Genomic DNA, 57,671 nt, shown 5'->3' on the forward strand with positions numbered 1-57,671 from the left:
AGGGCTATGAAGCTTATACAGCAAGCACTTTAGGTTGCTTGTCGCCCCTTGAAGAAATGCTCACAACTTCCCGCTAGATTTAGCGTCTGGTGAAGTTCAACCAATTGCTTTGGCTGCTCCAGCGATCGCTAGTTAGTTTCTCCTGTGTATACTGCTTAGTAGATAGCACCCTAATTTTAGGGTGCTTTATTTATTAGATGACTATGTGATTTTTAAAAAATCGGTGTTTTCTCCTGGAGGGCTTTCAGACTCTTAGCTTGCTGTAGTAAACGTTGACTAATGCGATCGCATACTAACTCACAAAGTTCAAATATCATTGGATCAGTAATCTCGTAATAAGCGCTAGTACCCTTAGGCTGACGAGATACCAGACCTGCTTGAGTTAACACTTTCAAATGCTTAGACAAATTTGCCTGTCCTAAGCCAGTCGCCTCCGCAATTTCCATGACATTCATCGGCCCTGACTTGAGACAAGACAAAATCTGTAATCGACTGGACTCCGATAGTACCTTAAAATAGTCAGCAACCGCCACAAGAACAGACGGATCAGCCTGGGATGGCTTTGTTTTTGGCATAGTGAGATTTAATTGCCGACACAAAAAGCGTTTAATAACTAGTTGGTATTATAGCTAAATACGATTAAAGTTTGTCATCAGTAGTCAACCGTCAACCGTCAACCGTCAACTGTTGACCACGGACTATTGATTAATGCCAAACACTGACTCAACCGTTGACTTAATCGAATCCCTCGCATCTTTGAGAGTCTGAGTAATGGGGTGCTTAGTCTGCAAAAATACCCGCGCACAGTTGCGTCCAGGCATTCCCGAAATTGAACCGCCGGGATGAGTACCTGCACCAGTGAGAAATAGATTATCGATGGGGGTTTTGTAGTTGGCTATTTCTGGCAAGGGACGGAAAAAGACCATTTGATCCAAGGTCATATCAATGTGGTAATAATTACCTTTATATGCACCTAGTCTTTCTCCCAATTCCGCCGGGCTTTCTACACGACGGGCAATAGTTGATGTTTTGACATTTGGCGCATAAGTTGCCAATTTATCAACAACCTTGTCTGCAACTTGGTTTTTCAATTCGTCCGTCCAACCAGTACCTTTGAAACCAGTACCTTCTGCACCAGCGATTTGATAAGGGGCGAAAAATTCAATCCACACAGTATGTTTGCCAGAAGGTGCTAGTGTGGGGTCGAGATAGCTAGGCATAACTACATACATCGATGGGTCAGAATCCGGAATTTCTCCCAAGGTACATTTACTATGTGCTTGTTCCACATGAGCTACAGAATCGGCAATTAAGATAGACCCAACCAAGTATTCATCTTTATGGGCGTGGAAAGGAAAGCGCAAAGGTTCATCTAATGCCAAATCTATCTTCAGAATGGTTTCATTATTGTTGACAACGCGCCGTTCCAATCTTTCCCATAAATCCGGGTCGGCTGCATCTACATCACTTTTATCGGTCATTTGCAAAAATAACCGTTTTGCGTCGATGTTAGAAATCACACCATATTTAGCACGATATTCTGTACCACCGCCCACTCGCACACCAACGGCTTTACCGTCATCAATCAAGACTTTTTCAACGTGTTGGTCTGTGAGAATCACACCACCTTTACTTGTGACCAAATTTACCAAAGCTTTGATTAATGCACCAGTACCGCCGCGAGGTCTAGCCATTCCAGGATTGTGACGCATTGCCATCATGATTGCACCGATGGCAATGGTTTTCTGAGACGGAGGCGCGCCGAGTTCTGATGCTAATCTTGCTAAGGGTGCTTTGAGAAATTCCGAATCAAACCACTCATTGAGAATATCTTCTGCGCTGGTCAACATATTGCGAATGAAGTCCAGCGTTTTGTTAGGAGAACCGATGACTGAAAATAAGTCCTTGAATTTCGTGATATCGTAATTACCAACAATATCAATAATTGATTTTGGTGGCGCGTTAAACATAGGAATCATTGCGCCTATTGCCCGTTGCCAATATTCGGTAAACTCGGCGTATTTTTTAGCATCGCGTTCGCTATACCGAGCGATTTCTGCACAAGTTTTTTCTAAAGATTTATGAGCTAAAAAATACTTGCCATCAGGATGAGGACAGAAAACAACTGGATCACACTCTAAATATTCCAGTCCATATTTCCCCAGTTCTAATTCCTCAACAACTGGCCCCAGGTGAATAAATTCGTGATCAATCGCACACAAATTAAATTTAAATCCTGGTGCTTCTTTTGGCAGACACTCCTCTGTTGTAGCTGCGCCACCCGGAACAGAACGCTTTTCGAGCAGCAGAACACTATAGCCAGCTTTCAGCAAATAAGCGGCGCAAACTAGCCCGTTATGTCCTGCACCAATCATTACAACATCATACTCTTGCATATTTGTTATTTTGAAGTAGAGTGGCTTGATAATATTACAAAGGGTAAAACTAAATTACAACCTTGATAGTTATTAGTAAATAAACTACAGGTAATTTTACTGGTATTTTTAATCGGAATTTTCCATAATTGCTTCGGGTAATTGAGCGAGATTTACTTCTAATAAAAGTATCAATATACTTTGGCGAATTTCCATATTTTTAATACGAATCTTCATGCCTTCCCAAACAAGATAAGGGAGATTTACTAGTTCTTGAGCTTTCTGCACCAATGCTGTAATTAATTCTAAAGAAACCCCTTCTCCTTGAGTACAATGAAAACTTTCTAATATTATAGGTTGGGAATGAGTTCGGGGACGAAGCATAGCAGTAAAACCAAGCGATCGCCTATGATTCTTCTCTTTTAATAGAAAATTACCGCGAAAGCCCATCTGTCCATCACTAGGCAGAAATATTTGCATATCTTGCATTTCAAAACTAATAATTTCTCTATCCACATTTAACTCGAAATCTTGCATAAAATTACGAGTTAAATCAGATGTAAGTGCAGAATTAATATCGGCTTCTGTGAGAATGACACGAGCAGTTAAATTTACAGGCTTATCTAGTTGAACTTCCCCAAAAATGGCACTTAGTGGATTGATAGCAATACTATCTGTTTTTACTTGGATTTCTTGAACACGGATATTTTGTTTAGTTACTAAGCCTTGACCACTAACTGTCACGCCATCAGCTTGTCCTTGAACTACTTTTAAAATATCAGTTTGGACATAAATGTCAATTTGCTCGGCTGTATCTAGCTGATTTGATATGCTTCTTTCAGCTACCTGAGATATTAACCTTTCTTCTAAATTCTGCTTATCTGGCATGAACTCATATTTTCCTAGTTTCCTCTCACTAATAACTTTAAACTCTAAATGTTCAATATCGGATCTGCAATATGGTATATACAAAAAAACAAATAGTTCCTGTTAAAACATTTTTCAGGCAAATCATTAATATTCAATAAGCCCTAAGAATGATTTATTAAGGTTTAACCATCCTTGAGAAATAATTCTTCTTGGAGTTTTTTCTGACAAGGTTGCACTCACAAACTATAAATCCCCGACTTCTTAGAGAAGCCAGGGATAATACCAATTCAAAAATGCGGGATGAATTGGGACTTTTGTACAAAGCAGAATATTGATTCTACCCTTCGGGTTCCGCGTTAGCGGTATGCGCCTTTGCGCCTACCCTTCGGGTTGCACTTGCGGTATGCGTGAGACAAAAAATCATCCCACTAATCAGCAACGCCCTAATTATTAGTAATCATGGTTTTGGTGAGCAATGCTTGGGGATTGGGGACTGGGGACTGGGAAGTAAAAATACTAACTTCTAGTCTCTAACCTTTAACAAGGCATCAAAGCATCTAATCTGCCGAGTACTGCCATATCTTCTGCATCTAACTCTAAGGGTGTACCACTACGAATTAGTTCGGCGAAGTCTTCGTTAGGAACCATAATTGTTAATGTGTACAGGCGACTAGAGCCTGTATTTTTAATGAGATGGGTGCCGGTGGGAGGTACTAGTAAACTATCTCCGGCTTTAATGGGAACTTTTTTGCCGTCACACATGGCTATACCTTCCCCTTTGATGACAAAAAACATTTCTACTGCCCATTGATGTCGATTAGGGGGTGTTTGTCCACCGACTTCAAAAATTTCTACGCAGCAGGTTAGGGAAGTGTTGGCGTTGGTGGAATCAAAAATAATTGCTAACCGATTTGTATCGTGAGGGCTAATACGATATACTTGGTAATCTTTGGGAGATTTAATAACAGGAATTACGCAACGAGTAGCTTGCATTTATTTATCCCTTCCTGTGGCTTCAGGGTGATTTAGGGCTGTGAAAATTGCTTGTGAATCACTAACAAAACCAAAGCATTGTTTAACGTTATATAAGGTCGCTAACCAACAATAATCGGGAGAAGTTGTAGCAGTACAATCTTTGACTAAAATACAGTCGTATCCTAAGAAGTTAGCATCACATAAGGTAGTCAGTACGCATTGATCAGCGTTAACGCCAGCAAACAATATTGTTGTAATTCCCTGGTTTTTTAAAATACTATCTAAAGGTGTGTCCCAAAAGCCACTCATGCGGTACTTATCCACACAAATGTCTTGTGGTAATTGCTGGAGTTCGTCTACGACTGCTGCCGCCCAACTACCTGCCATCAGTACTCTAGCATCGTTTTTGGGTAAGCGATCGCCTAATCCCACTCCCTCCCCTGTAGGATTGTAAACATGAAGTAAATTGGCGCTAATATTCAGTAAGTCGGGACGATTGCCCCAATTTAACCAAATTACAGGCACACCAACTGCACGCAATTCTGGCAGTAAATTATTTAAAGGTACGATGGGTTTAGTCGCTGGTGTCACATCTACGCCGATATGAGCTAACCAACCATCTGGGTGACAGAAGTCGTTTTGCATATCTATGACAATAATGGCTGTTTTTGCCAAGTCTAGGCGCAGAGTTTTGGTTTCTGTTGATAAGATAACGGGTTGTGGGGTCTTTTGCGGACGAGTGATATCTGCGATCGCTTGATTCACCATCCAAGCATTTGGCGCTACTCCCAATGTGCGTAAAGACTGATCCATAAAATTGCATCACCCAACATAATTACTATTTTGTACCTTGAAATCATATTGAGCGTTTAATTACTTAATTAAGGTTAAAATCTGTGAGTTTTACTATCCAAAATGTGCTACTGGCTACTGATGACGGTTACATCACTACTGATGTTCAGATTGTAGGGGATAAAATTACCGCTATTGCCCCCAATTTAGAGGTTGTGGGTACTGCCATTGATGGTATACATAAGCTGTTACTACCTGGTTTTGTCAATGCTCACACCCACTCATCGGAAATGTGGCAAAGAGGCTTAATCTCTATTTTTCCTTTAGAGTTATGGCTGGCGGAATTGTATGATTTTGCACCTTTGGATACGGAAAAGGTTTATCTCAGCGCCTTGGGTACGGCGGTAGAAACTTTACTTTCTGGGGGAACCAGTGTAGTAGATCATCTAGTACTCATTCCTGGGCAAGAGTTAGAAACTATCGCCAGTGCAGCCCGCGCTTATCAAGAAGTGGGGATTCGGGCTTTTATCGCCCCCCTGATTCAAGACCAATCCCTCTCTACTGGGCTACCTGCTGGGGAATCGACCCAAACCCATGAGCCTTTTTTCCGTTCCACTGCTGCCACATTAGAAATAGTAGAAGAAGCTGTGAGACAGTTTCATCGTCCAGATGTAGGTGTGAGTGTTTTAGTTGCCCCTACGGGGATACAGTTGTGTACTGATGATTTATTCACAGGTTGTATTGAATTAAGCGATCGCTATAATCTCTGTCGTCACTCTCACTTATTAGAAACCAAAGCCCAAGAAAAACTCGCCCAAGAGAAATATGGTTGTAGTGCTGTTACCCATTTGCAACGCATTGGTTATTTAGGCGATCGCACTTCCCTAGCTCATTGTGTCTGGTTAAATGATGCTGATATCGATATCCTCGCACAAACCCAATCGACAGTCGTTCACAATCCCTTAAGTAATTTACGTTTAGGGAGTGGAATTGCCCCCATTTTAAAATATCGCCAAGCTGGGGTGAATGTTACTTTTGGCTGTGATGGTGCTTCTAGTAATGATTCACAGGACTTATTAGAAGCTATTAAAATCGGGTCTATTTTACATAACGTCACCGACTTTGATTATCGCTCTTGGATTTCTCCCAGACAAGCAGTAGAAATGGCATCTTTAGGCGCGGCCAAGGGACTAAATCTGGCGGATCAACTCGGTTCAATTACCGTTGGTAAAAAAGCCGATTTAATACTTTATGATCTGACTAATTTATCATTGGTTCCGCGTACAGATCCTATTGGTTTATTAGTTTTAGGTCGTCCTACAGATGTTGTCGATAGTGCTTGGGTAAATGGACGACAAATTATCGCTAATCGTCAAGTAACGACAATTGACGTTGAAAAATTACGAACAGAATTATTCCACCTCAGTGAATGGGCTACTAATCGCCAATCTCAAACAGTGGCACAATTCGAGCTTCATTACCGCACAGTCATGGGTTTAATTTAATCTCGTCCAGAGAGCTACAGTGTACACACAAATTTAGTAGTACTGTTACTGTCAACAGTTATCAGCTTTATCAACTTGATAATTTCCACTTCTTTACAGTAAAAATGACGAAAACTTGTAAACGCCAATCTCCCGTGCGCTTATTTGTCCGTGTTCTGCTGTGCAGCAAGTTGGATGGCTTCTACGTCAACCTTGAGTTGTTGAGCAATCTGTTCTATACTCATCCCTGTTTTTAGTAACAAAGGTACAGTTATTCTCAACAATTCAGCTTCCCGTTCCTCTCGCCCTTCTTCTCGACCCTCTTCTCGACCCTCAGCTTTTGCCTCTTGGTAGACCCTTGTTTCCTCTAAAGTCAGTCCTAGCATGGCTTCTACTTCTTCTCTACTTAATGAAGAAAACTTGTAAACAGCAATTGTGGTGATAATGTCTATTATCTCGTTTTTCGGCAGTGTGCCTGTTGAATCTAATTGTACCTGCTCAATCAAAAGACGCGCTTGCTGTGCGATCGTTTCAGAGGATGCGATCGTCAACTGCATTAAATTGATGCCTATGGGACTCTGTGGCAAAAATCATCCACCACAGAGGCAAAACTTTATTTTTTAGCTTGAATTACCTGTAAACTGCCACCAGCATATAAAGTTGATTTACTTACTTCAAAACCAATTTCAGTGAGTAAACCAGCTAAATCTGTTTTTAATAACTGCCAAGCTGTTTCTGTCTCAAATAACAGTAAAAATACTGTTAAACCAGGCCAGAAGATAGGATTAGTAGGAGTGTGAAAATCTACTAATGTAAATATTCCTCCTGGTTTCAGAACTCGATACACTTCTTGAATAATTTCTCGCAATTGTTGCGGTTCCATTTCATGTAAAGCCGCACTAGTATGCACTACATCAAACTGTTTATCTGGAAATGGCATTTTCTCCGCAAAAGCTTCTACATAATTAGCCTCTGGCACATTTTGTCTAGCCCGTCGCAAAGATAAGGGAGAAGCATCTAATCCTGTTACGTTTTGTGAATATTTCACTAATAATTGCGTTGCTTGACCACTACCACAACAAACATCAAGGACAGAAGTATTTTCCTCAATGGTTAATCCTTGCAAAGCTAATTGCCGAAATCTGGCTTCTCCACCCACAGTCAGCGCAGCTACACGAGATATGGAATCGTACAGCCATTGATAGCGATAACTTAAATCCCTGAAAATTGTTGCCATTGTACTATTCCTAACTGTTAAGCTTTATATTTAATAAAGATATATTGTTAACATTAGTAAAAAATCTGAAAAGGTTGGGGGAAAATAACTGCTATGGGTCGTGTAGGCGTATTATTACTCAATCTCGGTGGTCCCGATAAGCTGGAGGATGTAGGGCCTTTTTTGTTTAACCTATTCTCCGATCCGGAAATTATACGCTTACCATTCCGGTGGTTGCAGAAGCCCTTGGCTTGGTTTATTGCTTCTCGACGCACCAAAACCTCCCAAGAGAACTATAAGCAAATTGGTGGTGGCTCCCCACTACGGCGGATTACGGAAGCCCAAGGAGAAGCCTTAAAGGAACAGTTGCATGATTTGGGTCAAGAAGCGAATATATATGTGGGAATGCGTTATTGGCATCCATATACGGAAGAAGCGATCGCTCTTTTGACCCAAGATAACCTGGATAACTTGGTGATTTTGCCACTATACCCCCAATTCTCCATCAGCACTAGTGGCTCTAGCTTCCGTCTACTAGAAAGACTTTGGCAAGAAGACCCCAAACTACAACGTCTGGACTACACCGTCATCCCCTCTTGGTATAAAGAACCATGTTATTTACAGGCGATGGCGGAACTCATTAGCCAAGAAGTAGACCAATTTCCTCATCCTGATCAAGTTCATGTGTTCTTCAGCGCTCATGGTGTACCCAAAAGCTATGTTGAAGAAGCAGGCGACCCCTATCAGCAGGAGATTGAGGAATGTACTGCATTAATTATGCAAACCCTCAATCGACCAAATCCTCACACTTTAGCCTATCAAAGTCGCGTCGGCCCAGTTGAATGGCTGCAACCCTATACCGAAGATGCGCTCAAAGAACTAGGCGCGCAAGGTGTCAAAGATTTAGTTGTCGTACCTATCAGTTTCGTCTCCGAACACATCGAGACACTACAAGAAATTGATATCGAGTATCGGGAAATAGCAGAAGAAGCCGGAATCCACAATTTCCGTCGTGTCGCTGCACCTAATACCCATCCGGTATTTATTAGAGCTTTGGCGAATTTAGTAATTGACGCGCTCAACAAACCCAGCTTCAAGCTGTCGCAAGCAGCCCAAATCAAGAAAATGGTGAAAATGTATCCTCCTGAGAGTTGGGAATGGGGTATGACTTCTAGTGCGGAAGTTTGGAATGGACGGATTGCGATGTTAGGTTTTATTGCTCTAATCATCGAGTTAGTGACAGGTCAAGGCCTACTGCATATGATTGGGCTTTTGCAGTAGTGAGAGAAAAGCGATGACATTCCCTCTGAGACCGTCGCTGTAACATTTCTATCACAAAAAAATATTAATTGAAGTGATAAATCGGGCATTAAATTTTTGTTAATGTCCGATTTTTTATAACTAATGAATAGTAGCAATTCCTTCAAAAGATAGGAATAAAAATTGGAGAAAAATCGACTAAATATCCCATTAGTGGGACGCATTGGCTACTGAATTTTTTTTAAAGTGAGTTTGATTTGATTGATAAATTACGTTGATTACAGGAAACTCACCATGAAAAAATTATTTTGGTTATCCACATTAGGCTTGGCGATCGCTGCAACTAGTCTACCCGTTGTAGCCCAAACACCAGAAACCCAAACCCCCGAAACTCAAACCCCAGTAACTCCAATACCCGAAACCCAAACCCCAGGAACTCAAATTCCACCAACAACACCAATAACTCAAGATAGTTTTGGCGCACCTCGAATTAAACATACAAGTACATCTCGTACTACCAATTACATCAGTCTCTATACAGGTAGTCAGCCTTTAGCCTACGTCACGATTTTACCCCCAGAAAACATTGGTATTGGCAATAATATTACAGTCACAGATCAATCTGGTCAAAGCATCAATGCCAACGTTACCAGAGAAGGAGAGAAAGTGAGAATTAGCTTTGCTCAACCAGTAGCCCCAGGAAGTACTCTAGAAATTGCCCTCACAGATTTGGCATTTGGTTATCCCTATCCCTCCAAGAGTACTTTTAATTATGAATTAGCTGGTGGACATATTGGCTTTAACCGAGAGATTCCTTATGGTTTAGCTCAGTTTCAAATATACTAACTCCATTTGCTAATTGAAGTCTCAAGAAAATTAGGAAGTGTTGGGTTGGAAGTAATAATTTTCAACTCAACACTTAACTATTAATGACTATTGACTAAATAGATCATTATTTATTTTCCTGCATATTCCTGACAATTTTAGTTACTAGTTTCCTGGGGATAAATCTGATGCTTTTCGCCATTATTTTATTGATCAAACCAGGAATAACAATTGTTTTGCCCTGCATTAAACCACGATAACCAATATCGGCAACAGTAGCTGCATCCATCATCCTTTTACCTTTGACTAGTTTAGAATCTGCCATCCCCGTTCTTTGATGGAAAGCAGACTGTGTTGTTCCTGGGCAAAGAACTGTCACAGTAACACCTGTACCGTCTAATTCGTTGGCGAGTGCTTCAGAAAAAGATAATACGTAGGCTTTAGTAGCAAAATAAACGGCCATTAAAGGCCCTGGTTGAAAAGCCGCAGCAGAAGAGACATTTAAGATTTTGCCCTCACCTTGCTGAACCATATTTTTGAGAAATAACTTAGTTAAATGGGTAGTACATACCAAATTTACCTGTAGCATTTCTAGTTCATCAGCAAGATTAGTGTCATTAAATAATCCATAAGTACCAAACCCAGCATTATTAACTAGCACATCAACTTTAATATTTGCCTGTTCTACCTCTTGGAAAATTTCTTCAGGAGATGTTGTTTTAGATAAATCTTTGACGATAGGCTTAACAGAAATTCCAAATTTATCTTGAAATTTAGTCGCTATTTCTTCTAGTTTTTCCTTTGTTCTATCTACTAATACAAGATTGTAACCATTTTCAGCAAAAATGCACACTAATTCATAACCAATACCACTAGCTGCACCAGTAATTAGAGCAGTCTGCTTATGTGTTTTGTTCATGTTTGATGTTGGGTGATTTCAATAGATTAACTAGGTCTGTATTTATCAAAAGGGAATTGATAACTAAGGAATTGACCTATTTTAAAAACCAAAATGATAACGCTTTAAATATGATTCAGGAGCCTGCGGCAACTATCAGGGTAAATAAATTTCAGCAATCGGAATTAGTTAGTGGGTGCTTAAATCCTCTTGTTTTGATTCAAGATAAGCAAGCTGTATCGGTAATCCGCACATAATTTCTGCTGATTTCAGGCTCCTGAATTCTAATTTTTATTTGATAAATATTAACAAGCCGTCCAAAATTATATTCAACTTATTGGATCATTTTTGTATATATATATTCTATCTAGAAAATAATTTTTGTTTGTAATTGCAACTAAAATATTTAGAATAATGCTGGCAAAAATTTAAATATGTATATCCGACTGGATTAATTTTTATGTAGTACGTGCTAAAAAAGCATTATACTTAAGCTTTGATTTTACGGTGGTTATTAAACGAGAAATCCTTGTAAAATATGGATTTTTGAGTTTTACAGTGGTATTACACTTAAGGTTAAAGTTTATTTAATTTTTCCAAATATTAAAAGAAATTCCTATAGTGTCGAGTAAGTTAAAGTGGGCAACAGCAGAAAAATAATTCTGACATTGTTGCCAATACTACAAAGTATGATATTTCATTATGAAAATTAGCGTCTATTATAACTTTGTATATCGATATAAGTATGCTAAACACTGTTTACATGGATTCAGAATTCAGCTTATTTTATTTTGGAGTTTGGGTATTTGGGTGTTATTAACAGCGAATTCACAAGCTGCCCCCATACACAGCAATTGGGATACGCTCTCAAAATCTTTAGGAAAGATCACTTCTAATAATTCTGGGGATAATGTTGATTTACTCTCTATCCAGAATCATCAACGCCACCCCAATATACTTTTAAATCAATTAGATAAAAAACATATCTTAATTGCTGCCCCGGAAAACTTCAATCCAGGATTGCGATTACCTCCAGCTATACCAATACCACCTACAATACAGCCTAACCCGATTCCACCTTCAAATCCCACCGAATCGGTTAAGCCAGTGACAGTATTAGAAAGTATTCAAACAGACTTTCGTAATGATACTAATAACTTTGGTCAAAGTAACTTACTCGTTGAACCAACAATTCAGTTTAAATTGCCTAATGGCAATAAAATATTTATCAAAACAGGTTTAGAATTGTTTGAACAACGGGATGTGGAATCGGTTACTAACATTCCCCTGGAAATTGGTTGGCAAGGAAAAGTAGATGAAATAACTCTACATACAACAGTAGGAGTTGATGTCTTTAATCGATTACCGACAGCTATCAATTTCAATGCTCAGATGGAAGCTCCTATTATACCACCACAAATTTCCTCTTCAGGTCAATTAGTATCGGGTTTAATCATATCGGCTAACTTAGAACAAGGCCCTTATAAATCTAATATTCAAACCTTAGAAAATCAAATTACAGCTTGGCGATTTGGGCCTAATTTATATTGGCAAATTGATCGTGACACTAGTTTATTCTCATCGCTGCGTTTGGGTAATTACAGCGATCGCAATTTTGAAATTCAGTCTTTCAGCAGGCTAGAACGCAAGTTTGGACAGTTTTCTGTGGCGGCCAACTTATTCAGTTGGAGTTACGGTCGCAATCTGGAAAGCACTAGCGGCTATTTTTCTCCTCCAGATTTCCTCGCATACAACGCTGAAGTTGCTTGGCAAGGGGATATTGCTAATTTCTTGCTGTGTCGGCTGTCAGCTAACTTAGGACAACAGCGAATTAATGGAGAAACTGATAACGCCAACACTTATCAAAGTCGTTGTACAGTCAAGGTATCGCCAAAAATAGAGGCTGATATCGGCTATGGCTTTAGTAATGTGCGAAATCAAGATACAGGCGGAAGTGATTACCGTGGAGGTTCTTTGACGGGACAGTTAAGGATGAGATTTTAAATGTTAGTTAAATTTGCGAATTGGGAAAGATAACGTTGTTAAAGCTTTGAGTAAATTACACAATAAGGCTTGATACAGCATGAGTTCCGACTTTCAACCCCCACCTCCAGGCTTATCTATGCTAGTTGCTGTTGGAGGGGTGGTTACCGCAGTGATAGCGATCGCTGGGTTAAATTCTTTGTCTAGTCGTCTGGCTCAAAATACCTCAATATCTGCAATATCAACACCTCAAACTTCTCCTACCGCTAATGTGGAAACACAAGCACAAAAAGTAGCGAAACTTGATGCTAAATCTGTAGTTTTACCAGGGACAGAGGTTCCCATGAGTGAATTAACGAAAACTAAAACACCTGACATCAGGGTGAAAGTTGGCAAACTGGATGCAGCAGATATGGCTAACGCTCGCATAGCTTGGTCATATTTTCAACACAACTGGAATGATGAAACTGGACTGGTTAATTCCGCCGATGGCTTTAGTTCTGTAACTATGTGGGATCAGGCGGCGGCGATCGCTGCTTTGGTAAGCGCGAGAGAACTGAATCTCATTCCAGTGGCAGAATTTGAGGCGAAGATGAGTCAAACATTGCAGACTCTAGCAACCCTACCTTTATATAAAGGTGAACTGCCCAACAAAGTCTACAACGCCAAAACTCTTATCCCTGTTAATTATGGAAAATTAGATCAACGAGAAGAAATTGGCTGGTCAGCAATTGATTTAGGACGAATGGCAATTTGGCTGAAGATTGTCGAAGCCAAGTATCCCCAAATGCGATCGCCTGTGCAAGCTGTCTGGAAGTATTGGCAAGTCAAGCGCCTCACCAAAAATGGGCAAATGTACGGCACTAGCGTTGTTCAAGGTCAAGAACAATATCACCAAGAAGGGCGTTTGGGCTATGAAAATTACGCCGCCTACGGTTTGCAACTATGGGGGTTAGATGTCAAGCAAGCCTTAGATTATCGTTCGCAAACCGCCTTTGTCAACCTCTACGGACAAGGTGTTCCTTACGATCGCCGCGACGCTACCAACTCAGGCGCAAATAACTACGTCCTCAGCGAACCTTATATTCTGGATGGTATAGAAACTGGGTTTCAGGCTTTGCCTAAAGTTTATGCTGATAGAGTTTTAGCCGCTCAAGCCGCTCGTTATCAAGCAACACAAGAGTTAACCGCTTTGACAGAAGACAATGTAGACCGTCTGCCTTACTTTGTTTACAACAGCTTGTTTGTGAACGGTAAAGCTTGGGCAACGATTACAGACACCGGACAACAGTACAATAATTTGCGTTTTCTCAGTGCCAAAGCGGCGATCGGTTGGCATATGCTTTACAACACTGATTACACAAGTTTTTTATCTCACACTGTCTTCCAGCAACTGAAATCTGAGAAAGGCTGGTACAACGGATTGTATGAATCCTTACGTCAGCCAAATAAAGCACTTACAGCTAATAATAATGGCGTAATTTTAGAAAGTTTTCTCTATAAGCAAGTTGGTCAACCCCTCACTGTTTGGGCAGGAGTGAAGGTTCAAATCAGAGGTGTTGGAGCGATCGCACCTGAGCAATAGTTTCAAAGTCACGATCACTGTGAACTAAAAGTAAATAAAGCATTCTACCCAGAATATATCAGTATATTAACTTGTATTTTGTACCTAAGTACAGGATTTTCAGTGTATTCCTCGCTGATATAGCAAAGATTTCCGCCTAACATCTAAATTCATGAGTCCCCGACTTCATGTTATTCGCTAAGGCGATTCAATTCATTTCTACCGCAGTGCTATCAAGGTACTGATTCTTAACTGTCTGTCTATGCTATACAAGCAACGCCAACAAAAGCTGTGGAGATGGATGGCATTGTTCTTAATTGGGACATTGTTGCAGTTTTTGTTTTATGCTCCAGTACGCACCTTAGCACAGAGTTCTCATGTTGCTGCTAATTCCGCAAGTTGTAGCAGTATTACAGCGCCTCTCACCCCTGAGGAACAAACTTATGCTCGTGCGGCTTGGCAATATTTTGTGAAAAACTATCAGCCAGCAACAGGATTTACCAATTCCACCGGGGGTTATCCTTCTGGTACGCTGTGGGATATGGGGAACTACTTGATGGCGTTGAATGCGGCACGGTGGTTGAATCTCACTGATCAAGCAGACTTTGACGCTCGCCTGAATAAGTTTTTGACTGGTCTGGGAAATCTGAAGTTATTTGAGGATGCTTTACCTAATAAAGTCTACAACGCAGCCACCGGACAGATGGTAGATTACACTAATAATCCCATTGAACGGGGTATTGGCTGGTCTGCTTTAGATGTCGGTCGGATATTGGCCGCCTTTGATGTGATTCGCACTTGTCACCCTCAATATAATGATTGGCTCAAAGGGATTATAGCTAAGTGGCAAGTAGGGCGATCGCTCAAAGATGAACAACTGTTTGGCGCAACAGTCCTCCCAGATAACACCACATTACTGGTACAAGAAGGACGACTCGGCTATGAAGAATACGCTGTTAGGGGTTATCAACTTTGGGGTTTTGCCGCGCCCAAGGCTCTGGCGTTAGAACCATATAAGATGGTGGAAATTAATGGTGTACAGATCCCTGTTGATACCCGCGATTTCCAAAGCACCAATGCCAATAATTATGTTGTGAGCGAGTCTTATATTCTTGAGGGCATCGAATTTGGTTTTCAGAGAGAGTTAGGCGATTTTGCTGCTAGGGTTTTGGAGGCGCAGAAGCGGCGCTACGATGCGACAGGTCAGTTAACTGCGGTGACGGAAGACAACATCGACCAAGAACCTTATTTTCTCTACAACACCGTTTACGCCAACGGTAAAAACTGGGCAACCATCACCGATACTAACCAACCTTACCCCCAGTTTCGTAGCATTAGTACCAAAGCAGCTTTTGGTTGGCGCTATCTTTTTCCAGATAATGCTTACGCACAAAAGATTTTCGATGCGGTCAAGGATCTCCGCAGTCCCGATGGCGGTGGTTTTTACGCTGGCATTTATGAGGAATCAAAGCAGCCGAATAAAGCTTTAACTGGCAACACCAATGGGCTAATTTTGGAGATTTTATACTACAAAGCCAGAGGAAATCGTCCTTTAATTGGTTCGAGTGCTGTTAGTCAACCAAGCAAACCAGCAAACAACAATACTTCCTCTGCTGCGACTCCCCCACCTGGAGAAACTCCCAAGGTGGCGCAAACATCTACAACCCCAACAAATTCTAGCCCTCCAATATCAGGAAATACTCCTCAGGTTGGGGAAATGACGATCGCCCCCATTCCCCCAGTGGGTAATCCAGACCCATCCTCTACCTTGAAACTGGCTCGACCCCTAACGGTAGTGGAACGACGCTACGCAGAAGCCGCATGGAGGTACTTTCAAGCCAATTATCATGTTCGTAGTGGGTTAATCGACGATCGCAGTGATTTTCAGGGTGCTACTCTTTGGGGATTGGGAGATTATTTAGCGGCGCTTCATGCAGTGCGATCGCTGGAGATTATTACCCCGAAGGAATTTGACCAGCGTACCCGGCATTTATTAGCAGCCTTAACCCAGCTACCCTTATTTGCCGGAGAATTACCGCATCGAGGTTATGATACGCGAGTTCTCCAACCGATTGATTATGGTGGGAATCCGGTTCCTCAGGGTAACGGTTGGTCAGCTTTAGATATAGGTAGGCTACTAGCAGCCCTGTATAACTTAAAAAGCTGTCACCCAGAATATACCCAAGCCGTTGATCAAATTGTCTTGGATTGGTCATACCTGCGGGTGGTGCGGGATGGAGTTCTTTCCAGCGCCACAGTTACCCCAGGGAAGGAAGGACGATATCTTACCCGCGTCAATTTAGAAACCCGTTTGGGTTATGAAGAATACGCTGCTCGTGGTTTTCAACTATGGGGATTTGAGGTAGAGGGTTCGGCTGTTGGTGGTGAATATCAAACTACCTTGGTGGAAGGTGTGGAGGTTCCTACCCAACGCCGTCGCACAGATACCAACTCCAAAGTTAACCAATATACAGTTAGTAATCCTTTCTTACTTTACGCCCTGGAATTTGGCTTAGATCCACAAATGCGATCGCTCTTCGAGCCTATTTTCCAAGCACAAGCAGCGCGTTACCGCCGCACCGACACTCTCACAGCCTCAGCTACCACTCTCATAGACCGCAAGCCTTACACTGTCCACAGCACAATTACTGGCAAGGGTGAACCTTGGCAAACCTTAGGAGATGACGGACAAACGGTACCCCAAGGGCGAATGGTAAGTACAGCCGTGGGTTTTGCTTATCATGCACTCCTGCCAGAAACTCAATATAGTCAAAAGTTATTTGCAGGAACCACAGACTTATATAACCCACTAGCAGGGTTTTATGAGGGCTTTTATGAAACCACAGGTAAAACAGCCGTTGGTTTCACCAGCAGCACCAACAGCATGATTTTGCAATCCTTACTGTATACGGTCACGAATCGCCAACCCTTAATTCGTCCATCAAGTGCTATGCAGTCGCCTTGGTGGCAAGCTGTGGCTCAAGGGGACTCCGGCCGAGGCTTACCGAGAATTGCTAAATCAAGGGTCAGATTAATTTCTGATAGTTATGGCAGTTATTGGATGTCCGATTCTTCCCGGTGATGTAGCAGGAATTGGGAGTTTTGTCTCAGACCATAATTTTATTACCAGTGTCAAAATGACTTCTCTATTTATTAATAACGCTCCAACATTTTCTGGCAACAGTCGTTCCACCCTCAAAAAAAGAACACTGCTATTTCGCTACCTCGCAGAAATCAATTTAATTTTTGGTCTGTGGTATTTACAATGGCGCATTACCAACTCCATTAATTTTGATGCGTTATGGCTCTCGATTCCGTTGTTGCTGGCGGAAATTTATAGCTACATTGGCGGAGTGATGTTTGTCATTGGCTTGTGGCGACCTTTAGTCCGACAGATTAAGTCACTTGACCAGTTGACTCCACCGCTACCGCCAACGGATTGGCCGATTGTAGATGTTTTTATCACTTGTTATAATGAACCGCCGGAGATGGTCGAACAGACGGCCCAAGCCGCTTTAGCTATAGATTATCCACCAACTAAGTTGTATGTTTACGTTTTGGATGATGGTAATTCCCCCGCTATGCGAGCCATGACGGAAAGGTTATGTATTGCAGATTTACAGTCACCACTACTACAGCAAGAAGCCAACCGCATTGATGCAGAACGCTCGCACTTGGTAGAACGTCTGCAAAATCTAGAAAGTTTCACCCCTAATATTCAAGTGGCTGAAGAATGGTTGTCAAAATCGTCATCAGTTCCTAGCCAGGACACAACCAAAACTGAAGTTTTAGCCCAGAGTTTGCAACAGTTTATTCGTTGGTTATCTCCCAAGCATCATAGTGTTACTGAACGACTCAAAACTGAACGCCAAGCTTTAGCAGCCGCTATTCGCCAAAAAGAACTAGAATTGGTCGAACTTGCTAGATTCCGTTATATTGCTCGTCCTAAACCTGTGGGTGTACCCCACCATGCGAAAGCGGGAAACCTAAATTACGCAATTTTTTCTGGCGAAACTTCGGGAGAATTTATTCTTACTTTAGACGCTGATCATATTCCCAAACCCCAATTTCTCAAACGGGTTTTGCCATACTTCTACACATACAATCTGTTCAATGGCAAATATGAACAGAACCGCATTGCTTTTGTACAGACACCCCAGGACTTTTATAATATTCCCCCAAGCGATCCCTTTGGGCATCGAGCCAGTTTATTTTATGGACCGCTACAACAGGGTAAAGATGGGATGAATGCGGCATTTTATACAGGCACTAACGCCATTTTGCGACGTGAGGCCTTAATTAATGTGGGACTGCAATATTTTGCTGATGATTTTACCAAAGATGAAAAACGATTAGATGAATTTCAATTAGTCGGTGGTTTATCTAGCAACAGTATTACAGAAGATATGAATACCGCCATGCGTCTACATGGTGCTGGTTGGAAATCGGTTTATCATCATGAACTTTTGGCAGAAGGTTTAGCACCTGATGACCTCAGTTCTACTTTGAAACAAAGACTACGTTGGGCGCAGGGAACAATCCAAGTACTAGTGAGAGAAAACCCACTGAGCAAACCGGGACTCACGTTTTGGCAACGTCTGCAATATTTTAAGACGATGTATAGTTATTTTTCTGGTTTTGCTACGCTTATTTTTATTTCTTGCCCAATTATCTATTTTTTTACAGAAATTGCTCCTGTAAAAACATACGGTATTGATTTTATTGTACACTTTTTACCTACCTTTATCATCAATCGTCTAACCTTTATTGTGGCAATCTGGGGCATTCCAGCTAGTGAAATTTGGCGTTCTGAACAATATGCGATCGCCTTATTTCCCATATTCATTCAAGCTGTTTGGAGTGTATTCACTGGACAGAAGATTAACTTTCAAGTTACACCCAAACAACGACAGTCAGGGATTTATCTACAAATGATTTGGCCACAATTACTGTTTTTATTGCTAACTATTATAGGCATAGTTTGGAGTGTTTACAACTTTGTAATTGGTCGTCTCAATCATCCCTGGGTTAACCTACTCAATAGCTCCTGGGCTATCTATAACTTGCTCCTTTTATCAGGTATCATTCGCGCATCTGTTTGGCAAATACCAAAATATCACTCAAATAAAATATGAATATTATTCATTGAGTGAGCTGATCTAATTTTAAGTTACACAATCCATCGTGATGGCTGTTGATAGTTGACAGACTGGAAAAATTTTTATTATCAGGATTTTATCTTATACCCAATTAATATGAAGCTGCATAGAATAATTGAACGCAGATGCGCGCAGCGAAAAGTTCTGTAGGAGGGTTAGCCCGACCTAGGAAACTTTTCAAGACAGAGAAACGCGGATAAATCAACGGATTTCATATTACTTACAACCTCATGTAAAATTGATATTAGCTTGATATCCTAATATATCTGGCTACAGCTATAGGAATCATATATCGTCCATAAAAATACTGAATTTTGTTCTATAATTAAACCTTATTTATATGAATAAATACTGATTCAAAACATTCTACGGTCAAGACGATCTTTATAAGAGTCTATAGGAATCAGATTTGATTATTAAAAATGTCTAAGTATCTATGTGGTGGGTATTGCCAACCCTAGATTTGAGAAATTAAATACTAGTTCTATATATGGTTAAAGTTAAATTTGTTCAATAATTATGATTTTAATATTTTTGTTAAAATTTACTTTTGTACAGTTAACTACCTTGCCGTTTCCATCTAATAATGCCAGAATGTATAAATCAATTCAATTATTGTTATACCGTAAAATTGCCTATATTTAACTCAAGAATTAAATAGTACAGCAATGGTAATTTAACGATTTATTTACAGAAAAAACTGGCTTATGAATACAAACTTTCAGGTCATTGAATTGTCGGGGATTTTAGATGGAATCAGGGGTAATCAATTACGTCGTGAAATTAGCGAATTGATTGCTGATGGTAACAATATTTTTCTGCTGGATATGAATGCAGTAACTTTTATGGATAGTTCTGGCTTAGGTTCTTTAGTATCGGCAATGCAAATGTTACGCTCTGTTAATTCCCAACTTTTTATCTGTTCTATGAATGACCAAGTTAAGATGTTGTTTGAATTAACTAAAATGAATAGGATTTTTCAAACCTTTATCGATCAAGATGACTTCAAACGGCAAATACTGACAGCTACAAGAGCTATTTCTTAATTCAAACAATTCAATATAATGCTATCAACCCAAAGTAATTTTTAATAATGATAAATCATCTTCAAGTATTTGTTGAATATTTAAGGTCATTATCTGCATTAATATATAATGAATATTACAGGGTTCTTTCTGGCTAGAGTTAGTTAGTATTTCAATAAAGGCATCGAGTCCTAAAATCTTGCCATCTGGCTCTCTAATTTCATAAATGCCATCACTAAATATGTAAAGAGTGCTGTCTTTCTTCACGTCCCAGATAGCATCCTCAAATTCCACATCAGGTAAAAATCCTATGGGTAAATCTAAAGAATTGAGTCGTTTAACTTGAAAACCAGTTTCAGGTTTACCAGATAGGATTACGGCCGGGGGATGTCCGGCGCTAGCATAGACAAGTTGATGTTGAATACAGTGATAAACTCCATACCAAATCGTGAAGTATTTATCGCCGTGATTTGCCATCTGGAAAGCATGATTGAGCGCCTTTAAAACCTCTCTAGGCTTGTAGAAATTAGTATTAGGTAAAGATTGCGATCGCAGAATATTCAAGATAGAGACAGATAATAAAGCAGAACCTATTCCATGTCCTGATACATCCAATAGATAAATTGCCAAATGCTCGTCATCCAGCCAGTAATAATCGAAGCAATCACCCCCCAACTGGGTTGAAGGAATAAATAAGGTTTCTGTATTTACTTTTCCTTCCAGGGGTTTGGGTAGAAGCGATCGCACATAATCAGCAGCTTCGGCTAAGTCTGCTTCTAAGGTTTGCTTTTGGGTTTGTAAATCATGGTTGAGCATTTCTAAAGTTTGCTTTTGGATTTGTAAATCCTGGTTGAGTTGATGTAACCTGAGTCCGGCTCTTACCCGCGCTTTTAATTCAATCATTTCGATTGGTTTAGAGATAAACTCATCAGCTCCAGCATCCAGTCCTTTAACTCTGTCTTTCTCTTCTCCTGGTGCTGCTCCCTTAGCAGTTAACAAAATAAAAAAACTAGTTGCTAACTCTGGATTTGCTTTAACTTGACGACATACTTCCAATCCATCTAACCCAGACATCACCCAATCACAAATAATCAATGCGGGACGGAGGAGCTTTGCTTGAATAATTCCTTCCTCTCCATTGTTGACAACAGTAGTTTCGTAACCCTGATTCTCAAGCGTTCTTTTTAGCACCGTCCGCACAACCGGATCATCGTCAATGACTAAAATTTTTACCATAAGTGATGAGCTAATAAATATAATTTCAATTAAGTAATATATTTATTTCAACTTAACTATAATCGAGTTGATAATGTACAGTGAAAATACTCAAATTAAATAAAATGATTATTGTGTATGCTTAATTCAAGTCTAGTTTTATCTAAGAAGTGAATCATAAAATCTATTTAAAATTAAATACGGACTTGTCAGCCTCGGCTAAGGTGTTGTCGTGGTTCGAGCAGATAAATCAACCAGTTATTTCTCATAAGCAAATCTGGTGGCAATGTCAAACATTACTAATGGAGGGATTTGTTAATATTGTTGAACATTCACACAAACATTTACCAATAGAAACACCTATTGAGATAGAAGTTTCACGAACACAGGATTATATAGAAATACGTATATGGTCTCAAGGTGAACCCTTTGACTTAGAACAGCGATTAAAAAAAACAACTGAACTGGAAAAAAATATTCAAGAGCGCGGTCGCGGTTTAAAAATTATGGAAGCGATCGCCGATGATTTAAGTTATGAAAAACTAGCAGATAATCGTTACTGTTTATTGATTCGTAAGCATTATTAAATCTATTTATTATCATATCCTCATCTGTAATTAAAGATGAAAGCACAATTACCTGATAACGAAGTGCAGAGAATTGCAGCACTTTTAGAGTATAAAATTCTTGATACTCAATCCGAAGCAGCATTTGATGATATCACACGTTTAGCATCATATATTTGTGGAACGCCGATTGCTTTAATCAGCTTAATTGACCAAAACCGTCAATGGTTTAAATCAAAAGTTGGGCTGGAGAGGCGAGAAACACCGCGAGATGAGGCATTTTGCACTTATACTATTTTAGAATCTGATGTCTTTATCGTGCCTGATGCTACGACCGACGAACGCTTTGCGACAAATCCATTAGTAATATCTGATCCCAAAATTCGATTTTATGCTGGTGTGCCTTTAACTAACCCTGAAGGCTATTCCTTGGGAACACTTTGCGTTATTGATTACATACCCAGGAACTTGAGTCCTGAACAGATTGAGGCACTACAAATTCTAGGTCGCCAAGTCATCAAGCAACTGGAAATGCGTCGTAACTTAGCAAATCTAGTACTTGTAAATAATAAACACAAACAAGCACAAAAAATCCGCCATCCATTTTTTAAAAAGATTGCTGGTGGCTTTGGATTAGCATCAGTCATTTTAGTCTTACTTGGCTTGGCTTCCTATCAAAGTGAAATAGAATTAATTCATTGTAGTAATCAAGTTCAAATAACCCAAGAAAGCATTAATAACTTAGAAAAACTGCTATCTCAAATTAAGGATGCAGAAACTGGACAACGCGGTTACATTTTGACAGGAAAAGACCTTTATCTGCAACCTTATCAAACAGCTCTGACAAACATTGATCAGAAATTTGCGGAACTGAAAAATACCACTGTTGATCAAGTTCAACAACAGCGTCTTGTCATACTCAAACCTCTGATTGCAGCAAAAATCACTGAACTGAAGCAAACTATCAAACTACGTCAGAATCAAGGCTTCCAGACAGCATTACAGGTCATCCAATCTGATAAAGGGCAAACTCTCATGGATGACATCCGCAAGGTGATGCGTGAAATGGAGACAGAGGAAAAGGTGCGCCTTCAACAGCAATTACAAGCGGTAAAAGCCAGTGGGCAAAAAGTTATTGTCATCTTGGCGATCGCCATCGTCTCAGGTTTAATCATTCTCGCTGTTGTTTACTACCTAATTTATTGTGAAGTTATTGCACGCCAGTCGATGGAAAATATACTCAGCGAAGAGCGTAATTTTATTTCGGCAGTACTGGATACAGTCAGCGCTTTAGTAATCGTCCTAGATTCCCAGGGGCGAATCGTTCGCTTTAATCAAGCTTGTGAGGTGATAACGGGTTACTCATTCGACGAGGTTAGGGGTAGGCATTTTTGGAATCTGTTTTTGCTTCCTGAAGACATAGAGTCAAGCAAAGCATCTTTTGCAAAGTTTCCCACAGATTCAAGAGTTTCCGGTATTCAGGAGTCTGAAAACTATTGGGTAACTAAAGATGGTAGTCGGCGCTTAATTGCATGGTCGAGAACTATCCTGCAAAACCATGAAGGCTCAGTGGAATACATTATTGGTACAGGGATTGATATTACTGAGCGCAAACAAGCAGACAAGCATTTGACAATACAATATGCCATCACCCGTGTCTTGGCAGAATCTACAACGATTACCGAAGCTACTCCCCAAATTTTGCAAGCCATCTGTGAAACCTTGAAATGGGATGTCTGTGAAATTTGGATGGTAAATCAGCAAGGAAATTTCTTGAGTTTTTTCGACCTGTGGGATCAAACATCTTTGGAAATGCAGGAGTTTAAAACCCAAAGTCAGCCAATCACATTTGCATCGGGGATTGGATTGCCAGGACAGATTTGGGCTAGTGGTCAACCAATTTGGCTGACCGATATTGCCGATGATGCTAGCTTTCTCAGAAACCAATTGGCAGCGCAAGTAGGATTGCGTGGTGCTTTTGGTTTCCCGATTCGGAGTGGGCAAAAAATTTTGGGAGTCATTACCTGCTTTAGTCATCAAGTTCAGCCGCATGACCCAGATTTGGCAAAAATCATGGATTCTATTGGCGAACAAGTAGGGCAGTTTATCCATCGCAAACAGGCAGAGGAGGAACTGCAAAGGCAAAACTTGCGATCGCAATTATTTACAGAAATCACCCTCAAAATTCGCCAATCTTTGCAAATTGAAGAAATTTTACAAATCACTGTCAAAGAAGTACAAAAGATTCTCCAGACTGATCGAGTTTTAATTTATCAGTTACTACCTGATGGTTCTGGGAGTCTGATTATTGAGGCAGTCGTTGCTGGTTGGGCAGCAATTAAAGGACAAAATATTACTGATTTTTATTTGCAAACAGAATATCAACAACAGTATTGTCTACAACAATATCGCCTGAGGCATCTGGAGGCGATCGCTAACCTAGATTTGGGCGAGATTCAACAAAGTCATCTAGAATTACTCAAAAAGTTTGGAGTTAAAGCTAATTTAGTTATACCTATTCTCGTCAAAGATGAACTCTGTGGCTTATTAATTGTCCATCAGTGCGCCACATCCCGCCAATGGACAAGTTTTGAGACCCATCTTTTACGACAAATAGCAGACCAAGTAGGCATTGCTGTAGCCCAAGCCCAACTCTTAGAAGTCGAAACTCGACAGCGACAGGAACTGGAAGTTGCCCGTAGTCAGGCTGAATTAGCTTCTCATGCTAAAAGCGCTTTTTTGGCGAATATGAGTCATGAAATCCGCACACCCATGAATGCTGTCTTGGGGATGACTGGCTTAATGCTAGAAACTCTGCTCAACCAAGAGCAGCGAGATTTTATGGAGACTATTCGCATTAGTGGTGATGCACTTTTAACTCTCATTAACGAGATATTGGATCTCTCCAAACTGGAGGCTGGGGAAATGGCTTTAGAAAATTTGAATTTTAATTTATCAACCTGTGTAGAAGAAGTTTTAGATTTATTAGCCCCCCAAGCTCATAGCAAGGGATTAGAAATTGCTGCTTTAATCTATCGCCACGTTCCTATCCAACTCCAAGGAGATGCCAGCCGTCTGCGACAAATTCTCATGAACCTGATTGGTAATGCTATCAAGTTTACTAGTTTTGGGGAAGTAGTGATGCGAGTAGAATTGCGATCGGAAACTCCGACTACAGCTATCATCCACTTTGCCGTTACAGATAGTGGCTTGGGCATTACTTTAGAAGACCAACATAAACTGTTTACCCCTTTTACTCAAGTAGATGCTTCCACCACGCGTAAGTATGGTGGTACTGGTTTAGGATTAGCCATATGCAAACAACTAGTGACATTAATGGGAGGAGAAATCGGTGTAGAAAGTCAGTTAGGCAAAGGTTCTAAATTTTGGTTTGAAATTCCTTTTGCCAAACAACTCCAGCCTGTTTCTTTTGTAGAAGATTGCGGACTGTTAAACAATCGCCGTTTACTGGTGGTGGATGACCACGCCACTAATCGAAAAATTATCTATCACCAAGTTAGTCGATGGGGAATGCAGGTAGATCAAGCTGATAGAGCTGTTGCTGCTCTAGGCATGATTGTGGAAGCTTGCCAGCAGAACAAGCCCTATGATGTCATCTTAATCGATATGCAGATGCCTGAAATGGATGGGATGGCTTTGGGAAAACAAATTAAGGCCAATTCTTCTATTCCTCCAACACCCTTAATTATGCTCACTTCAACTAATCAACGTGACGAAGTGCAACAGGCAATTAAGATTGGATTTGCTGCTTATTTGGTCAAACCAGTGAAATCATCTCGGTTGCTCGACACTATTATGAGTGTTTTAAAAACTCCGTCACAATTGGAAGCGGAGAAGTTGGAAGTAAAGAGTCAAGAGTTAGAAAAGAACAATTTAGATCACAGCCGCAACCGTAACTTTACTGCTACCCAGGCTCAAAATTCTGTTTCCACAAAAACTAGAATCCTACTGGCTGAGGATAATTTAGTTAATCAAAAAGTGGCTCTTAAACAACTCCAAAGCCTTGGTTATACAGCTGATGTTGCGGCTAATGGCAAAGAGGTTTTACAACTATTAAAACAAATTCCCTACGATTTGATTTTAATGGATTGTCAAATGCCAATTCTTGATGGTCTGGAAACCACAAAAGAAATTCATCGTTGGGCAGAAAGCTCCTTTGCTAGCGGTCATCGCCCTGTGATTATTGCGATGACAGCTAATGCTATGAAAGAAGATAAACAAATGTGTCTAGATGTCGGCATGGATGATTATTTGAGCAAGCCTGTGATGAAAGAACAATTGGCGACAGCATTAGAATATTGGTGTGAGTTGATACTAAATGCACGACAGGCAGTAGAATTTGATATACATAGTCTTCCTCTTGACTGGGAACACTTACATCAACTTTCCGAAAACGATACAGAATTTGAATTGCATTTGTTGCAAATATTCGTTGAAGATGTCCGAGCTAGATTAGAGTTAGCTAAAGAGGCGATCGCTAACACAGACTTTCAAAAAATGGCTCAACAAGTCCATCAGCTTAAAGGCGCTAGTACCAATCTCGGAGCTACCGCTATGTACCTAGCTGCGGAAAAGCTAGAGCAGCTAGCTAACAAGCAAGAGCGTAGAGGTAGTATGGAGCTAATTACAGAAATAGAAGAGTCTGTCAACCAGATTCAAGCTTTTTTAACTAGAAGCCAAGTTGTTTAAACGGCTGACAGATGTAGGTTTTTTACACTACACCCCCAAAACACGGGTTTAGGGTGTAGGGGTATAGGGGTATAAGGGTGTAGGGATTGATGAAACTATTATTCTTGTGTTAGTGCGAGACTTATCACTCATCACTTTATTAAAAACCTATACCTGTGAGGAAACCTTCTCGCCATCTCCCTGCTCCCTGCTCCTTTTCCTCTTCGTGACCATGTTTTGTTAGTAGTTAAAGCAACTAACAAATGACCACTGACAACTGACGCACAGTACAAAAAAAAGGTTTGGCTCACCACCAAACCTTTCTATAAAATCCAGTGCATAACAACATCCCGAAATAATGTACCTGTTATTTTGAGGCGATCGCATCTTCCTATAGGATGTAGCTAAACGTTAAAAAGCCTGATTTTAGACGAAATCAGTATTAATAATTACATTTAAGGTAATTTAATCCGTTTTTTTCATTGATTGCCAAAAAAAAGACGGGTTTTACCCCGTCGAAGTAGCTTGAAAGTGGCAATACACCTTGGACTCTGGAAAATAGGAAAAATAAAATTTAATAGATTGAAAGGAATATCAATGATGTGAACAACAAGAACGTTTATTTATGCTGTACTTGGATTGTTAATCATTTCCATCCTTGCAATTCTCATCAAGTTATCACAGGCAAGTTTACATCAGTTGCCAAAATGCCAAAACCGACAAAATGAATCAATTCAAAATTTAAAATACCCTACGGGTTCGCGTAGGTAGCGTTCTCGTACCCCTATAGGGAAGCAAGCTAAGCGTTAGCGTCTCCGACAGGAGAAGGAGAAGAGTAGGCTACGCCAACAAAATTCAAAATAAAAAAAAGCTATTTCTGAGTATTTTAAAACAACATTCAAAAATAGTAGTACTATTTATTACATTCAAAGTTTGATGATTTACGCTTACTACATCTGTAATCAATCAAGCCAATAAATAATATTGCTAGAGAAAATCCAATATGGGTATCTTGAATAAATTTCGTCAGGGTCAAATTTTTACTTGGTCGTTACTAAATATATTTTTCCTTGCTGGTTGTTCTTTTCCTCAGGCGGAAACTGCTACAAACTCAACACCCGTAACAAACACTAGTACAGGCGAAACCTTACGTCTACTCTATTGGCAAGCACCAACTATTCTCAATCCTCACCTAGCGCAGGGAACTAAAGACTTTGAAGCTAGTCGTATCGTCTATGAACCCCTGGCCAGCCACGATAAAGAAGGTAAATTGGTTCTGTTTTTAGCCGCAGAGGAACCTACTCTAAAAAATGGTGGTATAGCCAAAGATGGCAAATCAGTTACCTGGAAACTCAAGCAAGGAGTCAAATGGTCTGATGGTCAACCTTTTACAGCTGCGGATGTGGTATTTACTTACAAATTTCTTTCCAATCCGGCTGTTGGTGCTACCACTTCCGCTAATTACGAAGCTGTGCAAAGCGTCGAAGCCATCGACGATTACACTGTCAAAATTAATTTCCAGAGTCCTAACCCAGCTTGGTCACTACCTTTTGTGGGCTTAAATGGAATGATTATTCCCCGTCACATTTTTGAGAAATTTAACGGTAGTAACGCCAGGGAAGCGCCAGGTAATTTGATTCCTGTAGGTACAGGCCCTTATAAAGTCGGAGAATTTAAACCTGGTGACACCATTATCTATGAAGCTAATTCTGTGTTCCGTGAAGCCAATAAACCTTTCTTTAAGCGAGTAGAACTCAAGGGAGGTGGTGATGCGACATCAGCCGCTAGAGCAGTACTACAAACTGGAGATGTAGACTACGCTTGGAACCTGCAAGTAGAAGCCCCGATTCTCAAGCAACTAGAAGCAGCAGGTAAAGGGAAATTAAAAATTAGTTTTGGTTCTTTTTTAGAACGGATTACCATCAATCATACCGACCCTAATAAACAAACAAAAGACGGCGAACGTTCTAGCACTGAATTTCCTCATCCCTTTTTTCAAGACATCAAAGTGCGTCAAGCATTTAACTATGCAATTGATCGGGACACAATAAATCAACAATTATATGGTTCTAGCGGTCGTCCTGCCGCCAATATCCTATTAGCACCAGAGATTTATAACTCACCTAATACTAAATATGAATTTAGCCCCAAAAAAGCTACTGATTTATTAGATGAAGCTGGATGGAAAGATACAAATGGTAATGGTATTCGAGACAAAAATGGTGTAGAGATGAATGTTTTGCTTCAGACATCTGTAAATCCAGTGAGGCAGAAAACTCAGGAAATTATTAAACAAGGATTAACTGCTATTGGTGTCGGGGTGGAACTAAAAAGTATTGATGGTAGTATCTTCTTTTCTGGAGATCCATCGAACCCAGACACCTTGGGAAGGTTTCAAGCTGATTTACAAATGTTTAGTACGGGTAGTACGAATGTAGACCCTGGTGCTTATATGAAAGGCTTTACTTGTAGCGAAATTCCCCAGAAAAAGAATAACTGGTCAAAATCCAATCATTCACGTTACTGTAATCCTGAATATGATAAGCTCTGGCAACAGTCCAACACAGAATTAAATCCTGAAAAACGTCGGCTGCTATTTATTCAGATGAATGATCTGCTATTCAAAGATATTGCTTTAATTCCCTTGATTGCCCGTGCTGATGTCAATGGCGTGAGCAATAGACTGGTCGGTGTAGATTTGACCCCTTGGGATACTGATACATGGAATATTAAAGATTGGCAACAAGTCCAGTCTCTTGGTAGTAGGTAATTTGATTATTACTCATTACTTATTACATCGATCTCAAGCTATAAATTAATTTTTTTAATTTATAGCTTGAGTATAATTTAATATCTTGAAAATCTTACTTATATAAAAGTATAGGTGAATAACACCTATTGACGTAAGTGAGGCTAACAATCATGTCGAATCAACTTTTTGCATCGGATTTACTCATAGACTTATCCGCAGAAGAACAGCAATTTCTTGCTGGGGGTCAAGACCGTAGAGATGAAGAATTCCAAAGAGATCGAGATAGAGGAGATAGAAGAAATAGATATTCCTGTCGCTATTGCTATGATTGTCGTCGTGACTAAACCTTTTAATGAACGACAAATTCCATAATCTTGGCAGATAGTGGAGGATAGTGGAAGGGTAATTCCATACCCTTCTACTAAGGTATTTATCTCATCCTTTTTTTCAAATGACCAAAGATTAATTTCAGAAGTCATAAAAATTCCTCTTCAAATATTTTTAGGTAGTTTGACTGTGAATTTACTACCTTTACCTACTTCAGAAACCAAACTAATCATACCTTCGTGCGCTTCAACGATACGACTGGATAAATGCAGACCTAAACCGCTACCTGAGCGTTTATTTCTTCCCTGACGAAATCGCTCAAAAATGGTCGCTTGGTCTTCGGGAGCAATACCATAACCAGTATCTTCAATTTCGATCGTTAACCAATGATTATTTGGTTCAAAAAACCGAATTTCAATGCCGCCAGTGTCTGTAAACTTGATGGCATTTGCTACTAAGTTGTACAACACGCGCCGTAGTTCGAGGGTATCACCCATGACTACACCTGCTTTTTCGCCTAAGTTATCTATCTGAGTGCTATCTATTTTTAAGGCGATACCTTTCTCATTAGTTAAAGTTGTGAGTTCGCTAACCACTTCTTGAGCGATTTCTTTTAAGTTGCAGCTTTCATAATTTAATGTTTTCTTACCGGCTTCAAAGCGATAAACTTCTAGTAAGGTATTAACCATTTGCATCAAATTTTGGTTGCTGCGAATCATGACAGCGATCGCCTGTTTCATTTCTGGCGAAATTTTGCAAAAGGCTTCTTGTTGAAACAAGTCCAACATCCGATCGGCTGCTACTAGCGGTGTGCGTAAATCGTGGGTTAGGCGTGACACAAAGTCTTCCCTTTGGCGTGCCATTTTCTTTTGTTCGTCCAGACTGTGCTTGAGGCGTAGGAGCGATCGCACTCTAGCCAATAGTTCATCTGTATCAAATGGTTTACGAATGAAATCATCCGCGCCTACGTCCAAACCTTCCACAACACTCGATTCGTGAAAAGCTGTAATCAATAATATTGGTATATAACTTAAAGCTGGGTTATTGCGGATGCGTCGTGTCACTTCATAACCATCCATACCCGGCATCATTACATCTAATAATATTAAATCCGGTGGCGACTGTTCTATTTTTTGCAAAGCTGAAATGCCATCACTGGCTAAATCAATTTCATAGCCTTCGCTTTCTAAAATTGTTTGCACTAAAATCAGATTATCTTTAGTGTCATCAACAGCCAAAATCCGATCAATTTGATTATTTTCCACAACAGACATGATAATAAGCTTGTTTTTTATATATAGATTTATAACTTGAGGTTATGATACTTCCTGGGGGCTGGGTTGGATTTAGCCGTAGGGTGGTGTGCTTTGTGATCTGGCTGCATCATTTCTTTCGCATCTTGCACAGATGATGAAGATAGAGATGAGTTTGATAATGGCAATTGTCTTGGCAATGTAATTGTAAAAATTGAACCTACTCCCAATTGACTTTCTAAGATAATTTTACCACTCATCATTTGCACTAACGAGTCGATAATTGCCAACCCCAAACCTGTACCTGCATACTTGCGAGTAATGCTTTGATCAACTTGTCGAAAAGCCTCAAAAATATATTTAAAATCTTTAGATGCTATGCCAATACCTGTATCTTTTACTCTAATTTCCACCCAACTTCCTGGTAAGTCTTTTACATCGATCCAAATACTACCAGAGTCTGTGAACTTAATGGCATTAGATAATAAATTTATTAGAATTTGTTTAATTCTTACTGGATCATTTACTAGCAAAGGATTTTGTAAGTCAATCTGCACTAGCAAAGACAGCTTTTTTGACTCAGCTAGAGAGCGCATTTCCCCAACGGCAGCGTTAATTACTTTAGTTAAATCAAATAATTCTGGCTTCAGTTCTAATCTTCCCTCTTCTAATTTGGAGAAGTCCAAAACTTCATTTAATAGCATCAATAAATGTTTGCCATTATTCAGAATCCGTTCTACCATGTCGGCTTGCTGACCTGTGAGATTGCCAAATTTAGGGCGTAACAATATCTGAGAAAAACCAATAATCGCGTTCATTGGTGTTCTCAATTCATGGGACATGGTAGCGAGAAATTGAGATTTCAGCCGCGATGCTTCTAATAGTTTTAAGTTTTGAATTTGGATTTGTTGCCGTTGTCGTTCTAATTCTTGATTTTTTCGCACCAGTTGCTCATGACTTTCTCTCAGTTGTTGGTAGGCAATAGCAGTCTGCATTTCTGCACGATAAAGCCGCATTGCATTACGTAAAACTTGAGCTAAAGTTTCCGATGAAACTCTAAATTTAGATAAGTAATCTGTTGCACCAGCTTTCATTAACTCCACGGCAATTTGTTCATCACCTTGAGAAGTCAAAACTACTAAAGGAATTTTGATATTTAAGCTACGAATTGTTTCGATTAAGTTTAAACCGTCTTGGTCGGGTAAACGATAGTCGATGAAGGCACAATCAAAAGATGTATTTCTTAAGATAGAGAGCGCCGTGTTTCCGTCACTTACCTCTGACATTTCCATACGTACCCCAGCTTTAACCAAAGCACGGCGAACTGTCATGCGGTCTACTTCATCATCGTCTACAACCAAAATCTTTAGCGTCTCTTCCATCGGTTTTTATATTTGCTGCCAAATACAGGTTGATTTCAAACATTTCTGGTTTCAAATTTTTCAACTAAAAACTTTGAGCCTCTTGAATATAGTCTTTATTAATTTTTATATTTGAATTGAGCAAGTCTGATTTTCATTATCAAAGATAAAAATTAGTGTTTCTCGTTTTGCTTATATCAATCTAATAGGGCATAATTCATGTTATTAGAAACTACAATAGTCTCTGTTCACAAAATCTGTTGTTAGACGGACTAAGGCATTTCACAGAATACCCAATATTTATTGAGTGCTGCTATTATTTCTACAAAACTAGAGAATGTGACGGGCTTGAGGATATAACCAGCAACGTTTAAGTTGTAAGCTTCTACACGGTCTTTATCCTGGTTTGATGTCGTCATCACAACTACAGGAGTCAGTCGTAGTTGGGGATCGGATCTTAATTCTTGCAAGAATTCAATACCACCCATTTTAGGCATATTTAAGTCTAGCAAGATTAGGCGACGCTCATGAGGAAAATTTGGCGTTTGAGTGTGATTGCCACGCAAAATCTTTAGAGCTTCTAAGCCATTATCTGCTAAGTAAATAGGATTAGTAATATTAACTTTCTGGAATGCTCGCTTGACGTTCATAACATCAACTTCATCATCCTCCACTAATAGTATATTAATCACTCTTTCCTGCATTTTTTGTATTTAAACTATGCTTTTTATGGGAGGCTAGCTAATTCGTGAATAGTTATTCATGAATTAGTAATTAGTACTATACAAATGCTGAGTGCTTTTGCAGACTAAGCTTTTACTAAGTAAAATACAATACTTGAGTGAAGCTTCAACCCAATTGTAAAAGAGCGACTGAACGCACGTCCTCACCCATTAGTGAGAGTTGGAGAAAATCATTGTGTACCATAAGCTTGAGCTATTTTACTCAAGAGAACGTTTAGGCCAAGTAAAACGAAATGTACTTCCAGGCCCAGAGACAGGCTTCAAATTAATGGAACCCCCTTCCGTCTCGACAATTTTTTTGACGATCGCCAACCCAATTCCCGTATTTTCTTTGCGATCGCGCGGTTCGAGGGTTTGGAAAATTACAAAAACCTTATCGTGATATTCTACAGGTATGCCAGGGCCATCATCTGCCACACTAAATTCGTAGTATTGCCCCAAATCTCGCACCGAAATTTTCACCCTACCATCGACCCCTGTGTGGTGTTCAATTGCATTTTCGATTAAGTTAGCGAACACCTGTTGTAAGGGAACTCTCTTTGTAACTAAAGTAGGCATTTTTGGCTGGATTTGAATCTGAAAACTTGCTGGTGGTTGCAACGAGTCGATTACTTCCCTGAGTAATGAGTCCACATTGACCTGTGTTAATTCTGTGTGGACGCGGCCAATACGCGAATATTCCAGTAGACCATTAATTAAAGCTTCCATACGCCGCACCCGACCCCGTAACAACTGCATTTGATGTTGATTTTCCTCAGGTAGCTGGTCGGCGAGGTCTTCTTCTAACCATTCTGATAAACTAGCGATCGCCCGTAAAGGCGCTTTTAAATCATGGGATGCAACATAAGCAAACTGGTCTAATTCTTGATTGCGTTGTTGCAACAACGTGGTAGTTTTCGCCAGGATAGTGTTTAAGCGTGTCAGTTGTTTGGTTCGTTGTTGGAGTGTAATTTCGACTTGCTTACGTGGGTTAATATCAACACAGGAACCTATGTAACCAGCGAAACTACCATCTGAATTAAATCTGGGTGTACCTGTATCGAAAATCCAGCGATATTGACCATCAAAACGTTTTAGGCGATACTCCATCATGAAAACTTCTCGATGCTCAAAGGCTGTAGTATATGTGTGAATGCAGCGTTCTCGGTCTTCTGGATGCACCCCTTCTACCCAACCATTACCTAATTCTTCTGCCATTGTGCGTCCTGTGAAGTCTAGCCAGCCTTGATTAAAAAAATTGCAGAGTTTGTCTAGTCCTGACATCCAAATCATCACAGGCGCGCTATTCGCCATAATTGCGAATCGTTCTTCACTTTCACGCAATGCTTCTTCTATCTGGTGACGTTCACTAATATCGACTACTGTGCCGATATAGCCGACTATCCGCCCATCTTCATCAATTTCTGCTATTGCTTCTGACAGTACCCAAGTAATTTTGCCTTGAGGATCTTGTAAGCGCAACTCAGTTTTATATGACTTCTGTCTTGACAAAATAAACTGGGCTTGCACTTCTACAAGTTGCAAATCATCTGGATGAATAGCTACTTGCCAACCTCGACCCAATGATTGTTTTTTAGAAAGACCAGACATTTCACACCAACGCTCGTTGACATAAAGACAATTACCCGATATGTCTGCGTGAAATATGCCAACGGGAGCCATTTTTGCTATATTTTCAGGGTGGCGATCGCTCTCTGGAGTTGTTTGATTGCTCGTAGTTATCATACAAACATCCCTCATAAAAATTCTAAACAAGATCCCCGACTTCTTCAAGAAGTCGGGGATCTGAGTAATCAGACTTCGTATATATATTGCTGATTTAAATTCTTCATCTATTAATATTTCCTACCTTACTTTTAGAATGTTGACAATACTTTGTCACAAGATGAAATTAAATTTAAAATCTTACTCCCGCAAAGATGAGTTTTCCCACTGTCAAAAACAATAAGTTGTCACAGTATTCTATATTTTCTTGTAAAATAGCGATATATCTATAGCCAGATTTTTATCTCTATCTAGACCCAAAAAAAATAGATTTATTATTTCTATCGGTGGATGCAGGCGCATCAAGATATCATCTATCTTTGGTTTGGGAAAATAATAGAAGTGACTGAAAAAATAGCTTAGTTTGCAAGAAGCAATTAGACAAGAGTGAGTGTAACGATGAGTGAAATCAGCATTATTTTAATTGAAGATCATGACTTAACCAGAATGGGGCTAAGAGCTGCGTTACAGGCCAACACTGGCATCAAAGTAATAGGTGAAGCGGCTAATGCCACTCAAGGACTGAAACTTTTGGAAACGGCGAAGCCGGATGTAGCGGTGGTAGATATTGGCTTGCCGGACATGGATGGGATTGAACTCACTCGCAAGTTTAGGCGTTATCAAGCTGAGAGTGGGCAAACCCACACCAAGATTCTGATCCTGACAATGGATCATACCGAAGATGCAGTACTGGCGGCTTTTGCGGCTGGGGCAGACTCTTACTACATGAAAGAAACCAGCATTAGTAGGCTGACAGAAGCAATTCAAGCGACCTTTGGCGGCAACTCATGGATTGATCCAGCGATCGCTAATGTAGTATTACAGAAGATGCGCCAAGGCATCCCCGGAGAGAGCCAATCATCTGATAAGCCCAAAACCGTCAAAATTGAGGCTCTACCTTCTGAATACGAACAAGTATTAGAAACCTACCCCCTCACACAACGGGAATTAGAAATTCTAGAGTTGATTGTTGCTGGCTGTAGCAACGGTCAAATTGCGGAGAAACTTTATATTACCGTTGGTACGGTTAAAACCCACGTCCGCAACATTCTGAATAAACTCTGCGCTGATGACCGTACCCAAGCTGCTGTACGTGCTTTGCGTTCTGGGTTAGTAGCTTAAAGATGACACCATAACGCACTTAGCAAAATTTAACACCCATACTCTAACCTTGGTTTCTCCCGCAAATCAAGGTTTTAGCTTTTTGCGCTAATTTTAAAGTGAATTCGACGGAACCTAACCCCAACCCCTTCTCTTGTAGGGGAAGGGGCTGAAAATCTATAACTGATTACCAAATAATCATGGTTTTAAGCCTCTCCCCGCGTTGGGGAGGGGTACTCCTGCGGAGAACTCGTAGAGTAGCAAGCTATGGAGAGGTGTTCTTCCGAATTTATCGAACTCACGCTAATTTTACGAATTACTACGAATTACGAATTGCTATTAGTACTAATATCTTGGTAATCACGGTTATGCAGGGTTACAAGAATAACTAGATTACTAAACATATGACTATAGATTTACGGGGTTTTTTTCAAGCTACAGACCCTAGTCGGACTCTATTTCTCAATCAAGACACAGATAAAAAGTACTACATTGATTTTTCCTCGGTGCGTGGCGGCGATATTATCGGTAAGCTCAAACAAAAGATTACCTTTTTTAAGCCAGATGAACCTACCTGCACTTTATTTACAGGACATATCGGCTGTGGTAAATCGACAGAACTCATCCGCTTACAGGCAGAATTAGAAAAGTTAGGCTTTCATGTGGTTTATTTTGAGTCTAGTGATGACTTAGAAATGACCGATGTTGATATCGCTGATGTGTTGTTGGCGATCGCTCGGCGTGTGAGCCAAAGTTTAGATAAAATTACTCTGGGGGAGACTAACAAATTTAATGATTTGCTACTAGGTGCATGGAAGGTTTTAAACTCTGAGGTAACGGGGATTAAAGCCAAGGTTCCCGTAGTGGGTGAGGTTGGTGTTAGTGTAGAGCCAGCAAAGTTATCTTTATCTGTAGGTATTGGTGAAATCACCACCAAAATTAAAAGCGACCCCACACTGCGAGAGAAAATCAATCAATATCTCGCACCGCAAAAAATCAAGCTGCTAGAAGCGATTAATCAAGAATTATTGCAACCGGCGATCGCTAAACTCAAACAACAAGGTAAAAATGGTCTAGTTGTCATTGTCGATAACCTCGACCGCATAGATAACCGTCCTAAGTCTTGGGGTCGTCCCCAACAAGAATATTTATTTGTAGACCAAGGTGAATATCTCACTAAGTTAAATTGTCATCTAGTCTACACCATGCCCCTGTCTCTCAAATTTTCCAACGATTATGGAATGCTGACTCAGCGCTTTCCCGAAGACCCCAAAGTATTACCGATGGTTCCCTTACATTGGCCTGATGGTAGGGTGCATGAGCAAGGAATGGAACTGATGCAACAGATGGTACTAGCCAGAGCCTTTCCTGACTTGCAACCAGAACAACGCCGAGACAAAATTTCTGAGGTTTTTGATAGTGCTGATACCTTAGAGCGTTTATGTATCTTAAGTGGTGGTCATGTGCGCGACTTGTTGCGGCTTCTGAATAGCTGGATTATGGAAGAAATGGCGCTTCCCCTCACCCGCAATACTTTAGAACAAGTTATTCGTTCCCGTCGCAACGAAATGATTTTGCCAATTTCTGAAGAAGAATGGCAATTATTACGCCACGTCCAACACAAGAAAAAAGTCAGCGATGACCACGGCTACCAAAAACTCATCCGTAGCCGTTTTGTCTTTGAATATCGAGATGGCGGCGAGTCTTGGTTTGATGTCAATCCCATTTTGATTGGTGCAAAGGAAATGGGGGAATGAAAATTCAAAATACCCTACGGGAAGCTAAAGCTACAAAATTCAAAAAAAGAGTAATGACAATTGTACAGACGCGATTCATCGCGTCTCTGACCAATGACAAATGATTTAGTAAATAACGATCGCTCTGCGCAACAATTAGCTTGGGCGATTGATGCTTCTGTGGGACAGTTTAAGTTGATTTTGGCACGGTGTAATTATGCCAGCTTACGCGATCGCTTAATCAAAAGATTACAAGAAATTTGCCAAGCGGAAATTTATGTCTTGGAAGTACAGCAATCTGATAAAACCCTCTATACTGCCATTCGGGATGAGTTTGGCGCAGAGATTCTTGGCTGTGTGATGGTTGTTGGTTTGGAAAAAGTGCAGGATTTAGCAGTGATGTTAAGTTCAGCCAATCAAGTGCGCGAGGAATTCCGCCAGCATTTTCATTTCCCTTTGGTGTTGTGGATTGATGATGAAATCTATAAACAATTAATTCAAGTTGCACCTGATTTAGAAAGTTGGGCAGTTACGAAAAATTTCGCTATTGACAAACAACAATTAACGGATTTTATTACTGAAACGGCTCATCAATATTTACATGAACAAGCTAAAATAACTCTCCATGAATCACTAAAGCTAGAAACTGAGTTATTAGCAGCCCAAAGAGATTTATTTATAGATAGACAGATAGATGATTCAGAATTAGCGGCTAATTTATTATCATTACTGGGCTTAACTAATAAGAATATCAATGAAATTTCAGCCGCGCTAGAATATTATCACCAAGCTGGTAGTTTATGGCAAAAACTTGATTTAATCGAACCTCAAGAATTTATTCTTTTAGAGATTGCTTTTTGTTATTATATTCAAAGTTATAAATATCAAGACATCAATCATATATCTTGGAATAATACGCGGCGTTATATTCAAGAATATATTGATTTTGTTAACCAGATTCAACGTGCAGATTTAATTGCTAAATCTCTTTGTAAGTTAGCTACTATTTTACGTAATCTTAACGCCTGGGAACAGTTGGAAAAGCTATCCCAACAAGCTTTAGTCATTCATCAAGCAAATAATAATCATAGAGAAATTGCTAGGAATTATGCTTGTTTAGCCGAGGTGGCTTTAGCCAAAGAAAATTGGCGACAGGCAAATCAATTAATTAACCAAGCATTAGATTTTATATCAGTCAATAAATCAGAGAATCTACTTTCAGCACCAGAATTAAGCTTATATAGATTTATTCAGGGTTGCTCTCAATATAATTTAGGGCAAATCCCCCAGGCGATCGCCAACTTAGAAGATGCTATAAATAGGTTAAATCCTCAAGAAGATGTCAGACTTTATCTGCATATTCTCAGTTATTTACATAATTTTTATTTCACTCAAAAAAAATATCTTGCAGCCTATGAAATTAAACAGCAGTCGCTTTCCATTGAACAACAATTTGGCTTGCGAGCTTTTATTGGTGCAGGAAGATTAGAAGCACGTAAGCAAACACATTTAGAAACCTTACCTACAACTTCTCTACAAGATAATATTGCCTTAGAAATTGCTGCATCTGGTCGTCAATTAGATGTAGAACGTTTAATAGAACGCGTCGGTCGCCCTGATTATAAATTGATAGTCATTCATGGGCAATCGGGCGTGGGTAAAAGTTCCCTGATTAATGCAGGTTTAGTTCCCGCTTTAAAGAAAAAAGCCATTGGTGTGCAAGATAATTTAGTCGTCGTTATGCGTGTTTACACCAACTGGCTGCAAGATTTGACGCGCATTTTGATAAAGGATGGGGGACAAGGAGAAGTAGAACCTCAACATTCCAGTTCAGAACCTACTGTTCCCCTTTCTTCTTCCTTCCTCTCCTCATTACTCATCGCCAAGTTGCGTGAAAACGAACAACACAACCTCCGCACAGTGTTAGTTTTTGACCAATTTGAGGAATTTTTCTTCGTTTACCCCGAACTTGGACAACGAAAACAGTTCTTTGAGTTTCTGGGAGAATGTCTGCACGTTCTTTCAGTGAAAGTTATTTTATCGTTGCGGGTAGATTACATCCATTATTTGCTGGAATGTAATGATTTGCCGGAATTTCAGATTATTGGTAATGACATTCTCAGTAACAACGTGCTTTATAAGTTGGGAAACTTCTCCCCCGACGATACAAAGTCAATTATCCAGCGTCTCACTGCAAATACTAGCTTTAACTTAGAACCTAATTTAATAGATGCACTGGTAGAAGACTTAGCAGGAGAATTGGGTGAAGTGCGCCCCATTGAGTTGCAAATTGTAGGAGCGCAATTACAAACCGAGAATATCACCACCCTAGAAAAATATCGGCGTTTCGGCACAAAACAAGACTTAGTACAGCATTATTTAAATGAGGTTATCCATGACTGCGGTGAAGAAAATCAGCAATTAGCGGAGTTTTTGCTGTATTCGCTGACTGATGAAAGAGGAACTCGTCCCCTAAAGACACGGGGGGAATTAGAACGGGATTTTCAGCAATATTTCTCTGCTTACGATGTGGAATCTGGGCGGATTTCCCCAACCCCAAGGCAAAAACAAGGCAAAATTACGCCAAAACCTTCACAAAAGGCTGTGAGAAAGGAGCAAATCTTAAATCTCCAGCAATTCGATTTAGTTTTAGATATTTTCGTCAAATCTGGCTTAGTTGTGTTGCTCCCAGAAAAACCCACTGACCGTTATCAACTGGTGCATGACTATTTAGCAGCCTTTATCCGCCAGCAACAACAACAGAAATTAAAACAGGTAATGGCGGAACTAGACAAAGAAAGAGCGCAAAGAAAACTAAGTGAAGCCAAACTTTATCGCTTTCTGCAACGTGCTTTGTTTAGTTCAGTGGCTGTGGGTATAGGTATTGTTGTTTTAACCGCTTTAGCAGTGCAGTTAGCAAATGAAGCCAAAAAACAGACACAAAACGCCGAAATTAGTGCTGGAATTAACGAAATTAACGCCTTGAATAATTCTTCAGAAGCTTTTTTTGTCTCTAAACAATACCCTGATGCTTTGATAGAAGCACTAAAAGCAGCTAACAAACTCAAGGGTACACCGTGGGAGAGAGAAAAAAGTTCTGCCACAATACAAACTGCGGCAACTTTACAGCGAGCTATCTACTTACAGCCCAATGAATATAAAGAAAATCGTGCCACAGAGGTGAATACTTTGGCAGGTCATGAAAATTGGGTGAGTAGTGTCGCCTTTGCCCCACAAAAACGACAGTTAGCCTCTGGTAGCGGTGATAAGACAGTTAAAATTTGGGATATTAACAATGGTCAACTCCTAAAAACCCTCTCCGGTCATAGCGATTCTGTCATCAGCATCGCCTACAGTCCCAATGGGCAACAATTAGCTTCTGGTAGTGGTGATAAGACAATTAAAATTTGGGATATCAACAGTGGTAAAACGCTGAAAACCCTCTCCGGTCATAGTGATTCCGTCATCAGCATCGCCTATAATCCCAACAAACAACAATTAGCTTCTGCCAGTGATGATAAGACAGTTAAAATTTGGGATATTAACAGTGGTAAAAGCCTAAAAACTCTCTCTGGCCATAGTCATGCAGTGAGAAGTGTTACCTACAGTCCCGATGGAAAACAGTTGGCTTCCGCCAGTCGAGACAAGACCATCAAAATTTGGGACATCAACAGTGGTCAACTCCTGAAAACTCTTTCTGGTCATAGTGATGGGGTAATTAGTATTGCTTACAGCCCCGACGGAAAACATTTAGCCTCCGCCAGTAGCGACAAGACCATCAAAATTTGGGACATCAGCAATGGTCAACTCCTGAAAACTCTCTCTAGTCATGACCAGCCTGTTTATAGCATCGCCTACAGTCCCAATGGACAACAGTTAGTTTCTGTCAGTGGTGATAAGACCATCAAAATTTGGGATGTCAGCAGTAGTCAACTTCTAAAAACCCTTTCCGGTCACAGCAATTCAGTCTATAGTATTGCCTACAGTCCTGATGGCAAACAATTAGCATCCGCCAGTGGTGACAAGACCATCAAAATTTGGGATGTCAGCATCAGTAAACCCTTAAAAATACTCTCCGGTCATAGTGATTCTGTTATCAGCATCGCCTACAGTCCCAGTGAAAAACAATTAGCCTCCGGTAGTAGTGACAACATCATCAAAATTTGGGATATCAGCACTGGTCAGACCCTCAAAACTCTTTCTGGTCATAGTGATTGGGTCAGAAGCATCACCTACAGCCCCGATGGACAACAATTAGCTTCCGCAAGTGGCGACAAAACCATCAAAATTTGGGATGTCAGCACTGGTCAACCCTTAAAAACTCTCCTTGGTCATCAAGATAGGGTGATTAGTGTCGCCTACAGCCCCGATGGACAACAATTAGCTTCCGCTAGTGGTGACACAACAATCAAAATTTGGGATGTCAACAGTGGTAAACCCCTGAAAACTCTCTCTGGTCATAGCAGTTGGGTAAGGAGTGTCACCTATAGCCCTGATGGAAAACAGTTAGCTTCCGCCAGCGACGACAAAACCATCAAAATTTGGGATATCAGCAGTGGTAAACTCCTAAAAACTCTCTCTGGTCATCAGGATTCAGTCAAAAGCGTTGCCTATAGCCCCGATGGCAAACAGTTAGCTACCGCCAGTGATAACATCAAAATTTGGGATGTCAGCAGTGGTAAGCCCTTAAAAACTCTGACCGGTCATAGCAATTGGGTAAGAAGCGTCGCCTACAGCCCCGATGGACAACAATTAGCTTCCGCCAGTCGTGACAACACAATTAAAATCTGGGATGTCAGCAGTGGTCAAGTCCTAAAAACTCTGACTGGTCATAGCGATTGGGTGAGAAGCATCATCTACAGCCCCGATGGTAAACAGTTAGCTACCGCCAGTGGTGACAAAACCATCATTTTCTGGGATTTGGACTTCGATAATTTATTACACACTGGTTGTAACTTACTGAATAATTACCTGATAGCCCATCGACAGGTTTTAGAAGAACTGCCATCATGCCAAACTCCTGGGCGATAGAGTCTGCCAAGATAATACCAATTGGAAAAAAGAATGGGACAAATGAATCAATTCAAAATTCAAAATAAGCCATTTGTAGAGACGCGATTCATCGCGTCTTCATCTAAGGATGTATTGCAATCATTAATTGAATTGGTATAAGTAGTGGGTTCTGATGGTGAGAAATTTTTGAAGTGGGTGATTAAAGTGTCAAGCCTAAAAACGATCGCATACTCCCGCGTGATTCACTTAAGTCATATAATTGACCCAGATATTCCCCAATGGCCTGGCGACCCTCCAGTTGAATTTACCACTGTTGCCCAACTCCCAGATGATGGCTATTATCTACGGCGCTTCGCCATCGGGGAACACAGCGCCACTCATATCAACGCTCCTAATAGTTTTTATCAAGCAGGTATAGGAATTGACCAATACCCGGCTCAGTCGTTGATTGTGCCGGCGGTAGTCATAGATATACAGGCAACAGCAGCAGTCAACGCCGATTATAAACTCACAATTGATGATATCTTCGCCTGGGAAGCAGAATACGGTGAAATTCCTATTGGTAATGTAGTGTTATTACATACTGGTTGGCAAAATAAGTGGACTGATAAACACGCTTTTCTCAACCAAGATGCCGCAGGAATCATGCACTTTCCGGGTTTTGGTAGCGATGCAACCCAATTTCTCTTGAATGAGCGACAGATTGCAGGTGTAGGGATTGATACTCATGGCGTAGACCCTGGACAAGATAGCAGTTTTGCTACCAACCGCTTAGTATTGGCGCGACAAGGTATTGTATTAGAAAATTTGACAAATTTGCATCAACTACCAGCAAAAGGTAGTAATCTGGCGATCGCAATCCTTAGATTACGCGGTGGCTCAGGTTCGCCAGTGGGAGTTTTGGCATTAGTACCTTAAATTAGTGGTGAGTGCTGAATCATAAATTCTCTAACTTTAAATTTTGAATTTTAAATTTATATGAAAACTCCCCTAAACTGCCAAAATTACATCAATGGTCAATGGTTAAACGCCGCCACAGAAACCACCCTCAACAGTCACAACCCTGCGGATAAGAGTGAAATCGTTGCTACTTTCCCCCGTTCCCAGGCTGACGATGTAGATAGAGCCGTAGCCGCCGCCCGTCAAGCCTATGGCAATTGGCGCAAAGTCCCAGCACCAGCCAGAGCCGAATATATTTTCCGCGTCGGTGAATTATTACTCCAACATAAAGAAGAACTAGCCCAGTTAATTAGTCGGGAAATGGGTAAACCCATAACTGAAGCTAGGGGCGATGTGCAGGAAGGTGTTGACTGTGCATTTTATAGCGCTGGTGAAGGACGGCGATTGTTTGGGCAAACCACACCATCCGAAATGCCCAACAAGTTCGCCATGACCGTGCGAATGCCCATCGGAGTCTGTGCTTTAATTACTCCCTGGAACTTCCCCGTAGCCATCCCTTGCTGGAAAGCAATGCCAGCTTTGGTTTGTGGTAATACGGTAATTCTCAAACCTGCGGAAGACACCCCCGCCTGTGCCACAAAATTAATTGAGATTTTCGCCGCCGCCGGTTTACCACCAGGTGTAATTAACTTGGTGCATGGAGTCGGAGAAGAAGCGGGGAAAGCTTTAGTCGAACATCCAAATATTGATTTAGTTTCATTTACTGGTTCTTCCGCCACTGGTGCGTATGTTGGCGAGACTTGCGGACGTACCCACAAGCGCGTCTGTTTGGAAATGGGCGGTAAAAATGCTCAAGTGGTGATGGAAGATGCAGATTTAGAACTTGCCCTTGATGGCGCATTGTGGGGAGCCTTCGGCACAACAGGGCAACGATGTACAGCTACCAGCCGCTTAATTTTACATCGTGACATCAAAGAAAAATTTACAACTATGCTGCGTGAACGTGCCAGCCAATTACGCTTGGGTGCTGGTACTGAGCCTGAGACAGATATCGGCCCGATAATTAATAACCGACAGTTGCAACGGGTACATGAGTATATGAATATAGCCCGTGAGGAAGGAGCCAAAATTTTAATCGGAGGAGAAATTGCCACCGAGGGAAAATTACAACAGGGTTACTTCTTTCAACCCACTATTTTAGATAACGTTACCCCACAGATGCGCGTTGCCCGTGAAGAGATATTCGGGCCAGTAGTAGCATTGATTGAGGTTAGCACCTTTGAGGAGGCGATCGCTATCCTTAACGATACCAAATATGGTCTTTCCTCCTCAGTCTACACCCGTGACATCAATCGCGCCTTTGTTGCCATGCGCGACATCGAAGCCGGTATTACCTACATCAACGGCCCCACCATTGGCGCAGAAGTACACCTGCCTTTTGGTGGTGTCAAACAAACCGGTAACGGACACCGGGAAGCTGGCACCACCGCTTTAGATGTGTTCACAGAATGGAAAAGCGTTTACGTAGACTTTTCCGGCAGTTTACAACGCGCGCAAATTGATAACAGGAGTTAGGAGACTAGAGGAAGAATTAATGACTATGGACTATGGACTGTTGACTGTTGACTAATTAAACTAAGAACGCCTGATAAAGCGCCCAATAGCAGATGCACAGCGTAACTCAATTTTTTTCGTCAAATATGACCGTCTTGGATAAAGTTGAATTGGTGATTGAGTATGTTGCCAATAAGCTTTATCAGTCAAGCTAGGAGGAACACCATCCAAAGCTTTTAAAAGCAGTTTTTTGCGCCACGGCTTGATTGCTGCCCCTGATGCGTGGGACATCAGATAAGTACTAGCATTGCCGAAATCCATACCCAATCGGCTGACAGTACTCAGGGGTTCATGAGACAATGTTACTGCTAAATTCAAAACACATTGATCAGTTAAAAAATAAGGATATTGCTCCGAATAAAGATGAAAATTATGGAGGTCAAAATATCCCGCAGATTCAAAAGTTTCTAGTAAATTTTTCCACAATACTAGTATATCTTTTTGATTCTGTTTTACTCCGATGAAACCTGCATTGTAATATCTATCTAGTTCCCGAAGAGAATGATAACCGTGGCGCTCTGCTAGTTCCCTCCAAGCAATGCGATTAGGATCATTAGCAGGCATATAATCATAGGCATCTTCGCATAAAGCAATGCCTCGACCAACCCACTCTTCATAAAAAGCCCAACGTCTTTTATTGACAATATCAGGGTCAAAATAAAATATTGCTTCTGTTTCTGGGCAATAATTTTCCCAGAGTTGGAGCATGAAATCTGGTTTATAGTTTGTAAAACACTTGTAAGTGTCTAACTTAATAAACCGAATTACACAATCCTGGGCAACAGTAAATTCCTGATAGTCTTCAGCATTTTTAACAGATTCAGTCCAAGGTGGTAAATTACCCCGATATCCTGCCCAAATTACACCACGAAAACCGTGGTTATAGAGAGAATTTACCAGGTTTCCCACACCGTAGTGGTAATCACCTTCAAATAAAGTACAAATAGCTGTGAGCATGATGGGTTTAAAGGTATATGAACTTTATGATGAAGGAAAATATTCTCAGTATGTGAGCTTGATGTGCTACTCATACACTTTCCTAGTCAGATTTTATATATAAGAGATAATGCTTTTAAAATACTCGGTAGACTGCAATAACAAAAGTTTTAATCTGGTTGATATCCGTTAAAGATAACTTAACCATTATTCTTTAAGTTGCCATTTTGGCAGATTTATAAATAACAATTTTTCCGTATTTACTATTTACAATGTAGCTAATTTATTTAGTAAGAATATACACCCAGCTAATGGATCATTTAAACATATGTGCAACTTAAACAAAACGGTACTAACTAATAAGTATATTGTCTCTAAATTGTTTTTGATGTGGTTTAATACTCTATCCCATTGCAGATAAAATTTTATAATTTATTTCACCAGTTACCCATTACCACAGATAATAAATTAATCCTCTTGGGAAGGATTAGTAAATTCAGGAGTAGGCATGACTGGGATAACTACAGGTTTTGGTGTTGCAGCTTGGAGTTGACGCTGGGCTTCGTCACGAGCGTTAATTGCTTGGCTATAATCTGGTTTATGTTTAATGGCTTGTTCATAAGAGGCGATCGCATCCTGATATTGTTTTAAACTAAATAAGGCATTACCCCGACTGTACCAACTTTCAATATGCTTTGGTTGGTAACGCACTGCCCTGTTATAGGATGCGATCGCCTCTTGATATTGCTGTAAAATATACTGAGAATTACCTAAACTATACCAAACCTGATAATTACTAGGCTTAATTGTTGCCGCTTTCTTATAAGATTCTATTGCCTCTGCATAGCGTTGGTTCTGATGTTGCGACCAACCTTTTCCATACCATGCTTGATAACTATTAGGATTAAATTTTATAACTTGATTAAAAGACTCAATTGCTTCTGGATAGCGTCGTAAAATAATCAAGACATTACCTCTTGATAACCAAGCTATAGCATAATCTGTTTTATATTGTACCGCCTTATCATAAGCCTTAAAAGCATCTTCGTAGCGGTTTAGATTAACTAAAGAATTTCCTAAATTATACCAAGCTCTCTCATAATCTGATTTAATTTCAATGGCTTTATTATAGGCATTTATGGCTTCACTATATTCTTTCATGCTTTGCAAAGCTAATCCCTTATTATAAAAACTCTCATAAGCATCTGATTTAAATTCAATAGCTTTATCATAAGATTTAATCGCTCGGTTATACTGTTTTAAACTACTAAAAGCTTCCCCTCTAGCATTCCAGACTTCTGGATAATTTTCATTGAGTTGTAAAGCCTTATCAAAAGAGGCGATCGCTTCTGCATAACGTTGTAAACTTTGCAAACTAAAACCCCTACCACTCCAAGCTTCTACATAATCTGGTTGGATTTGAATGGCTTTATCATAAGCTGTCAATGCGTCTTGATATTGCTTGAGTCGAAATAAAGTTTTTCCTTTGCCATACCAAGCAGGAGCATAATTTGGTCTGATATCAACCGCTTTTTTATAAGCAGATAAGGCATCTTTGTATCGTTGCAATTCAAAAAAAGTATTACCTTGTTTAGCTAAATCTGTAGCATTATTACTATTAATACTATTGACAACAAATACCGAAGCTGTACCAGTCGCACTAATTAATAAAATTGCTAATAATAATTTGATGAATACACTTTTTTTAGCGTGATGAAATCTAAGTTTGGTAGGTGGTAAAGTGGGAGTGATGGCGATCGTATCAGAAGCAGGTTTTTTTAATTCTGTGAGTGCTTGTAATGCAGTCGTCGCCGCAGCATAGCGTTGGCGGAAATCATAACACACCATTTTGTCTATAAATCTGGCAAAATCTGATGAGACTTGAGCATGATTTTGCCAGATAATTTCATGAGTATCAGTATCATGTTCTAGTTGATGGGGTAATAATCCCGTCAGTGCTTGAATTGCAACTATCCCCACAGCATAGATATCACTACTAAATTTGGGATTACCTTGGGCTTGTTCTCCAGGTATATAACCTGGTGTACCAATAATCACAGTAGATTTATTTTCACCAGTAGGGGTCACTATTTGGGTGGTGATTTGCTTCACTGCCCCAAAGTCGATGAGAATTAACTTACCATCCTGTCGCCTGAGTAAGTTTCGCGGATTAATATCACGGTGAATCACATTTTGCTGATGGACAAATTCTAAGATGGTCAAAATCTCTTGTAATAGTATTGTCACCTCATCTTGAGTTAAGACTTTTCCTGGCGTTAACTCTTGACTCAGGTCGTGACCAGGGATAAATTCCTGTACCAGATAGAACTCTGCGTTTTCTTCAAAATAAGCCAAAAGTTGAGGAATGCGATCGCAACTTCCCAATTTATATAAAACTTGCGCCTCTGTATCAAATAATCGCCTGGCTATCTCCAAGGTAGCCGGATCATTTGCTTGGGGTTGGAGTTTCTTGACTACACACTTAGGTATTCCTGGTAAATGAGTATCACAAGCTACAAAAGTTTCACCAAATCCCCCTCCTCCCAAGTGGCTAATAATTTGGTATCTTCCAACAAGTGTGTTTCCCAGCATCCAGTTTACCTACTTGAGTGCATTGTGTCTGATTCCAATCTTGCCACAGATTCTTTAAGGTGCGGGGAGAAGAAACAGGAAGTATGGGGGAAGAACTAATAACAACTGACAACTGACCACTAACAACTGACAACTGACCACTAACAAATTTAATGATTCCTATTAGTGATAACTTACATTTTCGCAAACGACCGATTATTAATTATTGGTTAATTGGTATTAATATTGTTATCTTCCTTTGGGAAATCAAACTAGAACTGAGTGGTGAATTAGGTGCTTTCATTAACACTTGGGGTTTAGTCCCATCCCAGATTAGTACAGCACTTAATCATGCACTGATAAATCCTGCGGCTTTGGTAGTGGTGTTTGGGCGTTTATTTTCTCTGTTGTTTGCTATATTTCTCCACGGCAGTTTTAGCCAAATATTGGGGAATATGTTATTTTTATGGGTCTTTGGTAAAGCAGTAGAAAATATTTTAGGACATCAGCGCTATTTAGGATTTTATCTGGTTGCTGGCATTGTCACCGGGTTAGCACAGATTATCGTTGAACCAAATTTGACTGTACCACTTATTGGTGCAAATGGAGCGATCGCCTCGGTTTTGGGGGCTTATATAATCAAGTTTCATCAGGTTAAAATAGACACTGTTTTACCGTTAATTCTTATTTATATTCCCATTGAATTACCAGCTTCTTTCTATTCATTATGGTGGTATGTTCAACAGTTATTCTATGGCATTGGTAGTTTAAACATCCCCCCGACGGGAGTCAATCAACCAAGCCTAGCCTACTGGATGCAGCTTGTAGCCATGACTATTGGCGCAGTCTATATCCGCAAAAAATTCTGAAACACCTTTTTTCATTCACTTCGCCTTTCATTTTCACCTATTGCTCGTATAAAAACATACATTAGTTGCCAACACCACTTTAACAGAGGGTAATCGATAAGAATCCAATTACTCATTACCCATTACCTATTACCAAAACCTCTATCCCTTTGTAGCCAAGCATTTCAATAGAATTTACCCCCCACTAAAATCAGCATTTTTGTTTAAGGAACTTATAATTACTTGCCGTTTTGCTACTTCGATATTATAGGATGGACGGAGTGTTGTAAGGGGCTTGGGGCTATTATGGCTCGCTATACGTGTTCATTTGTGATTTCTATCCGTTTTGACTATCTCCAGCCATTACTTCTAGACTTGTTACAGGACTGTGATTTAGAAATTCAATACCACACACCTGATTACATTTTGGCGCGTGAGATTCCTGGTACTGTTCCTTTTCCTAAATTAGTGAAAGTGGAAGTACTAATTGATAAATCAACGGCTACTGAGTCAGAAAGCCGGATGAGTATCGTGATTAAAAATGAAGAATTACCCATCTACTTGGATAATCACTGTCGGCAAGTATTTGAACTTGTTAAAGAGTCTATTGAACGTAGCCGCCATTGGCATCTTCTCGAAAGTCTGGCTGGCTAACATCGCTTTTCAAAATTTAAAATTGATATCTGTGGAGTTGGTAATTAGTAATGCTAAAAACCAGTTTGAGCATTGCCAAAATTTAAGTATCTGTAGTATCTGTAGGGTGGGCAGCGCCCACCGTATAACAATTTGGGTGGATAATGCTCATCAAGTCAGAAATTCATAGTTCTTCTACATCCTCAGTCATACCAGGATTAATAAGCGTGATGTCATATTCACTAGCGTCTGTTTGTCCTGAACGCTGGGTATTCTTTAACAAGTAGTAAATGGCACGTACTTTCGGGCCAAAAACTATCTCATCCTCATTTTTTAAATCATGGGCTGGGATTTTGCGACCATTAATCATCAGACCGTTGGCGCTTGCTTTACCTTTACCATCACCATCAACAATCCGGTAATAATAACTATTATTATTTTTTGGCAGTCGCACTAATGTAGCATGGCGACGAGATACAAACTGCGACACTAAACGAATGTTAGACTCTTTGTCTCTGCCAATGGAGTATAAAGGTTGATCTAAAGAAAATTCTTTACGACCTTGGTCGTCTTCGAGAATTAATAGATGACTTTCAAGAGTTTCTACTGTCATTGATACATCTTTGCCACAGTCAGTTGAAGTTGGAAGTATCCAAGTTGCTTTGATTTATCGTAGCTGATTTTTTCCACACCAGCGTTAGCATAGCTTACCGTGGGTATCGCCTGCATTGGAGCAAGCTAATTATACTCTGCACGATGACAATGATTAGCGATCGCCTCCACTGGGCAGAACGCCAGCGTACTTAGATTTATACTTTGAGTATCAAAGCGATCGGTCATAGTGTTTGTTTTAAGTTTATAGACAAGCGATCGCCACTCTCAAAGCAAACCCGTTATACTCCACATATCACTTGTATATTTACTTGATTATGCTCCCCCTACACCCAATACGGTTCGGATAAGGAACTTACTCGTCAAGGTAAGCAAGGGTGCAGGGGTGCAGGGGTGCAAGGGAGAATTGACAGTAACCTCTCCCCTGCCCCTCTGCTCCTCCGCTCCCCTGCTGCTTCAACGAAGAGATATCTTAACCGAACGGTATTGCCCCTACACCTTCAAAACACCATCATTTGACCTCAGAACAAGAACATTCTCGTTTAGAACAAGAACATTCTCACTGGAAACAGGAAAGTTCTCGTTTGAAACAGGAACATTCTTGTTTAGAACAAGAATGTTCTCACTGGAAACAAGAATACTTTAGTTGGAAACAGGAACATTCTCGTTTGCAACACGAAAGTTCGGGTTCTGAACATGAAACTTTGAGTTCAAAGCACGAAACTTGGAGATAAAAGCTAGAGTGATGCGGTTGGGAAGGTAAATTTTCGTGTTCTCGTTAGAGAGAATCGCGCAAATTTGCTAAATTCTCACGCACTTTCACAGTATTAGGATGATTCCCTCCTAAACTTCGCTCTAAAATATTCAAAGCTTGGAGAAACAGGGGTTCGGCTTGGTCGCACTTTCCTTGGGAATAGTAGAGTTTAGCCAAGTTGTTGAGGCTGATGGCGACATCGGGATGATTGTCTCCCAGCAGGCGTTTATAGAGTTCTAAAGCTTGGAGATAGAGGGGTTCGGCTTCGTCGTACTTTCCTTGGGATTTGTAGAAATTTGCCAAGTTGTTGAGGTTGGTGGCTACATGGGGATGATTGTCTCCCAGCAGGCGTTTATCGAGTTCTAAAGCTTGGAGAAACAGGGGTTCGGCTTGGTTGTACTTTCCTTGAGAATAGTAGAGATATGCCAAGTTGTGGAGGCTGGTGGCGATTGAGGGATGATTGTATCCCAACAAGCGTTGTTTGAGTTCTAAAGCTTCGAGATGCAGGGGTTCGGCTTGGTCGTACTTTCCTTGGGATTCGTAGAGTAATGCCAAGTTGTTGAAGGTGATGGCGACATCGGGATAATTATCTCCCAGCAGGCGTTTATAGAACTCTAAAGCTTCGAGATACCGGGGTTCAGCTTGATCGTCTCCCAGCAGGCGTTTATAGAGTTCTAATCCCAGCAGGCGTTTATAGAGTTCTAAAGCTTGGAGAAAAAGGGGTTCGGCTTGATCGTACTTTCCTTGGGAATAGTAGAGATATGCCAAGTCGTTGAGGCTGGTGGCGACTGAGGGATGATTGTATCCCAACAAGCGTTGTTTGAGTTCTAAAGCTTGGAGAAAAAGGGGTTCGGCTTCGTCGTACTTTCCTTGGGATTCGTAGAGATTTGCCAAGTTGTTGAGGCTGGCGGCGACATCGGGATGATTTTCTCCCAAGCGGTGTTGTGCTGTTGATAAACACTGTGTTCTCCAAGGTTCGGCTTGGGTATATAACCCTTGTCCTTCATAAAATCTACCCAAGCCGACGAAAGGCGAAATTATATCTTCATCACTGACGTATTGAATGAGATTGTTTGCTACTTCAGCTATGTGTGGTATGGCAAGGGAAACAGCGTTAATTTCCTCAAGGGTAGGAGTCTCAGGAATTTGTTTAGCAACTGCTACCATTACCTGAGCAAACCATCCCTTAAATTCCTCTGCTTGCTCTAAACCTTTAAACTCTGATTGGAAAAATTCCCGCAGTAGGGGATGTAGTTGATAGATTCCCTCTCCTTTGCGCTGGAGTAGATGCAGATTCAATAATTTATCGTCTCTAATTTCCTCTAACTCATCCTCATCTTTCTCTGTTAAGCACTGTTCTACTAAGTCCCAGGGTATGGGTGCGGCGGCAAATAAACTGAGTACACAGCCTAATAACTTATCATCCTCTGCTAATTCCTGCCAACTCAACTCAAAGGCGGCTTGCACTCCCAATTGTGCTGTCATATCGGCTTCTGGGTTCACAAGTGCAAGTTGTTCTAGTGGCTTTTCCTTTTCCTTTAATCGCCCCATCATTTTCGATATAGACAAATCCTGCTTCCGCGCCAGATATCGCCCCACCAACTCTAAACCCAAAGGCAAATACCCCAGCCATTCGCACAACTGTTTTGCTACATCTAATTCTCTCTCAATTCGCCCTGGTGTTTCTGCCAGCAAAGACCGTAACAATTCCAAGGCTGCATCTGGTTGTAATACATCTAAAGATAATTGCTTGATGGCTGCACCCAACTTTTTGCGCGTAGTCATCAACACTTTAAATCTGGAAGATGCGCCCTGTAGGTAAGGTCTGATTTGCTGGTAATCTGTAACATCATCCACCACCAGCAGCACATTACCCTCACGCCAATTCCGCCAGCAGTATTGTACTTGTGCAGGTAAATCAAAATCTTCTGGTGGCTTTAAATCAAGCTGAGTTCTGGCAAACTGCACCACTTGAACGCCAAAGTTCTCAACTTTCGCCTGTAACCAGCACAGTCCACCTTTGTAGTTTTCGCGCTGAGTCATAGCATATTGCAAGGCGAGTTCTGTTTTACCCAGTCCACCCATTCCCAAAATAGCTGCAATGGCTACTTGGTTATTTTCTTGCAATAGTTTGTCGAGTTTTTGCAGTTCTTCATCGCGTCCCACAAATTTCACCACACCACTCAGGGGTAAATTTTGCGGTATTTCAGGATTTGACTTTACCCGTTCCTGTCCGGGCGACTGTAGTCAGAGGTGTATACCACCATAGTTAGTACCTACCTGCACTAATTTTAATTTTTCAATAGATTCAGCTAACTTTGCATTATTGATCACACCTGCTGGTTGGGATCTCAGGTCATTTGCTAAAGCCTCAACTTTTGGCGCTACTTGGGGATCAGCATTTACGGCTGCTTCTACTTCGCGCACTGATTGAGCAATATCGTTATCTGTATCGGCTGCGGCTTTCAATTCCAACACAGCTTGACCATAATCTAACGCCTGCTGTGTGTTTTCCTGTGACGTATTCGCCAACGACGAGGGCAGCTTATTTTTCTGGCGTAGCTTGGCGATTAACTCGTTACTTTTTTCTAATGCAGCTTCCCCCAGTTTTTCGCCTGTTTTTTCTAAAGCCTTAGTTAAAACTATAGTAGCGATCGCAGTTCCTACGGCTGTTAAGGTTACTGGTTCCATAAGTTAAGAATAATAATACGAGATTATACTTATGTTTCACAGTTTAGCGCATTAAGAAACGTCGAGTTTGGAACCTAACCCCAACCCCTTCCCTACAAGGGAAGGGGCTAAAAACCTATAACTGAGTATCAAAGAATTAGGGTTTTAAGCCTCTCTCCGCGTCGGGGAGAGGTTTGGAGAGGGGTTATTCCGAATTTATCGATCACGTTAAATAATTACACTTTTAAGCCTCTCCCCGCGTCGGGGAGAGGTTGGAGAGGGGTGCTTAATTTCACTACCGATGGGCTAACCGACGCAATAACAGAGAGTTAGTCACCACACTCACTGAACTAAAAGCCATCAGTGCAGCTGCACCGGAAGGACTGAGGACAAAACCCCAGTTGGGCAGCAGAACACCTGCGGCTAGAGGGATACCGATGGTGTTGTAGGCGAAAGCCCAAAATAGATTTTGGCGGATTTTGTTGAAGGTGGCGCGGCTGAGGTGAATTGATTCCACAACATCGCTAATGCGATCGCGCATTAAGACAATCTGTGCAGTTTCCATTGCTACATCTGTGCCTGAGTGTAAGGCAATGCCTACGTCTGCTTGAGATAAGGCCGGGGCATCGTTGATACCATCGCCAACCATTGCCACTTTAGCGCCAGATTTTGTTTGTAGTTCCTGAATAAAGGCAGCTTTTTTGGCGGGAGGAATACCAGCCATGACATCAGCGCTATCTATGCCTAATTGTTGAGCTATGGCGTGGGCAGCTTCTGGGCGATCGCCACTTAGCAGCATTACCCGTAACCCCATCTGGCGTAATTTGTCTACAGTAGTTTGGGCATCCGGTCTGGTAGTATCTTGTACACCAATCAATCCGGCTAAAGTCTCCCCAACTGCCACAGCAACCACGGTTTTACCCTCTGTGGCTAGCTTTTGCGCTTCCTGCCGTGCGGTTTCACTCAAATTAACTCCATGCCAACTCAACCAATCCCCGTTACCTAACAGCACAGTTTGACTGTCAACGACAGCAGAAACACCCATTCCTGGTTCAGTGTGAAAGTCTGTAGCTTCTGGAATCGATAACTGTTGTTGTTGGGCTGCTTGCTGAATCGCTCTAGCTAAGGGGTGATGTGTGCCGCTTTCGACTGCGGCTGCTAGTTGTATGAGGGAATGAGAGGGGTGTAGGGGTGTGGGGGTGTGGGGGTGTGGGGGTGTGGGGCTTTTTTCCTGTTTGGCTGTGAAGCCTATTTCATCGGGAGTGTCTTCTGCAAATACAAGACAATCGGTGACAACGGGATTACCTGTGGTGAGAGTGCCGGTTTTATCAAAAACTACGGTGTCTAGTTGATGGGCTTTTTCTAAAACATCGCCGCCTTTGATTAATAAACCCCGTTCTGCACCTATACCTGTGCCTACCAGAATCGCTGTAGGTGTTGCTAGTCCCAAAGCACAGGGACAGGCGACGACCATGACGGCGATCGCTAGTTTTAAACTAATGAGGAGGGGGGAATTGTTGGTAATATGGGCGGCGTGGCTCATCATCATTTCCATACCACCACCAGATACAGTGATATCTGGCCAAATGTGCGTGCCGAAGCAGTACCAAAAGATGAAGGTCAATACGGATGCTGTTAATATGCCGTAGGTAAAGTAACCTGCTACTGTATCAGCTAATTTTTGGATGGGGGCTTTGCGAGTTTGGGCTGCTTCTACCAAGGCGACGATGTGGGCGAGGGTGGTATCATTGCCTGTACGGGTGGCTTGGATAGCGATCGCCCCTGATTGGTTAATCGTTCCGGCTGTGACTATATCCCCTGGTTGCTTGATGACCGGCACAGCTTCCCCAGTCAACATCGACTCATCTAAGGTTGTCTGTCCAAAACGTACCTCCCCATCCACGGGGATTTTATCACCCGGCAGTACTTGCAACCATTCACCCACCTTCACCTGTTCAGCCGGGATTTCTACAGTATTTGCTCCCAGTCCAATCTTGTCTGGGTCTGGGTTAGCAATCAACCTTGCTACCTGTGGTTGCAGTGCTAGCAGTTGCCTAAATGCTGCCGCCGCCTTACCTCTGGCTTGTTGTTCTAGGGTTCTGCCCAACAAGATAAAGCCCAGCATCATCACCGGTTCATCAAAGAAGCACTCCCAACCCATTTGCGGAAACAACAACGCTACAACGCTGGCTGTGTAGGCTGTCAGGGTTCCCAATCCCACCAAGGTATTCATATTAGGTGCATTCCGCCGCCAACCAAGCCACCCATCAACCAAAATTGGGCGACCAGGAATTAGTAAGGCGACTGTTGCTAGTCCAAAGTGAAACCAAATGTTATTTAATATGGGCAGAATTGAACTGCCAATGTTGCCCAAATGCCCAATCCCCGAAAAGACCAGCAGCACAGCAGCAATCAATAACTGCCGGAATGCTGCCTGCATTTGTTGGCGTTGTCTTGCGGCTGAGTCTTCTATTGTTGATTTACTTGCCTGACTGCTGGCTGTTCGTGGTTGAGTAGGAAATCCGGCGGCTGTCAATCGCTGTGCCAGCATTTCTGGATCGACTGTACCAACTTCCGACTCTACCACCGCTACTTCTGTAGCCAAATTCACACAGGCATTCTTCACACCTGAATATTGGGTGAGCTGTCGCTCTACTGCCTTTACACACCCAGCACACTTCATCCCCCCGACATCCAGAATAATTTTCTCTAGTGTGGGGGTTAGTTCTGGGTCAAGCTGAGTTTGTGGGACAAGTTGCATGGCAAGTGTTGAGATTCGCTACGAAGATTAGACACTTGATGATAAGCATCTCTACTTCGAGCGTAGGCGAAATTTTGAACTATGACTGATCGTCATTACCATTTATTTTATTAAGATGTGGCACTCATCTCACGTTTTTGGGTCTGGAGATGGAAAAAATGGGTAACGAGTAGTATTTAGTGTTAATTACGACTCAGTTTTGTTACAGTTACGTAGGCGATCGCTGCCACTTGCACTGGTATAAAGGCAATCAGGCTTTTCCAGAAATAGTGAATTTCTAAGTTAGACATAGCGCTGAAATACCCCACACCTACCAACAAGCACATAGCCCAAATCATGTGTTTACGTTTCATGATCAGCATATTTATTGATTAGGAATTACGTACCCAGATTGTCTGCTGAGACTGGGTGTAAGGGTGTAAGGGT

39 protein-coding genes and 2 pseudogenes are annotated in these 57,671 nt (G+C 40.9%); 21 read left to right on the forward strand and 20 right to left on the reverse strand.

Going from position 1 to position 57,671, the window contains the following annotated elements:
• Positions 1–52: 52 nt before the first annotated feature.
• Positions 53–136 (forward strand): annotated as a pseudogene (locus ACM5QX_RS15455) (photosystem II protein D1); the annotation flags it as partial.
• A 76-nt stretch (positions 137–212) separates the two neighbouring features.
• Here ACM5QX_RS15455 and ACM5QX_RS15460 read toward each other — a convergent pair.
• The 5 genes from ACM5QX_RS15460 to ACM5QX_RS15480 all read right to left on the reverse strand — a co-directional run bounded on the left by ACM5QX_RS15460 (position 213) and on the right by ACM5QX_RS15480 (position 5,033).
• Positions 213–575 (reverse strand): ArsR/SmtB family transcription factor, encoded by a 363-nt coding sequence (locus ACM5QX_RS15460; RefSeq protein ID WP_010997884.1) that lies wholly within the window; start codon positions 573–575, stop codon positions 213–215.
• A 123-nt stretch (positions 576–698) separates the two neighbouring features.
• Positions 699–2,396 (reverse strand): beta-carotene ketolase CrtO, encoded by a 1,698-nt coding sequence (gene crtO / locus ACM5QX_RS15465; protein WP_011318396.1) that lies wholly within the window; start codon positions 2,394–2,396, stop codon positions 699–701.
• A gap of 108 nt (positions 2,397–2,504) precedes the next feature.
• Positions 2,505–3,263 carry a DUF2993 domain-containing protein gene (locus tag ACM5QX_RS15470; protein ID WP_414754329.1) on the reverse strand — a complete coding sequence of 253 codons (759 nt, stop codon included), beginning with the start codon at positions 3,261–3,263 and terminating at the stop codon, positions 2,505–2,507.
• A 519-nt stretch (positions 3,264–3,782) separates the two neighbouring features.
• Entirely contained in the window at positions 3,783–4,238 is a 456-nt protein-coding gene (locus ACM5QX_RS15475; protein ID WP_010997888.1) for a cupin domain-containing protein, read from the reverse strand.
• The gene (locus ACM5QX_RS15480; protein WP_414754330.1) at positions 4,239–5,033 is read right to left on the reverse strand and encodes a cysteine hydrolase family protein; all 795 of its coding nucleotides are present in this window, start codon (positions 5,031–5,033) and stop codon (positions 4,239–4,241) included.
• A gap of 83 nt (positions 5,034–5,116) precedes the next feature.
• On the opposite strand from ACM5QX_RS15480, the gene ACM5QX_RS15485 reads away from it, so the two are divergent.
• Positions 5,117–6,517 carry an amidohydrolase gene (locus tag ACM5QX_RS15485; RefSeq protein WP_414754331.1) on the forward strand — a complete coding sequence of 467 codons (1,401 nt, stop codon included), beginning with the start codon at positions 5,117–5,119 and terminating at the stop codon, positions 6,515–6,517.
• Between the two features lie 140 nt (positions 6,518–6,657).
• Here ACM5QX_RS15485 and ACM5QX_RS15490 read toward each other — a convergent pair.
• Together ACM5QX_RS15490 and ACM5QX_RS15495 are read right to left on the reverse strand one after the other, a co-directional pair.
• A pseudogene (locus ACM5QX_RS15490) lies at positions 6,658–7,071 on the reverse strand (DUF2887 domain-containing protein); the annotation flags it as partial.
• A 38-nt stretch (positions 7,072–7,109) separates the two neighbouring features.
• The gene (locus tag ACM5QX_RS15495; RefSeq protein ID WP_414754332.1) at positions 7,110–7,733 is read right to left on the reverse strand and encodes a class I SAM-dependent methyltransferase; all 624 of its coding nucleotides are present in this window, start codon (positions 7,731–7,733) and stop codon (positions 7,110–7,112) included.
• A gap of 93 nt (positions 7,734–7,826) precedes the next feature.
• On the opposite strand from ACM5QX_RS15495, the gene hemH reads away from it, so the two are divergent.
• Both hemH and ACM5QX_RS15505 read left to right on the forward strand, forming a co-directional pair.
• Positions 7,827–8,993, forward strand: coding sequence for a ferrochelatase (hemH, locus tag ACM5QX_RS15500; protein WP_414754333.1), 1,167 nt, complete (start codon positions 7,827–7,829; stop codon positions 8,991–8,993).
• A gap of 273 nt (positions 8,994–9,266) precedes the next feature.
• Entirely contained in the window at positions 9,267–9,818 is a 552-nt protein-coding gene (locus ACM5QX_RS15505) for a hypothetical protein (protein ID WP_414754334.1), read from the forward strand.
• A 106-nt stretch (positions 9,819–9,924) separates the two neighbouring features.
• Here ACM5QX_RS15505 and ACM5QX_RS15510 read toward each other — a convergent pair whose 3' ends face one another.
• Positions 9,925–10,716, reverse strand: coding sequence for an SDR family NAD(P)-dependent oxidoreductase (locus ACM5QX_RS15510; RefSeq protein ID WP_414754335.1), 792 nt, complete (start codon positions 10,714–10,716; stop codon positions 9,925–9,927).
• A 789-nt stretch (positions 10,717–11,505) separates the two neighbouring features.
• Here ACM5QX_RS15510 and ACM5QX_RS15515 point away from each other — a divergent pair.
• The 5 genes from ACM5QX_RS15515 (at position 11,506) to ACM5QX_RS15535 (ending at position 20,447) form a co-directional block, all read left to right on the forward strand.
• Positions 11,506–12,699, forward strand: coding sequence for a hypothetical protein (locus tag ACM5QX_RS15515; RefSeq protein ID WP_414754336.1), 1,194 nt, complete (start codon positions 11,506–11,508; stop codon positions 12,697–12,699).
• A gap of 79 nt (positions 12,700–12,778) precedes the next feature.
• Complete coding sequence (locus ACM5QX_RS15520) at positions 12,779–14,263, forward strand: DUF3131 domain-containing protein (RefSeq protein ID WP_414754337.1); 1,485 nt, start codon at positions 12,779–12,781, stop codon at positions 14,261–14,263.
• A gap of 241 nt (positions 14,264–14,504) precedes the next feature.
• Entirely contained in the window at positions 14,505–17,324 is a 2,820-nt protein-coding gene (locus ACM5QX_RS15525; RefSeq protein WP_414754338.1) for a DUF3131 domain-containing protein, read from the forward strand.
• A gap of 55 nt (positions 17,325–17,379) precedes the next feature.
• Complete coding sequence (locus ACM5QX_RS15530) at positions 17,380–19,377, forward strand: glycosyltransferase (RefSeq protein ID WP_414754405.1); 1,998 nt, start codon at positions 17,380–17,382, stop codon at positions 19,375–19,377.
• Positions 19,378–20,108: 731 nt separating this feature from the next.
• On the forward strand, positions 20,109–20,447 hold the full coding sequence (locus ACM5QX_RS15535; RefSeq protein ID WP_011318382.1) for an STAS domain-containing protein: 339 nt from the start codon (positions 20,109–20,111) through the stop codon (positions 20,445–20,447).
• 24 nt (positions 20,448–20,471) lie between these two features.
• Here ACM5QX_RS15535 and ACM5QX_RS15540 read toward each other — a convergent pair whose 3' ends face one another.
• Complete coding sequence (locus tag ACM5QX_RS15540; protein WP_414754339.1) at positions 20,472–21,662, reverse strand: SpoIIE family protein phosphatase; 1,191 nt, start codon at positions 21,660–21,662, stop codon at positions 20,472–20,474.
• Positions 21,663–21,811: 149 nt separating this feature from the next.
• Between ACM5QX_RS15540 and ACM5QX_RS15545 the strand changes: the two genes are divergently transcribed.
• The 4 genes from ACM5QX_RS15545 (at position 21,812) to ACM5QX_RS15560 (ending at position 29,992) form a co-directional block, all read left to right on the forward strand.
• On the forward strand, positions 21,812–22,228 hold the full coding sequence (locus tag ACM5QX_RS15545; RefSeq protein WP_011318380.1) for an ATP-binding protein: 417 nt from the start codon (positions 21,812–21,814) through the stop codon (positions 22,226–22,228).
• Between the two features lie 36 nt (positions 22,229–22,264).
• Positions 22,265–26,917 carry a GAF domain-containing protein gene (locus tag ACM5QX_RS15550; RefSeq protein ID WP_414754340.1) on the forward strand — a complete coding sequence of 1,551 codons (4,653 nt, stop codon included), beginning with the start codon at positions 22,265–22,267 and terminating at the stop codon, positions 26,915–26,917.
• A gap of 982 nt (positions 26,918–27,899) precedes the next feature.
• Entirely contained in the window at positions 27,900–29,666 is a 1,767-nt protein-coding gene (locus ACM5QX_RS15555) for a peptide ABC transporter substrate-binding protein (RefSeq protein WP_414754341.1), read from the forward strand.
• Between the two features lie 152 nt (positions 29,667–29,818).
• On the forward strand, positions 29,819–29,992 hold the full coding sequence (locus tag ACM5QX_RS15560) for a hypothetical protein (protein ID WP_414754342.1): 174 nt from the start codon (positions 29,819–29,821) through the stop codon (positions 29,990–29,992).
• Positions 29,993–30,139: 147 nt separating this feature from the next.
• Here the strand turns inward: ACM5QX_RS15560 and ACM5QX_RS15565 are convergent, their stop codons facing one another.
• From ACM5QX_RS15565 to ACM5QX_RS15580, 4 genes are all read right to left on the reverse strand, one after another.
• Entirely contained in the window at positions 30,140–31,249 is a 1,110-nt protein-coding gene (locus ACM5QX_RS15565; protein WP_414754343.1) for a response regulator, read from the reverse strand.
• Between the two features lie 29 nt (positions 31,250–31,278).
• The gene (locus ACM5QX_RS15570) at positions 31,279–32,610 is read right to left on the reverse strand and encodes a hybrid sensor histidine kinase/response regulator (protein WP_414754344.1); all 1,332 of its coding nucleotides are present in this window, start codon (positions 32,608–32,610) and stop codon (positions 31,279–31,281) included.
• A 251-nt stretch (positions 32,611–32,861) separates the two neighbouring features.
• Positions 32,862–33,293, reverse strand: coding sequence for a response regulator (locus tag ACM5QX_RS15575; protein ID WP_011318375.1), 432 nt, complete (start codon positions 33,291–33,293; stop codon positions 32,862–32,864).
• Positions 33,294–33,530: 237 nt separating this feature from the next.
• The gene (locus ACM5QX_RS15580) at positions 33,531–35,057 is read right to left on the reverse strand and encodes a PAS domain S-box protein (RefSeq protein WP_414754345.1); all 1,527 of its coding nucleotides are present in this window, start codon (positions 35,055–35,057) and stop codon (positions 33,531–33,533) included.
• A gap of 438 nt (positions 35,058–35,495) precedes the next feature.
• On the opposite strand from ACM5QX_RS15580, the gene ACM5QX_RS15585 reads away from it, so the two are divergent.
• From ACM5QX_RS15585 to ACM5QX_RS15605, 5 genes are all read left to right on the forward strand, one after another.
• Positions 35,496–36,218: a response regulator transcription factor gene (locus ACM5QX_RS15585; RefSeq protein ID WP_010997909.1), complete on the forward strand. Its 723-nt coding sequence runs from the start codon at positions 35,496–35,498 to the stop codon at positions 36,216–36,218.
• A 383-nt stretch (positions 36,219–36,601) separates the two neighbouring features.
• Entirely contained in the window at positions 36,602–37,954 is a 1,353-nt protein-coding gene (locus ACM5QX_RS15590) for a P-loop NTPase fold protein (protein ID WP_414754346.1), read from the forward strand.
• 93 nt (positions 37,955–38,047) lie between these two features.
• On the forward strand, positions 38,048–42,964 hold the full coding sequence (locus ACM5QX_RS15595) for a ribosome assembly protein 4 (protein ID WP_414754347.1): 4,917 nt from the start codon (positions 38,048–38,050) through the stop codon (positions 42,962–42,964).
• 186 nt (positions 42,965–43,150) lie between these two features.
• The gene (locus ACM5QX_RS15600; protein ID WP_414754348.1) at positions 43,151–43,864 is read left to right on the forward strand and encodes a cyclase family protein; all 714 of its coding nucleotides are present in this window, start codon (positions 43,151–43,153) and stop codon (positions 43,862–43,864) included.
• A 60-nt stretch (positions 43,865–43,924) separates the two neighbouring features.
• Positions 43,925–45,421, forward strand: coding sequence for an aldehyde dehydrogenase family protein (locus ACM5QX_RS15605; protein ID WP_414754349.1), 1,497 nt, complete (start codon positions 43,925–43,927; stop codon positions 45,419–45,421).
• A 60-nt stretch (positions 45,422–45,481) separates the two neighbouring features.
• Here ACM5QX_RS15605 and ACM5QX_RS15610 read toward each other — a convergent pair whose 3' ends face one another.
• The gene (locus ACM5QX_RS15610; RefSeq protein WP_414754350.1) at positions 45,482–46,417 is read right to left on the reverse strand and encodes a hypothetical protein; all 936 of its coding nucleotides are present in this window, start codon (positions 46,415–46,417) and stop codon (positions 45,482–45,484) included.
• 447 nt (positions 46,418–46,864) lie between these two features.
• Positions 46,865–48,988 (reverse strand): tetratricopeptide repeat protein, encoded by a 2,124-nt coding sequence (locus ACM5QX_RS15615; RefSeq protein ID WP_414754352.1) that lies wholly within the window; start codon positions 48,986–48,988, stop codon positions 46,865–46,867.
• A gap of 152 nt (positions 48,989–49,140) precedes the next feature.
• On the opposite strand from ACM5QX_RS15615, the gene ACM5QX_RS15620 reads away from it, so the two are divergent.
• A complete protein-coding gene (locus ACM5QX_RS15620) occupies positions 49,141–49,836 on the forward strand; it encodes a rhomboid family intramembrane serine protease (RefSeq protein ID WP_414754353.1) in 696 nt (231 codons plus the stop codon).
• Positions 49,837–50,121: 285 nt separating this feature from the next.
• Positions 50,122–50,469, forward strand: coding sequence for a hypothetical protein (locus ACM5QX_RS15625; RefSeq protein ID WP_414754354.1), 348 nt, complete (start codon positions 50,122–50,124; stop codon positions 50,467–50,469).
• A 163-nt stretch (positions 50,470–50,632) separates the two neighbouring features.
• Here ACM5QX_RS15625 and ACM5QX_RS15630 read toward each other — a convergent pair whose 3' ends face one another.
• A complete protein-coding gene (locus ACM5QX_RS15630) occupies positions 50,633–51,061 on the reverse strand; it encodes an FHA domain-containing protein (RefSeq protein WP_414754355.1) in 429 nt (142 codons plus the stop codon).
• Positions 51,062–51,575: 514 nt separating this feature from the next.
• Here ACM5QX_RS15630 and ACM5QX_RS15635 point away from each other — a divergent pair.
• Entirely contained in the window at positions 51,576–51,794 is a 219-nt protein-coding gene (locus ACM5QX_RS15635) for a hypothetical protein (RefSeq protein ID WP_414754356.1), read from the forward strand.
• Positions 51,795–51,838: 44 nt separating this feature from the next.
• On the opposite strand, the gene ACM5QX_RS15640 is transcribed toward ACM5QX_RS15635, so the two are convergent.
• The 4 genes from ACM5QX_RS15640 to ACM5QX_RS15655 form a co-directional block, all read right to left on the reverse strand.
• The gene (locus ACM5QX_RS15640; RefSeq protein WP_414754357.1) at positions 51,839–53,992 is read right to left on the reverse strand and encodes a tetratricopeptide repeat protein; all 2,154 of its coding nucleotides are present in this window, start codon (positions 53,990–53,992) and stop codon (positions 51,839–51,841) included.
• 69 nt (positions 53,993–54,061) lie between these two features.
• A complete protein-coding gene (locus ACM5QX_RS15645; RefSeq protein ID WP_414754358.1) occupies positions 54,062–54,505 on the reverse strand; it encodes a hypothetical protein in 444 nt (147 codons plus the stop codon).
• Positions 54,506–54,779: 274 nt separating this feature from the next.
• On the reverse strand, positions 54,780–57,245 hold the full coding sequence (locus tag ACM5QX_RS15650; RefSeq protein ID WP_414754359.1) for a heavy metal translocating P-type ATPase: 2,466 nt from the start codon (positions 57,243–57,245) through the stop codon (positions 54,780–54,782).
• A 182-nt stretch (positions 57,246–57,427) separates the two neighbouring features.
• On the reverse strand, positions 57,428–57,607 hold the full coding sequence (locus ACM5QX_RS15655; RefSeq protein ID WP_414754360.1) for a hypothetical protein: 180 nt from the start codon (positions 57,605–57,607) through the stop codon (positions 57,428–57,430).
• Between the last annotated feature and the right edge of the window lie 64 nt (positions 57,608–57,671).

Source organism: Anabaena sp. CCY 9910 (assembly GCF_963920875.1).
Taxonomy (GTDB): domain Bacteria; phylum Cyanobacteriota; class Cyanobacteriia; order Cyanobacteriales; family Nostocaceae; genus Trichormus; species Trichormus variabilis.

Bases quoted from the DNA above. Each gene is read 5' to 3' on its own strand.
- ACM5QX_RS15460 (WP_010997884.1), bottom strand. From the start codon at position 575: ATGCCAAAAACAAAGCCATCCCAGGCTGATCCGTCTGTTCTTGTGGCG.
- crtO (WP_011318396.1), bottom strand. From the start codon at position 2,396: ATGCAAGAGTATGATGTTGTAATGATTGGTGCAGGACATAACGGGCTA.
- ACM5QX_RS15470 (WP_414754329.1), bottom strand. From the start codon at position 3,263: ATGCCAGATAAGCAGAATTTAGAAGAAAGGTTAATATCTCAGGTAGCT.
- ACM5QX_RS15475 (WP_010997888.1), bottom strand. From the start codon at position 4,238: ATGCAAGCTACTCGTTGCGTAATTCCTGTTATTAAATCTCCCAAAGAT.
- ACM5QX_RS15480 (WP_414754330.1), bottom strand. From the start codon at position 5,033: ATGGATCAGTCTTTACGCACATTGGGAGTAGCGCCAAATGCTTGGATG.
- ACM5QX_RS15495 (WP_414754332.1), bottom strand. From the start codon at position 7,733: ATGGCAACAATTTTCAGGGATTTAAGTTATCGCTATCAATGGCTGTAC.
- hemH (WP_414754333.1), top strand. From the start codon at position 7,827: ATGGGTCGTGTAGGCGTATTATTACTCAATCTCGGTGGTCCCGATAAG.
- ACM5QX_RS15505 (WP_414754334.1), top strand. From the start codon at position 9,267: ATGAAAAAATTATTTTGGTTATCCACATTAGGCTTGGCGATCGCTGCA.
- ACM5QX_RS15510 (WP_414754335.1), bottom strand. From the start codon at position 10,716: ATGAACAAAACACATAAGCAGACTGCTCTAATTACTGGTGCAGCTAGT.
- ACM5QX_RS15520 (WP_414754337.1), top strand. From the start codon at position 12,779: ATGAGTTCCGACTTTCAACCCCCACCTCCAGGCTTATCTATGCTAGTT.
- ACM5QX_RS15525 (WP_414754338.1), top strand. From the start codon at position 14,505: ATGCTATACAAGCAACGCCAACAAAAGCTGTGGAGATGGATGGCATTG.
- ACM5QX_RS15530 (WP_414754405.1), top strand. From the start codon at position 17,380: ATGACTTCTCTATTTATTAATAACGCTCCAACATTTTCTGGCAACAGT.
- ACM5QX_RS15535 (WP_011318382.1), top strand. From the start codon at position 20,109: ATGAATACAAACTTTCAGGTCATTGAATTGTCGGGGATTTTAGATGGA.
- ACM5QX_RS15540 (WP_414754339.1), bottom strand. From the start codon at position 21,662: ATGGTAAAAATTTTAGTCATTGACGATGATCCGGTTGTGCGGACGGTG.
- ACM5QX_RS15550 (WP_414754340.1), top strand. From the start codon at position 22,265: ATGAAAGCACAATTACCTGATAACGAAGTGCAGAGAATTGCAGCACTT.
- ACM5QX_RS15555 (WP_414754341.1), top strand. From the start codon at position 27,900: ATGGGTATCTTGAATAAATTTCGTCAGGGTCAAATTTTTACTTGGTCG.
- ACM5QX_RS15560 (WP_414754342.1), top strand. From the start codon at position 29,819: ATGTCGAATCAACTTTTTGCATCGGATTTACTCATAGACTTATCCGCA.
- ACM5QX_RS15565 (WP_414754343.1), bottom strand. From the start codon at position 31,249: ATGTCTGTTGTGGAAAATAATCAAATTGATCGGATTTTGGCTGTTGAT.
- ACM5QX_RS15570 (WP_414754344.1), bottom strand. From the start codon at position 32,610: ATGGAAGAGACGCTAAAGATTTTGGTTGTAGACGATGATGAAGTAGAC.
- ACM5QX_RS15575 (WP_011318375.1), bottom strand. From the start codon at position 33,293: ATGCAGGAAAGAGTGATTAATATACTATTAGTGGAGGATGATGAAGTT.
- ACM5QX_RS15580 (WP_414754345.1), bottom strand. From the start codon at position 35,057: ATGATAACTACGAGCAATCAAACAACTCCAGAGAGCGATCGCCACCCT.
- ACM5QX_RS15585 (WP_010997909.1), top strand. From the start codon at position 35,496: ATGAGTGAAATCAGCATTATTTTAATTGAAGATCATGACTTAACCAGA.
- ACM5QX_RS15590 (WP_414754346.1), top strand. From the start codon at position 36,602: ATGACTATAGATTTACGGGGTTTTTTTCAAGCTACAGACCCTAGTCGG.
- ACM5QX_RS15595 (WP_414754347.1), top strand. From the start codon at position 38,048: ATGACAAATGATTTAGTAAATAACGATCGCTCTGCGCAACAATTAGCT.
- ACM5QX_RS15605 (WP_414754349.1), top strand. From the start codon at position 43,925: ATGAAAACTCCCCTAAACTGCCAAAATTACATCAATGGTCAATGGTTA.
- ACM5QX_RS15610 (WP_414754350.1), bottom strand. From the start codon at position 46,417: ATGCTCACAGCTATTTGTACTTTATTTGAAGGTGATTACCACTACGGT.
- ACM5QX_RS15615 (WP_414754352.1), bottom strand. From the start codon at position 48,988: ATGCTGGGAAACACACTTGTTGGAAGATACCAAATTATTAGCCACTTG.
- ACM5QX_RS15620 (WP_414754353.1), top strand. From the start codon at position 49,141: ATGATTCCTATTAGTGATAACTTACATTTTCGCAAACGACCGATTATT.
- ACM5QX_RS15625 (WP_414754354.1), top strand. From the start codon at position 50,122: ATGGCTCGCTATACGTGTTCATTTGTGATTTCTATCCGTTTTGACTAT.
- ACM5QX_RS15630 (WP_414754355.1), bottom strand. From the start codon at position 51,061: ATGACAGTAGAAACTCTTGAAAGTCATCTATTAATTCTCGAAGACGAC.
- ACM5QX_RS15645 (WP_414754358.1), bottom strand. From the start codon at position 54,505: ATGGAACCAGTAACCTTAACAGCCGTAGGAACTGCGATCGCTACTATA.
- ACM5QX_RS15650 (WP_414754359.1), bottom strand. From the start codon at position 57,245: ATGCAACTTGTCCCACAAACTCAGCTTGACCCAGAACTAACCCCCACA.
- ACM5QX_RS15655 (WP_414754360.1), bottom strand. From the start codon at position 57,607: ATGCTGATCATGAAACGTAAACACATGATTTGGGCTATGTGCTTGTTG.